Origin of the sequence: Lacisediminihabitans sp., from assembly GCF_043726815.1 — a bacterium.
Classification (GTDB): domain Bacteria; phylum Actinomycetota; class Actinomycetes; order Actinomycetales; family Microbacteriaceae; genus Lacisediminihabitans.
Genome location: NZ_JAYSJZ010000078.1, coordinates 55,828 through 112,576, shown reverse-complemented (window position 1 = coordinate 112,576; position 56,749 = coordinate 55,828). Strand labels below are relative to the sequence as shown.

At 69.5% G+C, this 56,749-nt stretch carries 49 protein-coding genes and 1 pseudogene (2 of these 50 running past the window's edge); 22 read left to right on the top strand and 28 right to left on the bottom strand.

The annotated features are described in order from the left end of the window. Positions 1-604, top strand: the 3' portion of a protein-coding gene (hemB, locus tag ACHZD8_RS12260; RefSeq protein WP_394770706.1) for a porphobilinogen synthase. The gene continues 380 nt to the left of window position 1, outside the view; the window shows 604 of its 984 coding nt (coding positions 381-984); its start codon lies beyond the left edge, outside the window; the stop codon is at positions 602-604. A gap of 31 nt (positions 605-635) precedes the next feature. After that, positions 636-1,973: a glutamate-1-semialdehyde 2,1-aminomutase gene (gene hemL, locus ACHZD8_RS12255; RefSeq protein WP_394770705.1), complete on the top strand. Its 1,338-nt coding sequence runs from the start codon at positions 636-638 to the stop codon at positions 1,971-1,973. A 273-nt stretch (positions 1,974-2,246) separates the two neighbouring features. Here hemL and ACHZD8_RS12250 read toward each other — a convergent pair. The 4 genes and pseudogenes from ACHZD8_RS12250 to ACHZD8_RS12235 form a co-directional block, all read right to left on the bottom strand. After that, positions 2,247-2,702, bottom strand: a pseudogene (locus ACHZD8_RS12250) (tyrosine-protein phosphatase); the annotation flags it as partial. Between the two features lie 126 nt (positions 2,703-2,828). After that, positions 2,829-3,221, bottom strand: a complete 393-nt coding sequence (locus ACHZD8_RS12245) for a DUF1304 domain-containing protein (protein ID WP_394770704.1) — start codon at positions 3,219-3,221, stop codon at positions 2,829-2,831. A gap of 44 nt (positions 3,222-3,265) precedes the next feature. Then, entirely contained in the window at positions 3,266-4,291 is a 1,026-nt protein-coding gene (locus ACHZD8_RS12240; protein ID WP_394770703.1) for a 6-phosphofructokinase, read from the bottom strand. Positions 4,292-4,360: 69 nt separating this feature from the next. Next, the gene (locus tag ACHZD8_RS12235) at positions 4,361-5,230 is read right to left on the bottom strand and encodes a rhodanese-related sulfurtransferase (protein WP_394770702.1); all 870 of its coding nucleotides are present in this window, start codon (positions 5,228-5,230) and stop codon (positions 4,361-4,363) included. A gap of 159 nt (positions 5,231-5,389) precedes the next feature. On the opposite strand from ACHZD8_RS12235, the gene ACHZD8_RS12230 reads away from it, so the two are divergent. Both ACHZD8_RS12230 and ACHZD8_RS12225 read left to right on the top strand, forming a co-directional pair. Continuing rightward, positions 5,390-6,352 carry a DNA-3-methyladenine glycosylase family protein gene (locus ACHZD8_RS12230; RefSeq protein ID WP_394770701.1) on the top strand — a complete coding sequence of 321 codons (963 nt, stop codon included), beginning with the start codon at positions 5,390-5,392 and terminating at the stop codon, positions 6,350-6,352. Positions 6,353-6,400: 48 nt separating this feature from the next. Then, positions 6,401-6,946, top strand: a complete 546-nt coding sequence (locus tag ACHZD8_RS12225) for an acyl-CoA thioesterase (RefSeq protein WP_394770700.1) — start codon at positions 6,401-6,403, stop codon at positions 6,944-6,946. Positions 6,947-6,952: 6 nt separating this feature from the next. On the opposite strand, the gene ACHZD8_RS12220 is transcribed toward ACHZD8_RS12225, so the two are convergent. The 3 genes from ACHZD8_RS12220 to ACHZD8_RS12210 form a co-directional block, all read right to left on the bottom strand. Continuing rightward, positions 6,953-7,144, bottom strand: coding sequence for a hypothetical protein (locus ACHZD8_RS12220; RefSeq protein ID WP_394770699.1), 192 nt, complete (start codon positions 7,142-7,144; stop codon positions 6,953-6,955). A 90-nt stretch (positions 7,145-7,234) separates the two neighbouring features. Then, positions 7,235-8,785, bottom strand: coding sequence for a phytoene desaturase family protein (locus ACHZD8_RS12215; RefSeq protein WP_394770698.1), 1,551 nt, complete (start codon positions 8,783-8,785; stop codon positions 7,235-7,237). Beyond that, positions 8,782-9,291, bottom strand: a complete 510-nt coding sequence (locus ACHZD8_RS12210; RefSeq protein ID WP_394770697.1) for a MarR family winged helix-turn-helix transcriptional regulator — start codon at positions 9,289-9,291, stop codon at positions 8,782-8,784. The genes ACHZD8_RS12215 and ACHZD8_RS12210 overlap by 4 nt, the downstream gene beginning before the upstream one ends. Before the next feature lie 83 nt (positions 9,292-9,374). Here ACHZD8_RS12210 and ACHZD8_RS12205 point away from each other — a divergent pair, with 83 nt between their 5' ends. After that, a complete protein-coding gene (locus ACHZD8_RS12205) occupies positions 9,375-9,959 on the top strand; it encodes an NADPH-dependent FMN reductase (RefSeq protein WP_394770696.1) in 585 nt (194 codons plus the stop codon). Positions 9,960-10,115: 156 nt separating this feature from the next. Beyond that, positions 10,116-13,610: a proline dehydrogenase family protein gene (locus tag ACHZD8_RS12200; RefSeq protein ID WP_394770695.1), complete on the top strand. Its 3,495-nt coding sequence runs from the start codon at positions 10,116-10,118 to the stop codon at positions 13,608-13,610. Positions 13,611-13,950: 340 nt separating this feature from the next. Here ACHZD8_RS12200 and ACHZD8_RS12195 read toward each other — a convergent pair whose 3' ends face one another. Next, a complete protein-coding gene (locus tag ACHZD8_RS12195; protein ID WP_394770694.1) occupies positions 13,951-14,307 on the bottom strand; it encodes a GntR family transcriptional regulator in 357 nt (118 codons plus the stop codon). Beyond that, entirely contained in the window at positions 14,304-15,779 is a 1,476-nt protein-coding gene (locus ACHZD8_RS12190; protein ID WP_394770693.1) for a helix-turn-helix domain-containing protein, read from the bottom strand. Before ACHZD8_RS12190 ends, ACHZD8_RS12195 begins: the two co-directional genes overlap by 4 nt. Positions 15,780-15,915: 136 nt before the next feature. Between ACHZD8_RS12190 and aceA the strand changes: the two genes are divergently transcribed. Both aceA and aceB read left to right on the top strand, forming a co-directional pair. Next, positions 15,916-17,232, top strand: coding sequence for an isocitrate lyase (gene aceA, locus ACHZD8_RS12185; protein WP_394770692.1), 1,317 nt, complete (start codon positions 15,916-15,918; stop codon positions 17,230-17,232). Positions 17,233-17,415: 183 nt separating this feature from the next. Continuing rightward, positions 17,416-19,044 carry a malate synthase A gene (gene aceB, locus ACHZD8_RS12180; RefSeq protein ID WP_394770691.1) on the top strand — a complete coding sequence of 543 codons (1,629 nt, stop codon included), beginning with the start codon at positions 17,416-17,418 and terminating at the stop codon, positions 19,042-19,044. 70 nt (positions 19,045-19,114) lie between these two features. Here the strand turns inward: aceB and ACHZD8_RS12175 are convergent, their stop codons facing one another. Further along, complete coding sequence (locus ACHZD8_RS12175; RefSeq protein ID WP_331899203.1) at positions 19,115-19,555, bottom strand: Lrp/AsnC family transcriptional regulator; 441 nt, start codon at positions 19,553-19,555, stop codon at positions 19,115-19,117. A 152-nt stretch (positions 19,556-19,707) separates the two neighbouring features. Here ACHZD8_RS12175 and ddaH point away from each other — a divergent pair, with 152 nt between their 5' ends. Genes ddaH through ACHZD8_RS12150 form a run of 5 tightly spaced genes read left to right on the top strand, consistent with a single transcriptional unit; the run spans position 19,708 to position 23,728 of the window. Continuing rightward, a complete protein-coding gene (ddaH, locus tag ACHZD8_RS12170) occupies positions 19,708-20,568 on the top strand; it encodes a dimethylargininase (protein WP_394770718.1) in 861 nt (286 codons plus the stop codon). Continuing rightward, the gene (gene rocD, locus ACHZD8_RS12165) at positions 20,565-21,806 is read left to right on the top strand and encodes an ornithine--oxo-acid transaminase (protein ID WP_394770690.1); all 1,242 of its coding nucleotides are present in this window, start codon (positions 20,565-20,567) and stop codon (positions 21,804-21,806) included. Before ddaH ends, rocD begins: the two co-directional genes overlap by 4 nt. 20 nt (positions 21,807-21,826) lie before the next feature. Continuing rightward, a complete protein-coding gene (locus tag ACHZD8_RS12160; protein WP_394770689.1) occupies positions 21,827-22,999 on the top strand; it encodes a low temperature requirement protein A in 1,173 nt (390 codons plus the stop codon). 41 nt (positions 23,000-23,040) lie between these two features. Continuing rightward, positions 23,041-23,322: a hypothetical protein gene (locus ACHZD8_RS12155; protein ID WP_394770688.1), complete on the top strand. Its 282-nt coding sequence runs from the start codon at positions 23,041-23,043 to the stop codon at positions 23,320-23,322. Beyond that, positions 23,315-23,728, top strand: coding sequence for a type II toxin-antitoxin system VapC family toxin (locus ACHZD8_RS12150; protein WP_394770687.1), 414 nt, complete (start codon positions 23,315-23,317; stop codon positions 23,726-23,728). Before ACHZD8_RS12155 ends, ACHZD8_RS12150 begins: the two co-directional genes overlap by 8 nt. Before the next feature lie 21 nt (positions 23,729-23,749). On the opposite strand, the gene ACHZD8_RS12145 is transcribed toward ACHZD8_RS12150, so the two are convergent. Further along, positions 23,750-24,304: a DJ-1/PfpI family protein gene (locus tag ACHZD8_RS12145; protein ID WP_147784434.1), complete on the bottom strand. Its 555-nt coding sequence runs from the start codon at positions 24,302-24,304 to the stop codon at positions 23,750-23,752. A gap of 157 nt (positions 24,305-24,461) precedes the next feature. On the opposite strand from ACHZD8_RS12145, the gene ACHZD8_RS12140 reads away from it, so the two are divergent. Both ACHZD8_RS12140 and ACHZD8_RS12135 read left to right on the top strand, forming a co-directional pair. Further along, complete coding sequence (locus ACHZD8_RS12140; RefSeq protein ID WP_394770686.1) at positions 24,462-25,238, top strand: IclR family transcriptional regulator; 777 nt, start codon at positions 24,462-24,464, stop codon at positions 25,236-25,238. A gap of 367 nt (positions 25,239-25,605) precedes the next feature. Further along, entirely contained in the window at positions 25,606-26,199 is a 594-nt protein-coding gene (locus ACHZD8_RS12135; protein WP_394770685.1) for a dihydrofolate reductase family protein, read from the top strand. Positions 26,200-26,263: 64 nt separating this feature from the next. On the opposite strand, the gene ACHZD8_RS12130 is transcribed toward ACHZD8_RS12135, so the two are convergent. After that, positions 26,264-27,226, bottom strand: coding sequence for a zinc-binding dehydrogenase (locus tag ACHZD8_RS12130; RefSeq protein WP_394770684.1), 963 nt, complete (start codon positions 27,224-27,226; stop codon positions 26,264-26,266). Between ACHZD8_RS12130 and ACHZD8_RS12125 the strand changes: the two genes are divergently transcribed. After that, positions 27,168-27,947: a TetR/AcrR family transcriptional regulator gene (locus ACHZD8_RS12125; protein WP_394770683.1), complete on the top strand. Its 780-nt coding sequence runs from the start codon at positions 27,168-27,170 to the stop codon at positions 27,945-27,947. The two genes, ACHZD8_RS12130 and ACHZD8_RS12125, sit on opposite strands and share 59 nt — an antisense overlap. A gap of 4 nt (positions 27,948-27,951) precedes the next feature. Here ACHZD8_RS12125 and ACHZD8_RS12120 read toward each other — a convergent pair whose 3' ends face one another. The 4 genes from ACHZD8_RS12120 to ACHZD8_RS12105 form a co-directional block, all read right to left on the bottom strand. Next, positions 27,952-29,193 (bottom strand): alpha-hydroxy-acid oxidizing protein, encoded by a 1,242-nt coding sequence (locus ACHZD8_RS12120; protein ID WP_394770682.1) that lies wholly within the window; start codon positions 29,191-29,193, stop codon positions 27,952-27,954. A 3-nt stretch (positions 29,194-29,196) separates the two neighbouring features. After that, entirely contained in the window at positions 29,197-29,862 is a 666-nt protein-coding gene (locus tag ACHZD8_RS12115; RefSeq protein WP_394770681.1) for a GntR family transcriptional regulator, read from the bottom strand. Between the two features lie 166 nt (positions 29,863-30,028). Beyond that, the gene (locus tag ACHZD8_RS12110; protein ID WP_394770680.1) at positions 30,029-32,509 is read right to left on the bottom strand and encodes a family 78 glycoside hydrolase catalytic domain; all 2,481 of its coding nucleotides are present in this window, start codon (positions 32,507-32,509) and stop codon (positions 30,029-30,031) included. Positions 32,510-32,621: 112 nt separating this feature from the next. Next, positions 32,622-33,230, bottom strand: coding sequence for a TetR/AcrR family transcriptional regulator (locus ACHZD8_RS12105; protein WP_394770679.1), 609 nt, complete (start codon positions 33,228-33,230; stop codon positions 32,622-32,624). A 167-nt stretch (positions 33,231-33,397) separates the two neighbouring features. Between ACHZD8_RS12105 and ACHZD8_RS12100 the strand changes: the two genes are divergently transcribed. From ACHZD8_RS12100 to ACHZD8_RS12085, 4 genes are all read left to right on the top strand, one after another. Beyond that, positions 33,398-34,033 carry a GNAT family N-acetyltransferase gene (locus tag ACHZD8_RS12100; protein ID WP_394770678.1) on the top strand — a complete coding sequence of 212 codons (636 nt, stop codon included), beginning with the start codon at positions 33,398-33,400 and terminating at the stop codon, positions 34,031-34,033. Positions 34,034-34,176: 143 nt separating this feature from the next. Continuing rightward, the gene (locus tag ACHZD8_RS12095) at positions 34,177-34,851 is read left to right on the top strand and encodes an SDR family NAD(P)-dependent oxidoreductase (protein WP_394770677.1); all 675 of its coding nucleotides are present in this window, start codon (positions 34,177-34,179) and stop codon (positions 34,849-34,851) included. Positions 34,852-34,882: 31 nt separating this feature from the next. After that, the gene (locus tag ACHZD8_RS12090; RefSeq protein WP_394770676.1) at positions 34,883-35,626 is read left to right on the top strand and encodes an SDR family NAD(P)-dependent oxidoreductase; all 744 of its coding nucleotides are present in this window, start codon (positions 34,883-34,885) and stop codon (positions 35,624-35,626) included. A gap of 28 nt (positions 35,627-35,654) precedes the next feature. Beyond that, positions 35,655-36,095: a Dabb family protein gene (locus ACHZD8_RS12085; RefSeq protein ID WP_394770675.1), complete on the top strand. Its 441-nt coding sequence runs from the start codon at positions 35,655-35,657 to the stop codon at positions 36,093-36,095. On the opposite strand, the gene ACHZD8_RS12080 is transcribed toward ACHZD8_RS12085, so the two are convergent. From ACHZD8_RS12080 to ACHZD8_RS12025, 12 genes are all read right to left on the bottom strand, one after another. Next, positions 36,073-36,915, bottom strand: a complete 843-nt coding sequence (locus ACHZD8_RS12080; protein WP_394770674.1) for an aldo/keto reductase — start codon at positions 36,913-36,915, stop codon at positions 36,073-36,075. The genes ACHZD8_RS12085 and ACHZD8_RS12080 overlap by 23 nt on opposite strands. Further along, positions 36,912-39,740 (bottom strand): family 78 glycoside hydrolase catalytic domain, encoded by a 2,829-nt coding sequence (locus ACHZD8_RS12075; protein ID WP_394770673.1) that lies wholly within the window; start codon positions 39,738-39,740, stop codon positions 36,912-36,914. Before ACHZD8_RS12075 ends, ACHZD8_RS12080 begins: the two co-directional genes overlap by 4 nt. 89 nt (positions 39,741-39,829) lie before the next feature. Then, entirely contained in the window at positions 39,830-42,274 is a 2,445-nt protein-coding gene (locus tag ACHZD8_RS12070) for a glycoside hydrolase family 3 protein (RefSeq protein ID WP_394770672.1), read from the bottom strand. Between the two features lie 30 nt (positions 42,275-42,304). Then, positions 42,305-43,090 carry a nucleotidyltransferase domain-containing protein gene (locus tag ACHZD8_RS12065; RefSeq protein WP_394770671.1) on the bottom strand — a complete coding sequence of 262 codons (786 nt, stop codon included), beginning with the start codon at positions 43,088-43,090 and terminating at the stop codon, positions 42,305-42,307. Continuing rightward, positions 43,087-44,496 carry a rhamnulokinase family protein gene (locus ACHZD8_RS12060; protein ID WP_394770670.1) on the bottom strand — a complete coding sequence of 470 codons (1,410 nt, stop codon included), beginning with the start codon at positions 44,494-44,496 and terminating at the stop codon, positions 43,087-43,089. Before ACHZD8_RS12060 ends, ACHZD8_RS12065 begins: the two co-directional genes overlap by 4 nt. Before the next feature lie 157 nt (positions 44,497-44,653). Then, entirely contained in the window at positions 44,654-46,744 is a 2,091-nt protein-coding gene (locus ACHZD8_RS12055) for a bifunctional aldolase/short-chain dehydrogenase (protein WP_394770669.1), read from the bottom strand. A 60-nt stretch (positions 46,745-46,804) separates the two neighbouring features. Continuing rightward, positions 46,805-47,146, bottom strand: a complete 342-nt coding sequence (locus ACHZD8_RS12050; RefSeq protein ID WP_394770668.1) for an L-rhamnose mutarotase — start codon at positions 47,144-47,146, stop codon at positions 46,805-46,807. Further along, positions 47,146-48,312, bottom strand: a complete 1,167-nt coding sequence (gene rhaI, locus ACHZD8_RS12045) for an L-rhamnose isomerase (protein WP_394770667.1) — start codon at positions 48,310-48,312, stop codon at positions 47,146-47,148. The genes ACHZD8_RS12050 and rhaI overlap by 1 nt, the downstream gene beginning before the upstream one ends. A 38-nt stretch (positions 48,313-48,350) precedes the next feature. Beyond that, positions 48,351-50,621, bottom strand: coding sequence for a family 78 glycoside hydrolase catalytic domain (locus tag ACHZD8_RS12040; protein ID WP_394770666.1), 2,271 nt, complete (start codon positions 50,619-50,621; stop codon positions 48,351-48,353). Positions 50,622-50,703: 82 nt separating this feature from the next. Then, the gene (locus tag ACHZD8_RS12035) at positions 50,704-51,537 is read right to left on the bottom strand and encodes a carbohydrate ABC transporter permease (protein ID WP_394770665.1); all 834 of its coding nucleotides are present in this window, start codon (positions 51,535-51,537) and stop codon (positions 50,704-50,706) included. Continuing rightward, complete coding sequence (locus ACHZD8_RS12030; protein ID WP_394770664.1) at positions 51,534-52,475, bottom strand: carbohydrate ABC transporter permease; 942 nt, start codon at positions 52,473-52,475, stop codon at positions 51,534-51,536. Before ACHZD8_RS12030 ends, ACHZD8_RS12035 begins: the two co-directional genes overlap by 4 nt. A gap of 114 nt (positions 52,476-52,589) precedes the next feature. Further along, positions 52,590-53,897: an ABC transporter substrate-binding protein gene (locus ACHZD8_RS12025; protein ID WP_394770663.1), complete on the bottom strand. Its 1,308-nt coding sequence runs from the start codon at positions 53,895-53,897 to the stop codon at positions 52,590-52,592. A gap of 333 nt (positions 53,898-54,230) precedes the next feature. Here ACHZD8_RS12025 and ACHZD8_RS12020 point away from each other — a divergent pair, with 333 nt between their 5' ends. Together ACHZD8_RS12020 and ACHZD8_RS12015 are read left to right on the top strand one after the other, a co-directional pair. Beyond that, the gene (locus ACHZD8_RS12020) at positions 54,231-55,268 is read left to right on the top strand and encodes a LacI family DNA-binding transcriptional regulator (RefSeq protein WP_394770662.1); all 1,038 of its coding nucleotides are present in this window, start codon (positions 54,231-54,233) and stop codon (positions 55,266-55,268) included. Between the two features lie 93 nt (positions 55,269-55,361). Further along, on the top strand, positions 55,362-56,749 hold the 5' portion of the coding sequence (locus ACHZD8_RS12015; protein WP_394770661.1) for a circularly permuted type 2 ATP-grasp protein. The gene runs 274 nt beyond the window's last position; the window shows 1,388 of its 1,662 coding nt (coding positions 1-1,388); it begins with the start codon at positions 55,362-55,364; its stop codon lies beyond the right edge, outside the window.

The window sequence follows — 56,749 nt, the reverse complement described above, 5'->3', positions numbered from 1 at the left end:
GGACCACGGGCACTGTGGCGTGCTGGATGCCCGGGGCCGCGTCGACAACGACGCGTCGCTCGAACGCTACCGCGACATGGCCATCGCGCAGGCCTCCGCTGGCTCCCACCTGCTCGGCCTGAGCGGAATGATGGACGGCCAGGTCGCCGCGGTGCGCGAGGCGCTCGACGGGAACGGCTTCACCGACACCGCGATCCTCGGCTACGCGGCCAAGTACGCCTCGGCCTTCTACGGCCCGTTCCGCGAGGCGGTGCAGTCCTCGCTCGAGGGCGACCGCCGCAGCTATCAGCTCGACCCGGGCAACCGGCGTGAGGGGTTGCGCGAGGTGCTGCTCGACGTCGAGGAGGGCGCGGACGTGGTGATGGTCAAGCCGGCCATGAGCTACCTCGACGTGCTCGCCGACGCGGCGGCCGTGAGCCCGGTTCCGGTCTGGGCCTACCAGGTGTCCGGCGAGTACTCGATGATCGAGGCCGCGGCGGCGAACGGCTGGATCGACCGCCGCCGGGCCATCGAGGAGTCCGTCGTCGGCATCAAGCGCGCGGGCGCCGACGCCGTGCTCACCTACTGGGCCACCGAGCTTGCCGACTGGCTGCGCCGACCCTGATTCTGCCGGCACCGAAGGAACGGAACACCTGATGGGCACGAACGAGCACTACTTCACGCGAGCCAAGCTCTCGATTCCCGGTGGCGTCAACTCGCCGGTGCGGGCGTACGGGTCGGTCGGCGGCACGCCGCGCTTCCTCGTCTCCGCGCGCGGGGCCTACGTCACGGATGCCGAGGGTCGCGAGTACGTGGACCTCGTGAGCTCGTGGGGTCCCGCGATTCTCGGGCACGCGCATCCGTCGGTCGTCAAGGCGGTGCAGGATGCCGCGGCGAAGGGCCTCTCGTTCGGGGCGTCCACTCCCGGCGAGACCGAGCTTGCGGAGCTCGTTCGGGAGCGGGTGCGGGTGGGTGACCAGTGCGCCGTCGAGAAGCTGCGGCTCGTCTCCACCGGCACCGAGGCCACGATGACCGCCATCCGGCTCGCCCGCGGCGCGACGGGTCGGGACCTCCTGGTGAAGTTCGCCGGCCACTACCACGGGCACTCCGATGCCCTGCTCGCCGAGGCGGGCTCCGGACTCGCGACCCTGGCCATGCCGGGCTCCGCTGGGGTCACGGCCGCCACCGCCGCGCAGACCCTGGTGATCCCGTACAACGACCTCGCCGCCGTGCGTGCGGTCTTCGCCGAGCACGGCCCGAACATCGCCGCCGTCATCGTGGAGGCGGCCGCCGCCAACATGGGCGTCGTGCCGCCGGAGCGCGGGTTCAACCGGGCGCTCGCGGCCATCGCCCGAGAGAACGGCGCGCTCACCATCTTCGACGAGGTGCTCACCGGATTCCGGGTCGGCCCCGCTGGCTGGTGGGGCCTCGAGGCCGCCCGAGTGGTGCCGGACGGCGCCGGCTGGCAGCCGGACCTGTTCACCTTCGGCAAGGTCATCGGCGGAGGCATGCCGCTCGCGGCGCTCGGCGGCCGCGCCGACATCATGGACCGGCTCGCCCCCCTCGGCCCGGTCTACCAGGCCGGAACGCTCAGCGGAAACCCGGTCGCGGTGGCCGCGGGAATCGCCACCCTCCGGGCCGCGGATGCCGAGGTCTACGCGAAGCTCGACGCGGTGGCCGACCGGCTCTCCGCCGCGGTCTCCGCCGCTCTCGCCGCGCAGGGGGTCGAGCACACCGTGCAGCGCGCGGGCAACCTGTTCTCGTTCGCCTTCGCCGCGACGGCCCCGCGCAACTACGCCGACGTGAAGGCCCAGCAGGCGTTCCGCTACGCGCCGTTCTTCCACTCCATGCTCGACGCGGGAGTCTCGCTGCCGCCGTCGGTGTTCGAGGCCTGGTTCGTCTCGGCCGCGCACGACGACGCGGCGGTCTCCCGCATCCTCGATGCCCTGCCCGCCGCTGCTCGCGCCGCCGCCGCCGCCGTGTCTCCCGCCTGACCCACCCGGCGCGTCCTCGCGCCTCGCGCCCGCGCGAGGCGGGGGCGCGGTCAGTGGGCGGTGAGCAGCCGCGAGAGTCGCGCGACCTCGGTCCGCGTGATGCCGATCGATTCGAGACGGCGGCCTGCATCGAGCGGTTCGAGCCACGCGGTGAGAGACTCCCGGCGGTCCCGGATGCGCAGCAGCAGATCTTCTTCGCTGTGGGCATCCTCCCGCCGCGGTTCCGGCGTCGTCCACAGGTGGGCGTTGACCCGCCGGACCCAACCGAAGGAGCAGGGCGGCGACAAGACCCGTGCGATCGCGTCCCGCCGAGCAGTGCACCAGCACCGCGCCATCCGCCCCCGCGATCGCGCGGAATACCGCCGCGAACTTCTCCGGATAGAGGGCCAGGTTGTCGGCATACGAGGCCGGACTGTCGAGCAGGGGGCCGCAGACGCGACGGAACTCCGGGTCATCCGGATCCTCGGTGGGCCGATTGAGCCGGAGGATTCCCGCCAGCATCGATGCGTCGACGACCGGATCGTGCGGCTCCCGACCTATCTCGCCCGGGTTGCGCAGGTCCACCACGAGCCGCACGCCGTCCGCAATGGCCTGGCGCCAGCCCTCATCCGTCAGCGACTCGGGCCGACCGGACCGAAAGAGCCGGCCGACCGCGGTCACGCCACCGGAGTCGAGCGGCAGCCCTCCGAGGTCGACGGCGTTGAACGCGCCATCCCAGGTCGTCGGCATCGCGAGGCTCGAGGTCATGGGCCAGGAGTGTAGCCTCCGCACTTCCCACTGAGGTGCCCGCTTTTGCCGCCTCATCGGCGGACAAACCGGCAGGATTGGGCACCTCGGCGAGGCGCGCGAGGCGAACTACAGCAGCGACAGGAGCAGGAAGACGATCCCCAGGAGCGGGAACACGCCTTGGATCGCCGCCGAGCGGGCGTTCGAACGCCCGGTCGAGATCAGGACGAGGGCGGCGAGCACCATGCTTCCCGTGCCCATGAAGATCAGCGCGAGACCGGCAGGGCCGCTGATGGCGAGCAGCACCATCCCGACGACGATGCCGATCGTGAGAAACAGATTGTAAAAGCCCTGGTTGTACGCCATCGGTCTGAGCGTGTCGGCGTCGGCCTGGTTCGCGATGCCGAAGATCTTCCAGGTGCGCGGCTTCGTCCAGCTGAGGCTCTCCAGCGTGAAGATGTAGACGTGGACGAGGGCGGCGAGCCCGGCGAAGACGAGGCCGATCACGAAGAGTGCAGCCATGTTCGCAAGTATGGCGGATGCCGTGGCCGAGCCCGCGGTAGTCGTCAGCCGAACAGGATGGCGGCCTCGTCATAGCGGGACTGGGGCACCGTGTTGAGCTTGCCGAGGGCATCCTCGAAGGCCACATGGGTGATCGTCGTGCCGCTGAGCGCGACCATCCGGCCCCAGCGGGAGTGCATGATCATGTCCACGGCGGCCATGCCGTAGCGGGTGGCGAGCACCCGGTCGTACGCCGTGGGGGTGCCGCCCCGCTGGATGTGGCCGAGCGTCGTCGCCCGGGTCTCCATGCCCGTGCGCTCCTCGATGATCGGGGCGATGAGCTCGCCGATGCCGCCGAGCCGGGGACGGCCGAACGCGTCGAGGCCACGCTCGGAGTGGGCGTCGTCCATGGAGTCGAGGTGGAATCCCTCGGCGACGACGACGAGCGGCGCGCGGCCGCGGTCCCGCACCGAGGTGACCCACGCCACGATCTGGTCGATGCTGGTCTTCTGCTCCGGGATGAGGATGGCGTGCGCACCGGCCGCCATGCCGGAGTGCAGGGCGATCCAGCCGACGTGGCGGCCCATCACCTCGGCCACCATGCAGCGGCCGTGGGAGTCCCCGGTGGTGCGCAGGCGGTCCATGGCGTCCGTCGCGATCTGCACCGCGGTGTCGAAGCCGAAGGTGTAGTCGGTGGCGGAGAGGTCGTTGTCCACCGTCTTCGGCACGCCCACGATCTTGATTCCGGCATCCGTGAGTCGCTTGGCCGCGGCGAGGGTTCCTTCGCCGCCGATCGCGATGAGCGAGTCGACGCCGAGGCGGTCCATGTTCTCTTTGATGCGCTCGGCGCCGCCCTCGCCCTCGAACGGGTTCGTGCGCGAGGTGCCGAGGATGGTGCCGCCCTGCTTGGCGATGCCCTGGATGTCCTTGCGTTCGAGGGTGACGATGTCGCCCTCGACCACGCCGCGCCAGCCGTCGCGGAAGCCGACGAACTCCTGCCCGTAGATCTGGGTGCCCTTCAAGACGGCGCCCCGAATCACCGCGTTGAGGCCCGGGCAGTCTCCGCCGCTGGTGAGAATTCCAATGCTCATGGCACCATCATTCCGCAAGTTCGGGGTCGCTCCGTTCACTAGCCTCGCCAGACCGCGCCCGGGTTCGTGTCAGGGCAGTGGATGCCGCGGGCAGGCGGTCGTCGCGGCGTGCTCCGCGCACACCACGAGCTGTTCGCGGCAGGACAGTTCGCCGCAGTTCTGCATGTGGCTGGTCGGTTCGCCGCAGCGGTAGCAGCGACCGATGGTGAGGGCGTCCTCGGAGAAGTCGATCGACATCCGATTGTCGAAGACATAGAGCGAGCCCTGCCAGAGTCCGGAGTCGCCGTAGGTCTCGCCGTAGCGGGCGATCCCCCCGTCGAGCTGGTAGACCTGCTCGAAGCCGCGGCTCACCATGAGGGAGGAGAGAACCTCGCAGCGGATGCCGCCCGTGCAGTATGTGACGACCGGCTTGTCCTTGAGGTGGTCGTACCTGCCGCTGTCGAGTTCGGCGACGAACTCCCGGGTGGTGGCGACGTCGGGCACGACGGCCCCGGCGAACCGGCCGATCTCGGCCTCGAAGCCGTTGCGGCCGTCGAAGAAGACCACCTCCTCGTGCTGCACGAGCTCGTGCGGTTGCTCGGGGCTCAGCCTCTCGCCGCCGCCGATCACGCCGTTCTCGTCGACGCGCAGCTCGTCGGGAGCGCCGAAGCTGACGATCTCGTCGCGCACCCGCACGCTCAGTCTCGGGAAGTCGTCCCCGCGGCCCTCGCTCCACTTGGCATCCAGCCCGGCGAACGGGCCGTACTCCCGCGTCTTGCGAAGGTAGCGCTTCACGTCCTTCAACTCGCCGCCGACGGTGCCGTTGATGCCGTCCTTCGAGACGAGGATGCGGCCGCGCAGGCCGAGCGACTCGCAGAGGTCGCGCTGCCAGAGGCGGATCGCGTCCGGGTCGGCGAGTGGCGTGAAGCGGTAGAACAGCAGGATCTTGGGGACGGCCACCGACCGATTCTACTTTTCTCCGCTGCGTGGTCTCCCCGCTGCGTGGTTACAGCGCCCGGGCACCCCTCCCCGGTTTCGCGATGTCAATTCGACATGACATCACGGTGAATTGATTGCCGGTTTTCGAAGGGGAGGGGTGGGGGACGTAGTCTGCTGTGCATGGAGACGCCGAGCGCGACGGGTGCCGTGACCGCCGGCTCGGCGGACGCCGCGCCGCTGCGCTCCACCTACCTGCCGCGCCATCCCGTCAGCCTGAGCCTCACCCTCCGGCCGCTGAGCCGCGGCAGCCAGGACCCGACCATGGTGTGGGACGGTTCGGGAGTCTGGCGCACCCAGCCGACCCCGGCCGGGCCGGCCACCCTGCACCTCAGCCAGCGAGGCCGCGAGATCCGGGCGACCGCGTGGGGGCACGGCGCGGAGTGGGCGATCGCCGGCGTGCCTGAGCTGCTCGGCGACGGCGACGAGCCGGGCGATTTCGACGTGTCGAAGAACCCGTTCCTGGCGGACTCCCTGCGACGCAACCCGGGACTGCGCCTGCTGCGCACCGGCCTCGTCTTCGAGATGCTTCTCGCCGCGGTCCTCGAGCAGAAGGTCACCGGCCTGGAGGCGCGTCGGGCCTGGAGCCAGCTCATCCGGGCGCACGGCGAGCCGGCGCCGGGTCCGGCCCCGGCCGGAATGAGGGTCTTCCCGTCGCCGCACGTCTGGCGGATGATCCCCTCCTGGGAGTGGCATCGCGCGGGCGTCGGGCCGCAGCGTTCCCGCACCGCGCTCGCCGCCGCCGCCGTCGCCGCGGGGCTCGAGCGCACACTCGCCCTCGGTCGGGGCGGGCCGGACGTCGTGTCGCGGCTGCGGTCGGTGCCCGGGGTCGGCGTGTGGACCGCGGCCGAAACGAGCCAGCGCTCGCACGGCGACCCGGACTCGGTGAGCGTCGGCGACTACCACCTGCCGGCGGTGGTGGGCTGGGCGCTCATTGGCAAGCCGGTGGACGACGACGGAATGCTCGAGCTCCTCGCGCCGTGGACGGGCCATCGGCAGCGAGTCATGCGGCTGATCGAGGCGAGCGGGTTCGCCAAGCCGCGTTTCGGACCGCGGATGACCATCCAGGACCACCGGTCGCACTGAGCGACGAGGAACACTGGGCTAAGAGAAGCAGTCGGCTAGCGTGAAGCGGTGCACCTTCTCTTCAGGACCGTCCTCGTCTGGCTTCGCCGCAACCGCCGGGGACTCGACGTGCACGACGTCGGCCGGATCAGCTTCCGGGTGCTGCCCACCGGCCTCGACGTTCTCGGCCACATGAACAACGGCGTCTACCTCTCGATCATGGATCTCGGGCGCATGGATCTCATGCAGCGCTCGGGGGTGCTGCCCAGGCTGATGAGGGCCGGCTTCTACCCGGTGATGGCGGACGAGACCATCAGTTTTCGGCGCTCCCTCCAGCCCTGGCAGCGGGTCACCATCGAAACCCGCATTGTCGGTTACGACGAGAAGGCCGTCTACATCGAGCAGCGCGCCGTGGTCGGAGGCGAGGTCTATGCGCGGGCGACGATGCGGTCGCGCTTCGTGCGGAAGACCGGGGGCACGGTGTCGACGGCGGAACTCGCCTCGGTGGCCGGAATCGACATCTCCGGCAGCACACTGCCGGAGTGGGTCACCCGCTGGGCGGCGGATGTCGCCCTTCCGCCCGCGCGCGGGTCGGCGCCGAGCGAGTGGGACTGACCGGCGCTAGTCGGCGGGCAGGTCGCTCGCCGACGGCTCGTCGAGCTCGCCGAGCGGACCTCCGCCGAAGTCGGCTGCGCCCGCCGCGTCCGCCGTCTGCTTGAGGAGTTCGTCTGCCGAGGCCTGGGCGGCCGCCGCTTCTGCCGCGTCCCCGGCCGCCGCACCGCCCTGGTTCGCAAACTGGTCGAATGTTGCCATCGCTTGCTCCCTGTTCGAGTACTGCTTCGAGAGAGCCTAGCCAGCGGCGGGCCCGTAGGTAAAGAGGCGGACCGCATCCCACGGCCCGGGTCAGCGGCTCTCGAGCACCGCCATCGCCGCGTTGTGGCCCCCGATGCCGCTCACGCCCCCGCCGCGCCGCGCGCCCGCCCCGCAGAGCAGGATGCGGTCGTGGGCCGTCGCGACGCCCCAGCGCTCGGCCGGGGTCGCCAGCGAATCCGCCTCGTCGGCGAAGGGCCAGGACAGGGGACCGTGGAAGATGTTGCCGCCCGGCAGTCGCAGCGCGGCGTCGAGGTCGAGGGTGGTCTTCGTCTCGATGCACGGCCGGCCGGCCGCGTCGGTCATCAGCAGCGGCTCCACCGGCTCGGCGAGCACCGAGTCCAGCGAGTCGAGCACCGCCCGGGTGAGCGAGTCGCGCATCGCGTCGTTGTTCTCCGGAGTGATCAGCCGATCGGGCGTGTGCAGCCCGAAGACGGTGAGCGTGTGGGCGCCGGATGCCGAAAGCTCCGGAGAAAGGATGCTCGGGTCGGTGAGCGAGTGGCAGTAGATCTCGGCGGGCAGCGGGCTAGGCAGCTCGCCGGCGGTCGCCGATCGGTATGCCCCCTCCAGTTGCGAGTAGCTCTCGTTGATGTGGAAGGTGCCACCGAACGCGGCGGCGGGACCGAGGCCCGAGTCGCGCAGGCGGGGAAGCCGTTCGAGCAGCAGGTTGACCTTCACCTGCGCGCCCTCCGGGCGCTCGGGTGCCGGCTCGCTGAGCAGCCGCGCGAGCACGTGCGGCGCGACGTTCGCCAGGATGGTGGAGGCCGCGATCGTGCGCTCGGCGCCCAGGTGGCGGTAGCTCACCTCGCCGTCGGGGGTGAGAGCGGTCACCTCCGCGCCGGAGACGAGCGTGGCGCCGGCGTCGCGGGCGGCGCCCTCGAGCGCGCCGGTGACGGCGCCCATGCCGCCGGCCGGCACGTCCCAGTCCCCGGTCTCGCCGCCGATCACGTGATAGAGGAAGCAGCGGTTGGCCGCGAGGGTCGCGTCGTGGGCCGGCGCGAACGTGCCGATGAGCGCGTCGGTGAGCACGACCCCGCGCACGAGGTCGTTCGCGAAGGTGCGTTCGATCACCTCGCCGATGGGCCGCTCGATGAAGTCGTGCCAGGCGCGGTCGTCGTCGACCGCCCTCCGCGCCTCTGCCCGGGTCATCAGGGGCTCGCACACGCTCGGGAAGAGCGTGCGGGCAAGGTGCGCCGTGCGTCCGTAGAAGTCGTGCCAGGCGGCCGCGTCGCCCGCGGCCCCGACGGCCGCGAAGGATTGTGCGGTGGCCTGGGCGTCGCCGTTGTCCACGAGCAGGCCGCGGCTCGTGCCCGGCTCCGGCGTGTACGAGGAGTACCGCCGGCGCAGCAGGCGGATGTCGAGGCCGAGTTCCCGGATGATTCGAGCCGGAAGAAGGCTCACCAGGTAGGAGTAGCGGGAGAGCCGCGCGTCGACTCCCTCGAACGCCTGGGTGGAGACCGCGGCCCCGCCGAAGTCGTCGAGCCGCTCGAGCAGGGTCACGGACTTGCCGGCCTGCGCCAGGTAGGTCGCGGCGACGAGGCCGTTGTGCCCGCCGCCGACGATCACGACGTCCCGGCCGCTCACGCGGCGTCGCCGTGCAGCGTGGCGTCGCCCGATGGCGAGTCCTCGTCGGCGGCACAGCCGATGGCGTCGACCACCCGGCCGGAGAGTCTGAGCAGGCGCTCGGCATCCCCGGGTTCGAGCGCGTCGAAGAAATAGCGCCGCACCGCGGCGAGGTGGCCGCGAATCGCTCGCAGCACCGCACGCCGCCCGTCGGGGGTGAGGCCGATCCAGGACCCGCGCAAATCCATCTCGCACTCGGCCCTGGCCACCAGGCCGCGCTTCTCCATGCGGGAGACGAGGTGCGACACCCGACTCTTCTCCCAGCCGATGCCGGCGGCGATGTCCCGGCTCCTCAGTTGGCGATTCGGCGCGTCGTTGAGGGTGAAGAGCACCTCGTACTCTGAGGCCGAGATGCCGGAGTCCCGCTGAAACTGCAGGTCGAGGGCGCGGTCGAGCCGCCGGCGCATCACGTAGAAGGCGCGCCAGACCTCCAGCTCGCTGTCGCTCAGGGCGTCGGATTCGCTCATTAAGCCATTCTACTCGTTTGTTGATACATCAACCATTGTGTGATTATGTTGACGCATCACCAAACTCTCAGGAGAGGCTCACTGTGTCTGTAAAGATCGGCATCATCATCGGAAGCACCCGTCCGGGACGCAATGGCGGCACGATCGCCCGCTGGGTGGACACCGTCGCGGCCAAGCGCACCGACGCCGAATTCGAGCTGGTCGACCTGCTCGACTACGACCTGCCGCACCTCGATGAGGCCGTTCCGGCGATGCGCGGCCAGTATGCGAACGCCCACACGAAGGCCTGGGCGGAGAAGATCGCCGAGTTCGACGGCTACATCTTCGTCACCCCCGAGTACAACCACAGCACCTCCGGGGTGCTTAAGAACGCGATCGACTACCTCTACGCCGAGTGGAACAACAAGTCGGCCGGGTTCGTGAGCTACGGGGCAGGCGGCGGCTCCCGGGCGGTCGAGCACCTTCGGCTCGTGGTCGCCGAGCTGCAGATCGCCGACGTGCGCGCCCAGCTCGGCCTCTCGGTGCTGTCGGACTTCGAGAACTACACGACCTTCATTCCTACCGCGCGACACGAGGCCCAGCTCGACGCGGTGCTCGACCAGACGGTGGCCTGGGCGGGTGCGCTCAAGCCGCTCCGCGAGAGTGCGGGAGAGCTCGCCGCGGCCTGATCCAGACTGCGGAGTGCGCCGGGGCGGGCGGAATCGGCCCAACCGGAGCGCCGCGGGCGGTCGAAATGGCGAACTCTTGCTTGCGGGGCCGCTGCACGCACGTGCCGTGCGCCCCGCGGCGGAACGCGCCGCTCGTCGCGCAAGTAGTCTCGTAGCATGTCGACGTACGCGCCCGATTCGCCTGTGAACCTCGACCCCCTGGCGGTGGAGGCCATCGAAACCGTCCGCCGCTGGCTCGCCGAAAGCACGGATGTCGCCCCGGACAAGTCCGCGGAGCGCCTCGCCGGCGTGCTCAAGGATCCCCGGGGGCTCGACTTCACCATCGGTTTCGTCGACCGGGTGGTGCGCCCGGAGGACCTGCGGGTCGCCGGCCGCAACCTCGAGCGGCTCTCCCGCGCCGTGCCGGCCTTCCTGCCCTGGTACATGCGCTTCGCGATCCAGCTCGGCGGCGGCTTCGCCCCGCTCATCCCGTGGCCGATAGTGCCGATCGCCGGCGCCGTGCTGCGCCGGATGGTGGGCCACCTCATCGTGGACGCGACGCCCAAGCGCCTCGACAAGAGCATGTCCGCGCTGCGCGGATCCGGCATCCGGCTCAACCTCAACCTGCTCGGCGAGGCGGTGCTCGGGGACGAGGAGTCCGACCGCCGGCTGCACGGCACGCGCGAACTGCTCGAGCGGGACGACGTCGACTACGTCTCGATCAAGGTGTCTTCGGTGTCCGCCCAGCTCTCGATGTGGTCGTTCGACGAGACCGTCGAACGGGTGGTGGCGCGGCTCACCCCGCTCTACGAACTCGCTGCGGTGTCTGCCACGCGCAAGTTCATCAACCTCGACATGGAGGAGTTCCGCGACCTCGACCTCACGATCGCGGTGTTCAAGCGCATCCTGCAGCAGGGGCGACTGAAGAACCTCGAGGCCGGAATCGTGCTGCAGGCCTACCTGCCCGACGCCCTTGCCGCGATGCAGGACCTCACCGCCTGGGCTACTGCCCGCCGGGCCGCCGGGGGCGCCGGCATCAAGGTGCGTCTGGTCAAGGGCGCGAACCTCGCCATGGAGCACGTGGACTCGGTGATCCACGGCTGGCCCCTCGCCACCTACTCGACCAAGCAGGACACCGACACGAACTACAAGCGAGTGCTCGACTGGTCGCTGACCCCGGAGCGCACGGACGCGGTTCGGCTCGGCATCGCTGGACACAACCTGTTCGACGTCGCGCACGCGTGGCTCCTCGCCAAGGAGCGCCAGGTGGACAGCCGGATCGAGTTCGAGATGCTGCTCGGCATGGCCACGGGCCAGGCGGATGCCGTGAAGCGCGACGTGGGCGGCCTGCTGCTCTACACGCCGGTCGTGCACCCGGGCGAGTTCGACTCGGCGATCTCGTACCTCATCCGCCGCCTGGAGGAGAACGCGTCGAGCGAGAACTTCATGTCCGGCGTCTTCGAGCTCGCCCAGGACGAGACGGTGTTCGCCAGGGAGGCCGAGCGGTTCCTCGCGTCGGTGCGCGCGCTGGATCGTGCCGTTCCCCGCTCCAACCGGCGACAGGACCGCACCCAGCCGGTGCCGCCGCTGCCGATCGACGGTGCGCCGCGCGAGTTCTCGAACGAACCGGACACCGATCCGGCTGTCGCCGCGAATCGCGAGTGGGGGCGCGGCATCCTCTCCCGGGTCGCCGAGTCGCGTCTCGGCATCGACGGGATCGCCGCGGCCCGGATCACCGACCCCGCAGCGCTCCAACGACTGATCGCCGAGGCCGTGGCGGCCGGCACCGAGTGGGGCCAGCGCCGGGCGGACACCCGGGCCACCGTGCTGCACAGCGCGGGGGAGGCACTCGCCGCGGCACGGGCCGACCTCATCGAGGTCATGGCGAGCGAGACGGGCAAGACCATCGCCGAGGGCGACGTCGAGGTCAGCGAGGCGGTGGACTTCGCGCACTACTACGCCGAGCGGGCCCGCGAGCTCGACCGGGTGGAGCACGCACAGTTCGTGCCGTCAAGACTCGTCGTGGTGACGCCGCCGTGGAACTTTCCCGTGGCGATACCGGCCGGCTCCGTGCTCTCGGCCCTGGCCTCCGGGGCCGCGGTCATCATCAAGCCCGCCCCCCAGGCGCGCCGCAGCGCCGCCGTCCTGGTCGAGGCACTCTGGGCGGGCGGGGTGCCGCGCGACGTGCTCCGTCTCGTCGACATCGAGGAGGGCGAGCTCGGAAGGCAGCTCGTGTCCGACCCCGCCGTCGACCGGGTGATCCTCACCGGGGCCTGGGAGACCGCACAGCTGTTCCGCTCCTGGCGGCCCGACCTGCCGCTCCTCGCGGAGACGAGCGGCAAGAACGCCATCATCGTCACGCCGAGCGCCGATCTCGATCTCGCGGTGGCGGATGTCGTGAAGAGCGCCTTCGGCCACGCCGGCCAGAAGTGCTCGGCGGCGAGCCTCGTGATCCTCGTGGGATCCGTGGCCAGGTCGGAGCGCTTCCGGCGCCAGCTCGTGGATTCGGTCACGACCCTCCGGGTGGGCTATCCGCAGGATCCGACCACGATCATGGGCCCCATCGTCGAGCCGGCGCACGGCAAGCTCCAAAAGGCGCTCACGACCCTCGACGAGGGCGAATCCTGGCTCGTGAAGCCGCGCGCGCTCGACGAGTCGAACCGGCTCTGGTCCCCCGGTGTGCGCGACGGCGTCGCCCCCGGCAGCGAGTTCCACCTCACCGAGTACTTCGGGCCGGTGCTCGGAATCATGCACGCCGATTCGCTCGCGGAGGCGATCGAGCTGCAGAACGCGCCGGCCTACGGGCTCACGGCGGGCATCCATTCGCTCGACTCCGACGAGATCGCCACCTGGCTCGACTCGGTGCAGGCGGGCAACCTCTACGTGAACCGCGGAATCACCGGGGCGATCGTTCGCCGGCAGCCGTTCGGCGGCTGGAAGAGGTCCACGGTCGGCGCGAGCGCGAAGGCGGGCGGCCCCAACTACCTGCTCACCCTCGGCGACTGGCAGCCGGTGTTCCCCGAGCCGGGCACGAGCGTCGTGCTCGAGGGCCTGAGCGACCGCGTGGCGGCCGTGATCGAAGCCGCCCAGCCGGGCATGGAGTTTCTCGAGTTCGACCTCGTACGGGCCGGCGCGGTCAGCGACCAGCGGGCCTGGGCCGCGGAGTACGGTGGCTCCCGAGACGTCTCGGGGCTCGTCGTCGAGCGGAACGTCTTCCGCTACCGGCCGGTGCCGGTCACCGTTCGCCTGGCGGAGGGTGCCTCTCCCGCCCAGCTTGTGCGCGTGATCGCGGCGGCCAGCCTCGCGGGCGCCCCGCTGACGATCAGCTCATCGGTGCCGCTCGCGGCCGGGCTCGTGCGTCTCTTCGGCGGGCCGGCATCGCCGGTGGAGGTCGGCGAGGTCGTCGTGGAGTCCGACGCGCGCTGGCACGCGCGACTGCAGTCCGGCGAGGCGCCCGTCGGCAACGGCACGCCCGGCCGCATCCGGCTCATCGGCGGGGACAGGCTTGCCCTCGCTCTCGCGCTCGGCGGGGATCCGGATGTGGCGATCTTCGCCGGACCGGTCACCGTCTCCGGCCGGCTCGAGCTGCTGCCGTTCCTGCACGAGCAGGCGGTGAGCATCACCGCGCACCGCTTCGGCAACCCGGACCCGTCCACCATCGTCGTGATCTGAGCACGCTCGCGGCGGGAGATGTCGCCTCGCGGCGGGGGAAAGAGCGTGCCGGCGGGGGACGTGACTCCCTCCGCGAGCACATTTCCCCGCCGCAGCGCGGGATAACTCCCTCCGCGAGGGGCTGGCCTCGCGCGACCCGGCAAGGGCAGCCCGCTGGCGCAGCCCGTCCAGTGGGGCTCGCGTCGCGGCGGGAGAGACTGCCTCGCGGCGGGAGACGTGACTCCCTCCGCGAGCACATTTCCCCGCCGCAGCGCGGCTTCTCTCCCTCCGCGACCGTGGCCGCGACCGTGGCCGCGACCGTGGGCCGCGACCGTGGGCACCGCCGAGGTAGAGCCGACCGCTACCCGCGAAGGGCCGCCGCGACGATGGCCAGCGCCTCCGCCTCGTCCACGCCGAGCTTGTGGATGCGGGTGGCGTACTCGCGGGCGGCGACCTGCGCCTCCCGGTGGGCGGCATCCCCGTGGGCGCTCACGAACGTGCCATTGCGGCCGCGGGTCTCGATGATCTGGTCCCGCTCGAGCTCGCGGTAACACCGCGCGACGGTGTTCGGGGCGAGCCCCAGATCGTCGGCCAGGCGCCGCACGGTCGGTAGCTTGGCGCCGGGCGCGAGCTCGCCGGTGCCCACCTGCTCGAGCAGCTGCACGCGCAACTGCTCGAACGGGGGAACGCTCGACTTCGGGTTGATGGCCAGAGTCATGAGTCAGCCGCCGGCGCGTGGGTCTCGAGAAACTGGAACACCTCCGTGCTGTCCACTCCGGGGAAGGTACCGGAGGGCATCGCGGCGAGCAGGCTCGAGTTGAGCCGCGCGCTCGGCCAGGAGAACTGCTCCCACTTGGCGGAGAGGTCGGCGGGGGCGCGACGGCAGCAGGCCTCGTCCGGGCAGGTCGAGACGCGCCGGTTGACGGTGTCCCGGCCGCGGAACCACTTCGCGGTGGCGAACGGGGTGCCCACGCTCACCGAGAAGTCGCCCTGCGGCGTCGACTGGATGGCCGAGGTGCACCAGTATGTGCCGGCCGGCTTGTCGGTGTACTGGTGGTACGGGCTGAACCGGTCCTCCACGTCGAACACCTGCCGCGCACTCCACTGGCGGCAGACCAGCTGGCCCTCCACGGCGCCGAGCGCGTCCGTGGGGAAGGCGGCGCTGTCGTTCTCGTAGGCCTTGAGAATCGTGCCGCTCTCGTGAACCTTGAGAAAGTGCACCGGGATGCCCAGGTGCTCGGTGGCGAGGTTGGTGAACCGGTGCGCGGCGGTCTCGTAGCTCACCGCGAAGGCGTCGCGCAGATCTTCCACCGACAGCTGTTTGAGCTCCTTCGCCTCGCGCAGGAAGTTCACGGCGCCCGCCTCGGGGATGAGCAGCGCTGCGGCGAGGTAGTTGGTCTCCACGCGCTGGGCGAGAAACTCGCCGTAGTCCTTCGGCTCCGGGTTGCCGAGCACGAAGCTCGCGAGGGCCTGGAGCAGCGCGGACCGGGGGTCGCGCGCGACCGAGGCGCCGAGCGGGAGGTAGATGCGGCCGTTCTTGAGGTCGGTGACGGATCGGGTGGTCTGCGGCAGGTTCTTCACGTAGTGCAGGGAGAAGCCGAGGTGGGCGGCGAGGTCGGAGGCCACCCGCTGGGAGAGCGGGCCGCCCGCGTGCCCGACCGCGGCGAGCAGCGTCTTCGCGTGCGCCTCGAGCTCCGGAAAGTAGTTGTTCTTCGAGCGCATCACCGTGCGCAGCCGGGTGTTCGCCCGGCGGGCCTCCTCGGGCGTCGCCGCCCGCTCGCGGTGCAGGCGCTCGAGCTCCCGCTGCAGGCCGAGGATGGTCTCGAGGGCCTCGTCGCTGATCGACTTGCCGACCCGGAAGGCTGGGAGGCCGAGCGAACGGAACAGCGGACCGCGCTGCGCCAGCTCGAGGGCGATCTCCTGCGCGGCACGGCCGGTGGGCGCCTCGGTGGAGAGCAGCTCGTCCAGCGGCACCTCCAGGGCCCGGGCCACCGACTGCAGCACGCCGAGCTTCGCCTCGCGCTTGCCGTTCTCCAGCATCGAGACCTGCGACGGGGCGCGGCCGACGGCCGAGGCGAGGTCGTCGAGGGTCATCCCCCGCTCGGTGCGGAGGTGGCGGATACGGCGGCCGAGGGTGAGGGTGTCGAGCATCTCTTCATCGTCCGCTCCGCGGAGCTCGGTCGTCGTCATCCCTCCATGGTGGCATGCGGGCTTCTTCCGCGAAACAGAAGAATCGAGAATCTTCTGCGAGTTTTCTCGGTGAAGACCCCTCCCGCAGGCCCAATAGTCGAAGAGAAGCAATCATTTCCACGACCGGGAGCACGCAATGACCTACTCAGCCCGTCGCCCAGGCGACCAGATCCAGACCGCGACCGAACTCGAGACCGAGTGGCAGCTCGACCCTCGCTGGGACGGCGTCCGCCGCGACTACACCGCCCAGGACGTGATCGACCTGCGCGGTCCGGTGCGCGAGGAGCAGACCATCGCCCGGCGCGGGGCGGAGAAGCTGTGGGAGCTCATCCGGTCCAACGGCTCCGAGGACAGCCCCGAGTGGGTTGCGGCGCTCGGCGCCCTCACCGGCAACCAGGCCGTGCAGCAGGTGCGGGCCGGCCTCAAGGCCATCTACCTCTCCGGCTGGCAGGTGGCCGCCGACGCCAACCTCTCCGGCCAGACCTACCCCGACCAGAGCCTCTACCCGGCCAACTCGGTTCCGGCCGTGGTGCGCCGCATCAACAACGCGCTGCTGCGGGCCGGCCAGATCGAGTTCAGCGAGCGCGGCGAGGCCGCCGACTGGATGGCGCCGATCGTCGCGGATGCCGAGGCCGGCTTCGGCGGACCGCTCAACGCCTACGAGCTCATGCACTCGATGATCGAGGCCGGCGCGGCGGGCGTGCACTGGGAGGACCAGCTCGCGTCGGAGAAGAAGTGCGGGCACATGGGAGGCAAGGTGCTCGTGCCGACCAGCCAGCACATCCGCACCCTCAGCGCCGCCCGCCTCGCCGCCGACGTCGCCGGCGTGCCGAGCATCATCATCGGCCGCACGGACTCGCTCGCCGCGAACCTCATCACGAGCGACGTGGACGAACGCGACCGGCCGTTCCTCGACGGAACGCGCACCCCGGAGGGGTTCTACGGAACGAAGCCCGGCATCGAGACGGTTCTCGCCCGGGGGATGGCCTACGCGCCGTACGCCGACCTGCTCTGGGTGGAGAGCTCGGAGCCCGACCTCGAGCTGGCCAGGACCTTCGCGGAGCACATCCACTCCGTGTACCCCGACAAGAAGCTGGCCTACAACTGTTCGCCGTCGTTCAACTGGAAGTCGCACCTCGACGACGAGACGATCGCGCGGTTCCAGCGCGAGCTCGCCTCGATGGGATACACGTTTCAGTTCATCACCCTCGCGGGCTTCCACGCCCTCAACCACTCCATGTTCACGCTCGCGAAGGACTACGCCGAGCGGCACATGAGCGCCTACGTCGAACTGCAGGAGGCCGAATTCGCCTCCGAGGCAGACGGCTACACGGCAACGCGCCACCAGCGCGAGGTCGGCACCGGGTACTTCGACCGCGTGGCCACCGCCCTCAACCCCACGAGCGCCACCCTCGCGCTCGCCGGCTCCACCGAGACGGCCCAGTTTCACTGATCCCGCTCGCCTCCACCCCTCCCTTCCCACCCCTCCCTTCCCCTTCCGAAATCCATGCGTTCTTCGCCGACCGTCGCGTGTCGTGGTGCGACACGCCGGGTGGCATCCAGAAATGCATGGATTTCGGAAGTGAGGGCCGGGCGACCAAGGGGCAACCACATCTTCAGGAAAGAGAGAACGACCATGACTTCACGAATCGAGATCGCCGGCCCGCTGCGCGATCGTTACGACGAGATCCTCACGCCGGGGGCGCTGCGCTTCCTGGCCGACCTGCACGACCGCTTCGCCGGCCGCCGGCACGACCGGCTCGCCGCCCGCATGCAGGTGCGCTACGACCTGGGCAACGGCCGCAACCTGCGATTCCTGCCCGAGACCGCGGCCATCCGGGCGGATGACTCCTGGCGCGTCGCCGGCGCCGGGCCCGGTCTCGAAGACCGCCGGGCGGAGATCACCGGCCCGACGGACCGCAAGATGGCCATCAACGCGCTCAACTCCGGAGCGAACGTCTGGCTGGCCGACCAGGAGGATGCCACGAGCCCCACCTGGGGCAACGTGATCGAGGGCCAGCTCTCGCTCTTCGACGCCTTCCGCGGGCGGCTCGAGTACACGAACGACGACGGCAGGCAGTACCGGGTCACCGGCGCGCAGCCGACCGTGGTCATGCGTCCGCGCGGCTGGCACCTCGTGGAGAAGCACCTCACCTACGTCGACCGCACCGGCCGCCGCACCGCGGCATCCGGATCGCTCGTGGACTTCGGCCTCTACTTCTTCCACAACGCGAAGCGACTGATCGAGCTCGGCCGGGGCCCGTACTTCTACCTGGCCAAGCTGGAGTCGCACCTCGAGGCGCGGCTCTGGGACGACGTGTTCAGCTTCTCGGAGGAGGCCATCGGCATCGACCACGGCACCATCCGGGCCACGGTGCTGATCGAGACGATCCCCGCCGCGTTCGAGATGGACGAGATCCTCTGGGAGCTGCGCGACCACTGCGCCGGCCTCAACGCCGGCCGCTGGGACTACATCTTCAGCATCATCAAGAACTACCGCGGCCGCGGCCAGTGGTTCGTGCTGCCTGACCGCACCCAGATCACCATGACGGTGCCCTTCATGCGGGCCTACACCGAGCTTCTCGTGCAGACCGCCCACAAGCGCGGTGCTCACGCGATCGGCGGCATGTCGGCATTCATCCCCAACCGGCGCGATCCGCTGGTCACGGAGCAGGCGCTCGAGAAGGTGGCGGCGGACAAGAAGCGCGAGGCCGGCGACGGGTTCGACGGCACCTGGGTCGCGCATCCCGACCTCATCCCCACCGCGCGCGCCGAGTTCGATGCCGTGCTCGGCTCCCGGCCGAACCAGCTCGACCGGCAGCGCCCGGAGGTGTCGGTGACCGCCGAGCAGCTGCTCGACATTCGTTCGGCCGGGGGCACGGTGACGGATGCCGGCGTGCGCGGCAACGTGGCGATCGCCATCCGCTACATCGAGTCCTGGCTGCGCGGCGTGGGCGCGGCGGCCATCGACAACCTCATGGAGGATGCCGCCACGGCCGAGATCAGCCGCTCGCAGATCTGGCAGTGGATCCACCAGGACACGGTCACCGAGGAGGAGACTGCCATCACCCGGCCGCTGATCGAGGGCTACATCGCGGAGCTGGGGCTCACCGGCGGCCGGTTCGCCGACGCCATCGAGGTGTTCCGCGAGGTGGCGCTGCAGGAGGAGTTCCCCACCTTCCTCACGGTGGCCGCCTACCCGCGGTACCTGGTGGAGGCGGAGCGCGCCCCGCGCGAGAGCGAGAGGGTGGGCGTCGCGGCCTGACCCGGCCGGATCATCGGCACCCGTGCCCGTTCGTCACCCCGGTGCCGGACGGGCACGATCGCGTGTGGCGCTAGGACTCGCGCGAGCGGTGGATGAGCTTCGAAAGAACGATCGCGCTGCGGGTGTGGTCAACGTTGGGGGCGACGCGCACGCGTTCGAGGGCGAGCTCGAGCGACGGGATGTCGCGCGAGCGCATGTGCACGATCGCGTCGGCACTGCCGGTGACGGTGCCGGCATCCACCACCTCGGGCACGCCGGAGAGGATGCGCCGCAGTTCCTCCGGCGCCACGGTGCCGCGGCAGAACAGCTCGACGTATGCCTCGGTGCCGAGCCCGTCGACGGCAGGGTCGACCTGAATGGTGAAGCCGCGGATCACCTTGTCGGCGACGAGCCGGTCCACGCGCCGTTTCACTGCGGACGCCGAAAGCCCGATCACCTCGCCGATATCGCCGTATCCGGCACGCGCATTTTGGCGAAGAAGGTCGATAATGCCGTAGTCCAGGCTGTCCATGGCCCTACCTTACGGTTTATATTTGTGCTGCAGGGTGCAATTTCAGCGATTTTGTGCGCCTTAAGCGCTGAATGTTCTGATGTGTGCGTGTGACACTGGAACGACCCCACACCCCGATCTCCAAAGGAGCCCTCGTGTCGGCCACCACTCCCATTACGGATGCTGCACCCAGCATCGAAAAGACCCCTCAGCGCGTCGCCACCAAGCGCACCGTGCTGATGTGTCGCCCCGACTTCTTCACCGTCGTGTACCGCATCAACCCGTGGATGGATCCGCGGCTCCCCACCGACACGGCGCTCGCCGTTCGCCAGTGGGAGGTGCTGTACAACACGTACCTCGAACTCGGATTCGACGTGGAGCTCATCGACCCGATCGACGGCCTGCCCGACATGGTCTACGCGGCCAATGGCGGTTTCGTGCTCGACAACATCGCCTACGGCGCGAGCTTCACGTACAAGGAGCGCCAGCCGGAGGGCCCGGCGTACATGGACTGGTTCCGCGCCAACGGCTTCGACGTGCGCGAGCCGCAGAACGTGAACGAGGGCGAGGGCGACTTCCTGCTCGTGGGCGACGCCATCCTGGCCGGCACCGGCTTCCGCAGTGCATCCAACAGCCACCAGGAGATCGGCGAGATCTACGGCCGCGAGGTCGTGACGCTCGAGCTCGTCAACCCGAGCTTCTACCACCTGGACACCGCGATCGCCGTGCTCGACCCCGCGCCGGCCCCCGGCGAGTCGCCGAACATCGCCTACCTGCCGTCCGCCTTCAACGAGGCCGGGCTTGCCGTGCTCCGCGAGCGCTACCCGGACGCCATCCTCGTGAACGAGGAGGACGCGGCGGTTCTCGGCCTCAACTCCTTCAGCGACGGCCACAACGTCGTGATCGCCGCCCGCGCGAAGGACTTCGAGCGCCAGCTGCTCGAGCGCGGCTACAACCCCATCGGCGTCGACCTCTCCGAACTGCTGCTCGGCGGCGGCGGCGTCAAGTGCTGCACCCTCGAGCTGCGACGATGAGCGTGATCTCCGGCCTGTCGACCTCGGCCTCCGCGCAGCTCATCGAGCTCGAGGACGCCCACATCGCCCACACGTACCACCCGCTTCCCGTGGTGGTGGCGACGGCGCAGGGCGCGTGGGTCACGGATGTCGAGGGTCGCAAGTACCTCGACTGCCTCGCGGCGTACTCCGCCGTGAACTTCGGGCACGGGCATCCGGCGCTCATCGCCGCGGCGAAGGCGCAGCTCGACCGCGTCACGCTCACGAGCCGGGCGTTTCACAACGACCAGCTCGGCCCGTTCGTCGCCGCGCTTGCCAAGCTCGCCGGCAAGGACATGGTCATCCCGATGAACACGGGAACCGAGGCGGTGGAGTCCGGCATCAAGGTCGCCCGCGCCTGGGGCTACCGCGTGAAGGGCGTCGAGCCGGAGAACGCCAACATCATCGTGGCCGAGGGCAACTTCCACGGCCGCACGATCACGGTCGTGGGCTTCTCGAGCGATCCGGTGGCCCGTCACGGCTTCGGGCCGTTCACGCCGGGCTTCCGCTCGGTGCCCTACGGGGATGCCGCGGCCCTCGAGGCGGCCATCGACGACAACACGGTGGCCGTGCTCATCGAGCCCATCCAGGGCGAGGCGGGCATCCTGGTTCCGCCGGCCGACTACCTCCCGGCGGTGCGTGAGATCACCGCGCGGCGCAACGTGCTCTTCATCGCGGACGAGATCCAGTCCGGCCTCGGTCGCACCGGGGCCACGTTCCAGTGCGACAACGTCGGGGTCGTGCCCGACCTCTACCTTCTGGGCAAGGCGCTCGGCGGCGGGATCGTGCCGGTCTCGGCCGTGGTCGGAAACGCCGACATCATCGGCGTTCTCGGCTCGGGCGAGCACGGCTCCACCTTCGGCGGCAACCCGCTCGCGGCGGCCGTCGGCCGCGCGGTGATCGGCCTGCTCGAGACCGGGGAGTTCCAGGAGCGCTCGCGCACCCTGGGGCTGCGCCTGCACGCGTCTCTCGATCGCCTGGTCGGCAAGGGAGTGCTCGCCGTGCGCGGCGTCGGCCTCTGGGCGGGAATCGACATCGATCCAGAGCTCGCCACCGGCCGCGAGGTCTGCGAGCTTCTCGTGACGCGCGGCGTGCTCGCCAAGGACACCCACGGGTCCACCATCCGTCTCGCGCCGCCCATCGTTGTCGAGGCGGCCGACCTGGACTGGGCAGTCGAACAGCTCGAGGCAGTGCTGCAGGAGCTCGCCGCCGCGAGGTAGTCGTTGCCTATGCTGGGCGGATGACGTCGCCCAGCATCCGCGGCCGCATGGTGGCGCGCAACCCCAGCGAGCCGCACCGCGCCTCCAGCCCGCTCGAACTGCTCTTCGACCTCACCTTCGTGGTGGCGATCTCCCAGGTCGCCGCCCCGCTCGCCGAGGGGCACGGCCTGGATGGGATCGTGCCGTACCTCATGGTGTTCTTCGCCATCTGGTGGGCGTGGATGAACTTCACCTGGTTCGCCTCCGCCTACGACATCGACGACGTGCCGTACCGTCTGCTCACGATGCTGCAGATGGCGGGGGTTCTCGTGCTCGCGGCGGGCGTGCCGGCGGCGTTCGAGGGTCAGGACTACGTCTTCGTGACCGTCGGCTACCTCATCATGCGGGTGGGCCTGGTGAGCCAGTGGATTCGCGCCGGAGTCGAGCATCCGCAGGGCAGGGTCACGGCGTTCCGCTACGCGGGCGGCGTCACGCTGGTGCAGCTCGGCTGGGTGGCGAGGCTGGCGCTTCCGCCCGAGTTCGGCGTCGCCTCGTTCGTCGTGCTGGCGGTCCTCGACCTGTCGGTGCCGCTGTGGGCCGAACGCACGGGGAGCACCTCGTGGCATCCGCATCACATCGCGGAGCGCTACGGGTTGTTCACGATCATCCTGCTCGGCGAGTCGGTGTCCGCCGCGACGATCGCGGTGAAGGGGAGCCTCTCGGCGACCGGGGTGAGCGCCGGTCTCGTGGAGGTGGCCGTGGGCGGCCTCGTGTTGCTCTTCGCCCTCTGGTGGCTGTACTACCTCGAGCCGGCGGGGGCCGGCCTGGCCGCCCGCCGCAACCGTTCCTTCCTCTGGGGCTACGGCCACTACGTCATCTTCGCCTCGCTCGCGGCGGTCGGGGCGGCGCTCGAGGTGGCGGTGGAGCACGGGGCCGGCGAGGCGCACCTGTCGGATGCCGGGGCGGCGCTGGCTCTGGCCGTGCCGGTCGCGCTCTTCCTGGCTTCGCTCTCCGCCCTGCACGCGCCCCTCGCGAGCCGGCTCGCGATCCGGCCGGCGGCCGTCGCGATCGCCGTCGCCCTGATTCTGGCCGTGCCGCTCGCGGCCCCGGCGAACGGACTCCCGTCGTCGGTGCTCGCGATCGCCCTGGTCGCCGCGGCACTCGCGGCGGTCACCATTGCGGACCCTCGACGTCGCGGGGAAACGGTCGCCTGAACGCTGGTACCGATTCGGTACCAGTCCGGTACCATGGCCGAATGGCAACGAATCTGAGGCTGAGGGCCGAGGCCGAAGCGGCGGTGAGGGCCGAGGCCGAGCGGTCCAACCGGTCGCAGCAAGACGTGATCCGGGCGGCGATCGCCAGCTACCTGAGCCTCGACGGGGCCGAGCCGCCCTCGCCCGCCGCGCCGACCGAGGGGCCGGCGGCGCCCGACCGCCTGCTTCCGCCGCGCTCGCGCTTCGCGCGCGCCGGCCAGCGACTGCTGCTGCCCACGTCGATGCGGTCGAGCGACCTGTTGGGTCGCTCCGATCGTGGCTAGGTTCTACGTCGACAGCAGCGCCCTGATCAAGCGGGCCGTCGCGGAGGTCGAGTCGGATGCCCTCGAGGAGGAGTTGTCCTTCGGGGTGGAGCGCGGCCACGTGCTCATCGCCTCATCCCTCGCCTGGGTGGAGGTGACGCGGGCGCTGAGGTCGCGGCTCGGCTTCGAGAACCCGGACGACATCCGCCTGCTCGCCGACATCGCCCTCTCCGGGATCTCCGAGGGGGTGATGGATGGCGCGGTCGTCGCCCTCGCCCGCCGGCTCTCGCCCGTCACGCTGAGGAGTGCCGACGCCATCCACCTCGCCACGGCGGTGTTGCTCGACGCGGATGTCGTGATTGCGTACGACCAGCGGCTCATCGAGGGCGCGCGCGAGCTCGGTCTTCGCACGCGCAGCCCCCGCTGAGGCCGCTGGCTACTCGCGCGCCTACTCGATCGTCGCGAGCAGCTTCATGAACTCCCGCATCCACTCCGGGTGGTCCGGCCAGGCCCGTCCGGAGACGAGGTTGCCGTCGACGACGCCGGCGCCGCCCTCGAAGATGCCGCCGCCGAGCTCCACGTCCGGCTGGAGCGCCGGGTAGGCCGAGGTCGTGCGGCCGTGGAGAACGCCGGCCGCAGCGAGCAGGAGAGGCCCGTGGCAGAGGGCGGCGACCGGCGCGTTCTTCTCGAAGAAGTAGCGCACGATCCGCTTCGCGTCCTCGTCGTTGCGGATGTATTCCGGCGCCCGGCCGCCGGGCACCACCACGGCCACGTAGTCGGACGGGTCCACGTCCTTGAAGGCGATGTCGGCATCCCACATGTGGCCGAGCTTCTCGGTGTAGGTGTCGAAGCCGTCGACGAAGTCGTGCACCACGAACTGCAGCTTCTTCTTGGTCGGGGCCGCGATGTGCACCTCGTAGCCGGCCTCGCGCAGGCGCTGGTATGGATAGAAGACCTCGAGGGTCTCGGCGGCGTCCCCGGTCAGGATGATGATCTTGGCCATGTCATACCTCTCTGTATGCGAAATCGGGCTCGTCACACGGGCCGATGAACCAAGCGTCTGCCCCGGGGCGCGCGGAGGCAACGCGGTTTCGCAGCATCTGCGAAACGGGGGCCGATGAGCCTCGAACACGGGGCGGCGCACGGCCTAGACTCGCCCTATGTCTGCACCGACGCAGTTCTCCGACCGGTCCGGCATCCAGTCCGCCGAGCGCGTGCTCGCCCTCCTCGGCGAGATCGGCGCCGCGCCGTCGGGCGCCACCGCCCAGGAGCTGGCCGGCCGACTCGACCTCACCCTCTCGACCACCTACCGCCTGCTCAAGACCCTCGAGCGGCAGGACTTCGTGAGCCGGCAGGCGGCGAACCACCGCTACATCCTCGGCCGCACCGTCGACACGCTCGGCCGCGCGCTGCGCTACCAGCTTGTGGCCACCGACCAGGTTCGGGCCACCCTCCGCTCGGTGCACGACGCGGTGCACGCCCCGGCCTATCTCACCGTGTTCCGTGGCGAGGACATCGCGGTGGCGCACATCGAGGACTCGCCGGAACATCCCCGCATCGGGCAGCTGCACGTGGGGTTCGCCGAGGCGTCGCACGCGACCGCGTTCGGCAAGCTCATGCTCGCGGCGATGGATGACGCGTCGCTCTCGCGCTTTCTCGAGCGCCACAACCCCCGGGCCCTGACGACCCACAGCGTGACCGACGCGGCCAAGCTGCGCGAGCAGCTCGACGAGGTGCGCGCCCAGCAGATCGCCGTGGAGGTGGAGGAGTACACGCCGCTGCTCGCCTGCATCGCGGCCCCTGTGCGGGCCCGCAGCGGCAAGGTCATCGGGGCGGTGTCGGTCTCCGTCTCGGCGGCCGACTTCTCCCGCCGGTCCGGAGAGCTCGAGAAGGCGGTGCGGCGCGGGGCCTGGCACGTCTCGGCCCAGGTCGAGTGACCGCAGCCCCTTAGGGGGTTCAGTGTCTTCCGAATCCAGGCCGGGGACTGTGTGCACCCGTAGCGGGTCGAGCACCTACGCGCATCCGGCGTTGGTCGGGCACCCACGCGCATCCCGCCAGCACTCGAGTGGGCAAAAGTGGCGGCAAGACTCGGGGTTTGGGTGCAGTTTTGCCCACTCACCCGAGGAGGGGGTCGATCACGAGAAGGACCGCGGCGTTAGGGGAAGCGACCGCGGGTGAGCACCGAGTGGGGCCGATCAGGCGCGCGAACGGGAAAGTGCCCGGAGTGGACAGCCCCCGGCGAGTGCCAGAGGATGGAGGCAGTGCGCCGCCGCACCGGGCGTCGGCTGACGGAAGGACGCCTCCGTGGGCAGCATCGTCGCGAACATGTTCCTCACGCTCGACGGGGTCTACCAGGCGCCCGGTGGTCGGGAGGAGGACCCCTCGGACGGCTTCGCGTTCGGTGGGTGGCAGGCGCCGGTCTCCGACGATGAGGCCGGCGAGACCATCGGCGCCGAGATCGAGCGCATCGACGCCCTGCTCCTCGGCCGCAAGACCTACGACATCTTCGCGGCCTATTGGCCGCACCAGTCGGGCCAGATCGGCGACATTCTCAACCGGGTGCCCAAGTTCGTCGTCTCCAGTACGCTGACCGATCCGAGCTGGGAGGGCACGACAGTGCTGCCGGATGCCGCTGCCGCCGGCCGGCTTCGGGAGGAGTACGACGAGGTGCACACGTTCGGCAGCGGTGTGCTCATCCGTTCGCTGATCGCGGCGGACGTGCTCGACCGTCTGCACCTCTACCTTTACCCGGTCACCCTCGGGCAGGGCAAACGCCTCTTCGCCGCAGGCACCATCCCCGCCACGTTCCGGCTGGCGCAGCCGGCGCGCACCTTCCCGAAGGGCGCCGTGTCACTGGTGTACGAGCGCGCGGGCGAGGTCGAACTGCGGGACATGTAGGGCAGTCCGCGCTCGATCTCGGTGCGGTCGTCGACCCGGATCGAGACGGGCGCGCGCATCTCCGTCATGGCGTCAGCACGATCCGGCCGAAGACCTCGCCCGCGTCCATGCGCCGGTGCGCCTCCTCGGCCTTCGCGAGAGGGAGCACATCGTGGACCACGGCTCGCAGTACGCCTCGGGCAGCCGCCTCAAACTGGTCAGCGCGCACGAGGTTGCGCTCGAGAACGGGCACCGTGTCCAGGCTGAACGTGCCAAATGACAGCGACTTCTGAAAGGCGCGCATCAGCGGCATGCCGAAGTCAGCGGGGGGATAGCCCGCGACGACGCCTACCGAGACCATGCGACCGTTCGGCGCGAGATGCTCGAAGAAGGTCGGCATGGCCTCCCCGCCCACGAGGTCGAAGACGAGGTCGGACGGAGCCGACTCCCCACCCTCGTGCCTCTTCCCGGAACGGTCGAGCAGGCTTGTTGCGCCGAACGCCCGAAGTCGATGGCCGCGCTCGGGAGACGAGGTTGTCACGCCGATCTCCTTCGCGCCACCCGCTGCCGCCAATTGCACGGCCATGATGCCGATGCTCCCAGCAGCGCCGCGCACCAGCACCGATTGACCGGTGGTGAAGCGCGCATGCGCAAGCGCGAAGTGGGCCACCGGGCCGGCAGTTCCGAGGGTCACGGCATCGATCATCGAGAGATCCGCCGGAAGAGAGGTCACATCATCGACGGCGGCGATCGCGCGTTCGGCGTACCCGCCACTGAGGCCGGTGAACGCCCAGACGCGTTGCCCGATCCACGTCGGATCGACCCCGTCGCCGACTTCGATCACGCGCCCCGCTACCTCGCTGCCGGGGATGAGTCCCACGGCAAAGCCGGTGCCGAGTGTTCCGCGTCGGATGACCGCGTCGACGCCGCCGACTCCGATCGCCTCGGTCTCAATCAGCACGTGGCCCGGCCCGACGACCGGTTCGGGCATGTCGACCACCGCCAATCCGTGCGCATCACCAAAGCTTCGGATCTTCACTGCCTGCATTTCGCTGCCCCTTGTCCTTGCGCTTCGGCGAGGATTCCCGCTCATCAGGACAGTAACGGACGCCCCCGTCCACTTTGCTAAAGTGAGAACCATGCCAGACGGATTGCCTCACATGCTCAGGGCCGATGCCGAAGACAACAGGCAACGAGTGCTCGACGCAGCGCGAACCCTGTTCTCCGAGCGAGGCCTCGACGTACGGATGCGTGCGATCGCCCGGCAGGCCGGCGTCGGCCCCGCGACGCTCTACCGACGGTTCCCGACCAAGCAGCACCTCATCGATGCCGCGTTCGCTGATGAGCTTCACGCCTGCCGAACGATCGTCGCCGAGGCGTGCGCCGACCCTGACCCGTGGCGCGGATTCTGTTCCTACCTTGTGCGTATCGGCGAACTGAACGCGCAGAATCAGGGCTTTACCGATGCATTCCTCTCGACATTCCCGAACACTGTCGACTTCACGGCCCACCGAGCGGCGATGCTGAACTCCCTCGCCGACCTCTGCCGACGCGCGCAGAGGGCTGGAGCGCTCCGACCCGATGTCGTACTCGACGACCTGGTGCTCATGCTCATGGCCGGTCGCGGAATCTCGGCGGCGACCACCGACCAGCGGCTCGCCGCAGCGCGCAGATTCTCGGCCCTCGCGATCGAGGCTTTCCGGGACTCGGGACCGGGCATGCGTCTCCCGCCGCCGGCCCGGGTCGCCGCCGCCATGCTCGCGGTCTGACTCGCTACCGCGCGCGGGGAGCGAGCCTCTCCAGCTGGGTGACGTGCGCCGGGGTGAGTTCCTCGAGCGAGTTCACTCCGAGCAGGCGCATGGTGCGCACGATCTGCTCGCCGAGGATCTCGATGGCCCGGTCCACTCCCTCGCGGCCGCCGGCCATCAGCCCGTAGAGGTAGGCGCGGCCGACCATGGTGAACTTGGCGCCGAGAGCCACGGCGGCCACGATGTCCGCGCCGCTCATGATGCCGGTGTCGAGATGGATCTCGGTGTCCATCCCCACCTCGCGAGCGACCTCCGGCAGCAGGTGGAACGGGATCGGCGCCCGGTCGAGCTGGCGGCCGCCGTGGTTGGAGAGCGTGATGCCGTCCACTCCCATGCTGGCGAGACGCTTGGCGTCGTCGAGATTCTGCACGCCCTTGACCACGAGCTTGCCCGGCCACTGGTCCTTGATCCAGGCGAGGTCCTCGAAGGTGACCGTGGGGTCGAACATGGTGTCGAGCAACTCGCCGACGGTTCCGCTCCAGCGGTCGAGGGAGGCGAAGGCGAGTGGCTCGGTGGTGAGGAAGTTGATCCACCACTCGGGGCGCGGCAGGGCGTTGATCACGGTTCCCAGGGTGAGCTGGGGCGGGATGGAGAAGCCATTGCGCTTGTCGCGCAGGCGCGCCCCGGCGACCGGAACATCCACCGTCACCAGCAGGGTGTCGAAGCCGGAGGCGGCGGCGCGGTCCACGAGGGCCATCGACCGCTCGCGGTCCTTCCACATGTAGAGCTGGAACCAGTTGCGGCCGTTCGGGTTCGTCGCCTTCACGTCCTCGATCGCGGTCGTGCCCATCGTGGAGAGCGCGAACGGGATGCCGGCCGCGGCGGCGGCGCCGGCCCCGGCGATCTCGCCCTCGCTCTGCATCATGCGGGTGAAGCCGGTGGGGGCGATGCCGAACGGGAAGGCCGTCGGGCCGCCGAGCACCGTGGACGAGGTGTCGACCACCGACACGTTTCGCAGGATTCCGGGGTTGAACTGGATGTCCTCGAACGCCTGGCGGGCGCGGGCGAGCGAGATCTCCGCCTCTGCCGCGCCCTCGGTGTAGTCGAACGCGGCCTTCGGAGTGCGGCGCTTGGCGATCGTGCGCAGGTCGTGGATGGTGAGGGCGTTCCTCAGGCGGCGCTTCTTCGCGTTGAGCTCCGGCGTCTTGAAGTGCATGAGCGGCGCGAGATCGCGCGGGCGGGGGAATCGTCGTTGCAGGGAGGACATGGCTCAGCTTTCGTTGTGGTCGTCGTCGAACTTGCGCAGCAGGCGGTCGCGCGCGTTGAAGATGTGCTCCCGGGTGAGCCGGCCGGCGAGGGCGATGTCGCCTACCGCGACGGCGTCGAGGATGCCCTGGTGCTGCTGGGCGACATCCGACGGCCTGATCAGCTGGTGGGCCTGCACCTGACCGATGCACAGCTCGATCTCGCCCATGATGAGCGAGTGCAGCCGACCGAGCCGGGGGCTCTGCTGGGCGAGCACGAGGGCGCGGTGGAAGTCGATGTCGGTTCGGGCCAGGGCCGCGCGGTCGTCGTTGGCCACGTGCTCCTCGAGTTGCCGCTGCAGGGCGAGGGCCGTGGGAGGCACCGCGCCGGCCATCGCGAGATTGTGCAGGGCGGCCTCCTCGATGAGGGCGCGGTTCGCGTAGAGGTCGACGATGTCGTCCCGGTCGAGTTGCGGCACGCGCGCGGCGTGGTGGGCCTGCCGGGTGAGCAGGCCCTCGCTCACGAGCCGCTCGAGCGCCGCCTTCGCCGTGGGCCTGGCGACCCCGTACTGCAGGGCGATGGCGGTCTCGGTCAAGAGGGACCCCGGCGCTGCCGAGCCCGTGACGATGCTCTCCCGGAGCGCCTCGTAGACGGCCTCGGGGAGGGACGTGGTCTTCAGTGACACGGACATTGTTATACAAGTATACGAGCCGCGCGGTCTGGCGCAAGTGGCGGGGGTGCCGCCTGCCGCACCCGACTTTCCCACTCAGCCGTCACCAACTGCTGGCTGGGGTCGCCGGGCGAGCAGTTAGTGACGGTTGAGTGGGGATGTGGGGGGGGGGGGCGTGGTGGGGGACCTACCCGAGCGACACCAGGTGGCGCCCGGTGGCGAGTTCCGTCTCGGCGCCGTCCGTCGCCACGAAGGTGACCGGCACCGGGCTCTCGATCGACACCGCCGAGCCGTCGATGCTCACGGCGATCGGGCCGAATGGCGTCGGCAACGAGCCCTCGGCGCGAGTGAGGGAGCCGAGCGCCGGTGCGATGCGTGCCCGAGTGAACCCGGGGGCGCCCGGAGTCACCCCGAGCACGTAGCTCACCAGGTCCCGCGTGGGGGTGCTGCTCCAGCCGTGCACCGGCGTGCCCCATCCCCAGCACTCGCCGAACGTGTCGTAGCCGTTCACGAGAAACTGCGACCAGCGACGGATGAGCCGCTCGATGCGATCCGCCCGGCCCGCGGCCGCGATGGCATCGTGCACGACGTAGCTGAAGAACGGTTCGGCGAGCACGATCTCGGTGTCGACGTCCCAGTCGATCCGCTGCACGCCATTCGACTGGTCGAGCAACTTCTGCAGATCGTAGCCGCCGTCGTTGCCCCCGATCCAGGACCGCACGACCAGCGATGCCTCGTCCGTGATCGCGTCGGCGATGCGCGACCAGCGTTCGCGCGGAGCGAGGCCGGAGACGATCGCGGTGGCGCCGGCGGCCTGGGACGCCGCGGGCATCCGCTGGGATCCCACGAAATGGTCGACGTAGGTGCCGCGCTCTTCGTCCCAGAAGTCCTCGAATCCGGCCCGGGCGGCCTCCCAGCGTGCCCGCGCCCAGCGCGAGTTTCCCGCGTTCTCCACGAAGTCGCTCATCTCGGCGAACTCGGCGAGGGCGCGCGCCCAGAGCGCGGTCACGATGGAGCTGCGGCCGGTGGTGAACACGCTCGCCCAGTCGACGAGGTTCCACTCCGGCACGTCGCTGATGGTGCCGAATCGGTCGATGTACGGCTCGTACCAGCGCAACACCCGTTCGACCGTCGGCAGCGTGGCGAGCAACTCGTCCACGTCGCCGACGTGCCGGAACAGGTTGTAGACCCCGTGCACCCAGTGCAGGGCCCAGTCCGGAATCGTCACGCTGCCACCGGCCTCGATTTCGCCCACCACGCTCATCGGGAGCATGCCGTCGGGGCGCGGCGAGTCGCCGAGGGTGATGTAGTTGCGGGCGAGCCGCCAGTCGTCGTTCGTGGCCAGGTGCACCATCTGGTGCACCACGCCGTCGCCGACCCAGGCGCGCTGTTCGCGGGTGGGGCAGTCGGTGAAGGCGTCGAAGGAGTTGAGGTCGACGGTGCGGATGCCGGCCGCATAGAGCGCGTCGATCTGCGGGTCGTCTGAGCGAAAGAACGAGTCGCCGGTGCGCGGATAGAGGTACTCGCGTACCGCGACATCGCCGATCGTGATGGGGCCGGGCTCGGCCGCGTGGATCACGAGGTGCAGGTAGCGCAGGCCGTTGAGCTCGACCGCGGTGAACCGGTCGTCGCTCCCCCGGGCGATGTAGCGTGCTCCGGTGCGCGGGGTCGACATGACGAGACCGGCGGTCGGGTCGAAGGGAAGCTCCCCGTAGTGCAGGTCGATCACCGTGCCGGCCGGCGCGTCGACAGCGAACTCGACGAAGCCGGCCACTACCCGTCCGAAGTCGCAGCGGACGTAGTGGCTCGCCGCGGCCGCGAGGTCGAACGTGACGGGGAGCTCCGTGGCCTCGGCGGTGTCGACGAGGGCGAGCACCTGGAGTACCCGTTCGGCCGGGTTGTCGTTGGTCCACGGCGGCAGGGCGCCGACGGACGAGTGGGCGACGACCTGGGGCGGCACGGTGTCGCCCCCGAGCGCGCCGATGGTTCGGGGGAGCAGCGCACCGAACGGATCGGTGGGCGGCTGCGAGCGGGCGAGACCGCCGATGTGGGTGGTCGACACGATCGCCGACGGCGCCCAGCCCGAGTCGTCGAAGCCGGACTGCGCCCAGTCCGACGGCAGCAGTCGGGCGTCGAGACTCTCGACGGGGACGCCGTCGAGTGGACCGTGGGCGAAGGTCGACCAGGCGTCCGATCGCGACACCCGCCAGGAGTCGTCGGAGACGAGCAGGCGCTCACCGAGACGGGCCTCGAAGACCAGCAGGGCATCCGTGCCGAGGCCGCCGTTGGCGATGGCCGGCTGCCAGAACGCGGTGGCATGGCCGTAGTAGGTGACGAGGATGGCGATGGTGTTCTCGCCGGTGACGAGGAAGGGAGCGAGGTCGTGCTCGTCGTAGCGCATCCGTCGCGGCTGGGAGCGGATGGGGCCTCGCCCGACCTCGGTACCGTTGACGAACAGCACGTAACGCGAGTCGGCGGTGAGGCGGCTCGGCGCGGTCGCCGGTACCTCGTCGAGAGCAAAGGTGCGCCGGTAGAGCACGCGGCCGAACTCGTGCGGCGGGATCTCTCCGCCGAAGCCGATCTGGTTCTGCGGCGTGGGCGGCTGCTCCGGGGCGATCCAGTGTCCGCTCCAGGAAATCGCGGTGAAGGGGGAAGGGGAGGTGGTCATGGGCGTCCAGCTTCGTCGGTGGAGGGGGCATCACGAGTGTAACGCACCGACCGACATGTTGGTAGGTCGGTTCGTCACACGGACCGACGACGCCCCGACCCGGGCACGCAGTCTAGGTGGCGAGCGCCCGCCGGATCAGCAGGTCGAAGAGGGCGATGCCCTCCGCGACATCCACCTCGTCCGGATCGGCGAGCCACTGGGCCTCGAGCCCCTCCACCGCGCCGAGCATGAGTGCCGCGAGGGTGCGGCTGTCGGCGTCGGGGGCCAGCTCTCCACGCTCGAACGACGAGTCGAATGCGGCCCGCATCGAGGCTCGAAGGCGGCGCGATCGCTGCACGAGCCAGTCGTGCGCCGGATGATCGGCATCCGCCGCCTCCGCGGTGAGCATGTGGGCGAGTTTGATGAGTTCTCGACCATCGAGGATGCGGCGGATCGAGACCTGCATCGACGCGAGCAGCTCCGTGGCCGACTCCGCCCCCTGCTCGATCGCCGGGCCGCGAAGCCGCAGCTCGTCGTCCCGGGCGTCGAGCAGGGCGAGAAGCAGCGCCTGCTTGTTCTCGAAGTGGTGCAGGATGCCAGCACGCGACATCCCGGCGCCGGTCGCGATCCGCCCGATGGTGGCCGCACGATAGCCGCGGGCCGAGAACTCGTCGAGGGCGGCCGCCAGGATGCGTTCGCGGGCATCCGCCCCCTCGCGGGCCGAGGTGTTTGTTCGCGCCATGGGGCAACTCTAGGGTCAGGCGTGGCCCCCATCCCCCACTCGGCCGTCACTAACTGCTGGCTGAGCGGCCCCAGCCAGCAGTTAGTGACGGCTGAGTGGGGATGTGGGACGGGGAACCCGCCGCCGGTCATCGCCCTGATAGAGCCGCCGAGCAGGGGATTCGCGTCGTGATCGATCCTGCGCTCGCCGAGAATCGTTCGGTGTCGCTGCTGAAGCTCGATGGCGGTGCGGACATCCTCGCCCTGACGCCGGAGCGAGCGGTCGGCCTCTCCCTGGCCGCCGCCGATCGGGTGGATGCGGCAACCCTCGCCACGAGGATCGCGCACGCCGGCATCACCCTCAACGACCCCGACTACCTCTTCTACCTCCCCCTCGCCGAACAGGATGCCGTTCGTCACGAGCCCGCCTTCGCCGGAACACGACGGCTGACGTCCGACGACGAGAAGGCCTTTGCGCGATTCGCCGACGAGGCGCCCGAGGACGACAGGGACGAGGCGTTTGTCGAGCTCGACCATTGGCTCGTCGTCGGTACCTTCGTCGACGGTCGGCTCGTCGCCGCGGCGAGCATGTATCCGTGGGACGGAACCCGGCTTGCCGACCTCGGCACGATCACCCTGCCGGAGTATCGGGGCCGCGGATTGGCTCGAGCGACGGTGCGGGCGATAAGCGCTCAGGCCATCGCGATGGGCTACGAACCGCAGTACCGCCGCCAGCTCGACAACGCACCATCGGTGGCGTTGGCCCGGTCGGCCGGGTTCGTGCGTTTCGGCGAGTGGCAAGTCATCGTCTCCGACGCTCCTTAGGGATCGGGATGGCGCCCCCACGACGCCGACAGCAAGGCCACTATTCAGAATAGCAATACACTATTCGAATAGCTGGAATGTGAAGCCTGACCGGACCGGAGCTCCCGGGTGGCCCGGCCACCCCCGCGACGAGAGGACCAGGCATGAGACGCGCGATAGTCAGCGGCGGCCAGAGCGGACTCGGGGAGGCGTGCGTGGCACGACTTCGTCGGGAGGGAGTCGAGACCTTCTCGCTCGACCTGTCGCCCGACGCCGACTTCTCCCTCGATGTGAGCGACTCCGCCGCGGTCAACCGGGCGGTGGCGGAGATCGGGCGGGTGGACATCCTCGTCAACAGCGCCGGCATCGTCGGCCCGAACCTGCCGCTCTGGGAGATCGACGACCGCTCCTGGCAAAAGACCCTCGACGTGAACATCAACGGGGTCTTCAACCTCTGCCGGGCCGTCGTGCCGGGCATGCGCGAGAGGGGCTGGGGCCGTATCGTCAGCATGGCGAGCATCGCCGGCAAGGAGGGCAACCCCAACCTCAGCGCGTACTCCACGTCGAAGGCCGCGGTCATCGGGCTCACCAAGTCCCTGGGCAAGGAGCTGGCCACGAGCGGCGTGCTCGTGAACGCGATCGCGCCGGCGGTGATCGAGACGCCGATGAACGCGGCGAACACGCCGGAGGTTCTCGACTACATGATCGCGAAGATCCCGATGGGCAGGCTCGGCAGGGCGGAGGAGGTGGCGAATCTGGTCTACTGGCTCGCGTCCGACGAGTGCAGCTTCTCCACCGGCAGCGTGTACGACATCAGCGGCGGCCGCGCCACCTACTAGGCCCGGCCACTCGACCAAGGAGAAGACCCTGATGACCCAGGAATTCGACGCACTCGTCGCGATCGTCACGGGGGGAGCCAGCGGCATCGGCGCGGCCACCGCCGACTACCTGAGCGCGCGCGGCGCGAGTGTGGCCGTGCTCGACCGATCCGTTCCAGAAGACGGCCAGCACTTCTCGGTCGCGTGCGACGTGACGGACGGCAGCCAGGTGGCGTCCGCGGTCGACCGGGTGGTCGAGAGGTTCGGCGGCATCGACATCCTCATCAACAACGCGGGGATCGGCGCGGTCGGGCCGGTCTCCGAGAACGACGACGACGAATGGCGGCGCGTGCTCGATGTCAACGTGCTCGGCATCGTGCGCCTGAGCCGGGCCGCCCTCCCGCATCTGCAGCGCTCGGCCGCCGGGGCGATCGTCAACACCTGTTCCGTCGTCGCGAGCGTCGGGGTGCCGAACCGGGCGCTCTACTCCGCGAGCAAGGGGGCAGTCGAGTCGCTCACTCGGGCAATGGCGGCGGACTTTCTTCAGCACGGCATCCGCGTGAACGCGGTCTCCCCCGGCACGGCAGACACGCCGTGGGTGGCGCGGCTGCTCGCCGCGGCCGACGACCCGAAGGCCACCGAGGCCGCCCTCGTCGCTCGCCAGCCGATGGGGCGACTCATCACCGCGGCGGAGGTCGCGCACGCCATCGCCTATCTCGCGAGCCCGCTCAGCGCGTCCACCACCGGAACCGTGCTGGCGGTCGACGGCGGCATGCACAGCCTCCGGCTCAATTGAGCCGGCGGACGACAGCGGGGAGTGACGGATGACCGACACGGCGGCAGACCTTCGAGCCGAACTCGAGGCGGTGGGAGTCGACAGATTCACCGCGCGCGACTACCGGCCGGGCACGGTCGTCCACATCGTGCTCTTCAGGTACACCGCGGCGGCGACCGAGGCGCACCGCGCCGAGGTCGCGCGCCGGTTCCACGCACTGGCCGCCACCGAGCGGCGCGGCGCGCCATACATCTCGTCGATCACGAGTGGAACGCAGCAGAGCGGCGAGGTGGCCCCGGGCGGATTCGAGCACGGCTTCGTCGTCACCTTCTCCTCCCTGGGCGACCGCAACTTCTACGTCGGTGAGCCGATCGTGACCGATCCGGAGTTCTACGACCGGGTGCACGCCGAGTTCAAGCAGTTCGTTGGTCCGCTGCTGGCCCCGGGAGGCGTCCTGGTCTTCGACTTCAGCCCGCAGCCCGAGGGCTGAGCCCCAGCAGCTCGCGGTCGTCGGCATCCAGCTCGAGGCGTGCGGATGCCGCGGAGTCCACGATCGTCCGCGGCCGGCTCGACCCGACGAGGGGCACGATTCCGGTGTCGAGGCCGAGCAGCCAGGCGAGCGAGACCTGTTGCACCGAGACCCCGTGCCGAGCGGCGACCGCGGCTCGCGCATCGGCCACCGTCGACCGGGCGAGGTCCGGACCGCCGAGCGGCATGTAGGCGAGGTAGGCGATCCCCGCGCCCGCGCAGTGCCGCGCGGTGGGCAGGTCGCCCGCAGAATCGAACGAGAGCCGGTTCTGCACCGATTCGATCGAGGTGACGGACCGAGCGATTTCGATCTGGTCGATGCTGACGTTGGAGAGGCCGATCGCGTCGATCTTGCCCTCCGTGCGCAGCTCGTCGAGGGCCGCGACGCTCTCGTCGAGCGGAACGAGCGGGTCGACGTGGTGCAGATGGTAGAGCCCGATCCTCTCCACACCGAGAGTCCGCAGGCTGATCTCGCAGTGCGACCGGAGTGTCGCCCGGCTCGCGTCCACGGGGAAGCCGTCACCGGAGCGCCAGTGGCCGCCCTTGGTGGCCACGAGCACGTCCTCGTGCCGGCCAGACAGCGCGAGGCGCACAATGGACTCCGCGTACGACTCGACGCCGGCCCGGGTGTAGGCCAGCGCGGTATCGATCAGGGTCACCCCCGCCTCGATCGCGGCGTGCACGGTCGCGACGGCGGTGGCCTCGTCGACCGCCCCGAACGCGAACGGCGCCGTTCCCAGGCCGATCTTGCCGACGGCGGCGTCGCCGACGCGGGTGCTCACGAGGCGCTTCGGCGCGAGTCGCTCAGCTCCTTCAGCCTGGCCCGCACGTTCTGGCGCACGAACGGCGGCAGCTGGAACAGGCTCTCGCCCACCGCGCGCCGGGGCGTCCACTGGGTGTGGTGCCGGAACACGCGAGCGGCATCGTCGTCATGAGCGGCGATCGTGGTCCAGACCGCGGCGTACGCCTCCGGGTCGTCGATGATGTCGGACAGGGGGGTCTCGAGCGAGACCTCGCCTCGGGCCGGAGCCTCGGCATCCGCCTGCACCGACCAGTGGTGGCTGCCCGATCCCACCCGCACGAACTCGCGCGCGCCCGGCAGCCAGACCTCGGCCGTCGTGTTGGGCGGGATCACCGCGTCGATCTCGATCGTGCCGTGGTCGGAGCGCGCCCAGCCCGTGCTCGCCAGACCGTACGGCGTCTCGTGCGAGGTGCGGGCGAAATCGAACTCGGGCAGCGGCCGGGGGGCGACGAGGATGCTGCGGTAGCCGGGGCTGGCCGGGGCGAGACCTGCGAGCGAGCGGTGCATCCAGTCGGCGATGGCGCCGAGGGCGTAGTGGTTGAAGCTCGTCATCTCGCCCGGGTTGATCGAGCCGTCCTCGAGCATGCTGTCCCAGCGCTCCCAGACGGTGGTCGCACCCATGGTCACCGGGTACAGCCAGGACGGGTTCTCGGTCTGGGTGAGCAGGCGGCCCGCCACGTCCAGGTGCCCGGTCACGGCCAGGGCCTCGGCGACGAGGGGCGTGCCCACGAAGCCGGTGCCGATGCGGTAGCCGGCCGAGCGTACGAGGAAGGCGAGCCGGTCGCCCATCCGCTGGCGCTCGTCCCCGTCTCGGGTGAGGCCGAACATGATCGCGAGCCCGTAGCCGGTCTGGGCGTCCGACATCATGCGACCGGACTCGCTCACGTACTCGCGCAGGAAGGCGCGGCGAACCGTGGCGGCGATCGCGGCATAGGTCTCGGCGTCCCGCTCGTTGCCGAGCACCGTCGCGGCGCGCGACACGATCTCCACGGAACGGAAGAGGTAGGCGCTCGCCACGATGTCCGGATCGGTCTTGGCGTCGGCGGGGAAGTCGGCCGGGGCATCCGGGTCGAGCCAGTCGCCGAACTGGAACTTGCCCTCCCAGAGGTAGCGCTCGCCGGCGATGCCGATGAGGGTGTCCGCCCACGACTTCATGCTCCCGTACTGGTCGCCGAGCACGCCGACATCGCCGAACCGCTCGTAGAGCACCCACGGCACGACGGTCGCCGCGTCACCCCACGCCGCTGCTGCCGCCGTGGCGGACTCGTCGCCGAGCACGTCCGGCACGATGAACGGCACGACCCCGCCCTTCGCCTTCTGCTCGAGCGCGAGGTCTTCGAGCCAGCCGGCAAGGAATCCGTCCGCCTCGTAGAGGTAGCTGGCGGTGGGAGCGAAGACCTGGATGTCGCCGGTCCAGCCCAGCCGCTCGTCCCGCTGGGGGCAGTCGGTGGGCAGGTAGAGGAAGTTGCCGCGCATTCCCCACACGACGTTCTCGTGGAGTCGGTTGACGAGTTCGTGGGAGCTCTCGAACCATCCGGTGCGCTCCATGTCGCTGTGGATGACCACCGCCGTGACATCGGCCGGGTCGAGTTCGCCGGGCAGGTTGTCGATCTCGGCGTAGCGGAAACCGTGGAAGGTGAATCGCGGCTGCCAGGTCTCGGCGCCGCCCCCGGCCAGCGTGTAATGGTCGGTCGCCTTCGCCCGGCGCAGGGGACGGATGCCCAGCTCGCCGTTCTCCAGCACCTCCGCGTGCCGCAGCGTGATGGTGTGGCCGCGGTCTCCGCGCACGGTGATTCGGAGCGTGCCGACGAGATTCTGGCCGAAGTCGAGGATTGTGCGGCCGCTCGGTGAGGTGATGACCTCCTGCACGCCGATCTCCTCGATGGCCCGCACGGCGGGAGCGGAGCGCGGGCTGGGGGTGGGGAACTTGCCGTCGACGCGCACGGCGGTCCACGCCGAGGCGTCGAAGCCGGCGGTCGACCAGCCGTCGATGGCGAGGGTCGCATCGAAGGTCTCGCCGTCATAGATGCTGCTCGCGGTGAGGGGGCCGTCCCCGGTGCCCAGCCAGCCCTCGTCGCTCAGCACGGTCTGGGTGCTGCCGTCGACGTAGACGATCTCGAGCTGGAGGGCGACGGCCGGGTCGCTTCCGTAGAACGGGGCGGCAGAGTCCCTGAATCCGAAGCTCTCGGTGAACCAGCCTCCCGCCAGGGTGACTGCGATCGCGTTCGTGCCCTCGGTGACGAGGGAGGTGACATCCGTCGTCTCGTGGGTGAGGCGGAACTGGTAGGCGGTCCAGCCGGGCTTGAGGATCTCGTCGTCCACCTCGGTGCCGTTGACCTCGACCTGGTAGACGCCGTGCGCCGTCGCGTAGAGGGTGGCGCGGGCGACGGGTCCGGATGCCGTGAACTCGGTGCGCAGGAGTGCCGGCTGCGCCGTGGTCGCCGGGTTGTCGAGCCCGATCATCCTGCCTGCCCAGGCGCCGGGGGCGAGGAATCCACCGGTCAGCTCGAGCGGCTCACTCCAGTCGGAGGCCGACCCGTCGACTCCGGTCACCCGCACGCGCACCGCGCGCACCTCGCCGGGGGCGAGGGGAGCGAACGGCCATTCGACCAACGCGGAGTCCCGCGACTCCAGGCTCGTGGTCCTGTCGCCATCGGTGAGCTCGGCCACGGCCTGCAGCCACCCGTCGATCGGCGTCTCGGACTTCCAGCTCAGCCGGGGCGTCGGCGTCGGGACGAACCCGGTGTCGCTGCGGTACTCCGCGCGGAGGCTGGACACTCGAACGGTCGAGGAGGTGGAAGCCACTGGCTCTCCTTTGAGTCGGTACGGGATCTTCAATGAAACGATTCAAGCTTAGCGGGCATCCGGGGCAGGCGGCAAACGCCGACCGCGGATCAGGAGGCGACGAGCACCTGGCGGGAGAGGGGGAGCGAGTCGACCGACGTGCCGACTCGGAGTTCGAACAGCCCGGGCTCCCACGCCCAGCCGTCGCTCCAGTGGGCGAAGGCCCGGCCGGGCACGGCGACCTCGACCGTCGCGGATGCCCCGGCATCAAGGGTCACCGAGGCGAACCCGACGAGCCAGCGCACCGGGCGGTCGATCGCGGTCTCGGCGCGCTCCGCGAAGACCTGCATGACCTGCTTGCCCGCCCGGTTGCCGGTGTTCGTGACGGTGACCGAGGCGACGAGGCCGTCGCCGGCGGCGACGGCGGCGGGCGCCTCGAGATCGGCCAACGCCCAGGTGGTGTAGCCGAGACCGTGGCCGAACGGATAGGCGGGGGCCGTGCCCGACCTGAGCCAGGCCCGGTAGCCGATGTGGATTCCCTCGTCGTAGCGCAGCACGCCGTCGACCGGGGTGACGTTCAGCACCGGGACGTCCGCCTCCGCCGCCGGCCAGGTCGTGGGGAGCCGGCCGCCCGGTTCGACGTCGCCGAAGATCATGTCGGCGATCGCGTGCCCGAATTCCTGGCCGCCGAAGTAGCCGACGAGCACCGCGGGAACCTCGTTGCGCCAGGGAAGCAGCACCGGAGACCCGGCGTTGACCACCACGATCGTGCGCGGGTTGACCGCCGCCACCGCGCGAACGAGCTCGTCCTGTCGGCCGGGCAGTGACAGCGAGCCGCGATCGAAGCCCTCCGACTCGACCCGCGAATTCGTGCCGACCACCACGACGGCGACATCCGCCGCTCGAGCGGCCTCGACCGCCTCGGCGATGAGCTCGGCCGGGCGGGAGTTGTCCGGTTCCAGGCCGAAACTCAGGCCGAGTGCCGGGATGGCATTCTGGCCGGTGGGGAGGTCGAACTCCAGTCGTAGCGACACGGGCGTGCCGGCGACGACGGAGACGGGCGCGGAGGTCGACGGCGGCGCGAGAAGCGCGGCCCCGAGGTCCGTTCCCACGGCCTCGACGGTCTCGTCAAGCACGAGCACGTCATCCGCGTAGATCCGACCGCGACCCACCGACGCGAATCCCACGAGCAGCTGGCCGGTCTCGTGCGGCAGGTAGGTGGTCGACAACTCGACCATGCTGGATTCCGTGATCGGCGCCGCTCCGCCGAACCAGACGAGAGCACTGGATCGGCGGTGCTCGCGGAACAGCTCGTGGTCGTCCGCGTCGAGGAATCTCGCGATAAGGCCCGGCTCGCCCGTCGCCGGGTTCGTCATGGAGGCGAGGGGAAACTCCGCGACACCCTCCTGCACGACCGCGCCGATCGTCCAGCTGACCTCGGCTCCCGGCACTGCCTCCCTGACGCCATCGAGGGGGGACACGACCTTCTCCGGGAGCACCGTGGCGCTGCCACCCCCCTGCGTGCGCGCGAACCGGGCGTTGTGACCGATGACGGCGATGCTGCCGATGGCCGATGCCGACCAGGGCAGCTCGCCCTCGTTGCGCAGCAGCACGGAGCCGGCGGAGGCCGCGGCACGAGCGAAGGCGACGCCGTCGACTTGCTCGGCGGTGATCGGTGCCCCATCGAAACCGTGCAGTGCCCCCACCCGTTGGGCGAGAGTGAGGAGTCGCAGCACCTTGCGGTCGATTGCGGCCTCCGGGATGTCGCCCGACTCCACGGCGGCGATGAGCGCCGCGCCCCACGGGCCGAACGGACCCGGCATCGCCAGGTCCTGCGAATGCCTGGCGCTCTCGATGCTGCGCACGGCCGTCCAGTCGCTGATGACGACCCCGTCGAACCCCCACTCGCTGTTGAGCGGCGTCTCGAGCAGGTCGTTCTCGCTGGCGGTGGCTCCGTTGATCGAGTTGTAGGCGCTCATCACGGCCCATGCTCCGGCCTCGGTCACCGGCTTCTCGAACGCGAGCAGGTAGACCTCGCGCAGCGTCCGGTCGTCGACGGCGACGTTTACGGTGAAGCGATCAGTCTCGGAGTCGTTGGCCACGTAATGCTTCGGTGTGGCGCCGACACCGTTGCTCTGCACCCCCTCGACGTAGGCCGCGGCGAGTTCGCCGGTGAGCGTCGGGTCTTCGCTGAACGCCTCGAAGTGGCGGCCGCCCAGAGGCGAGCGGTGCAGGTTGATGGTGGGCCCGAGCACGACGTCGACGCCCTTGCGCCTCGCCTCCTGGCCCGAGACCACGCCGTACAGCCGCGCGATCTCCCGGTCCCACGCCGAGGACAGGGCCGTCGCCGACGGCAGATTGAGCGAGGGGCTGCGCTCGTCCCAGACCTCGCCACGCACTCCGGAGGGACCGTCGGAGAGCACCATCCGGCGCAGGCCGATCCGCTCGACCGGGGTCGTTGTCCAAAAGTCCGCGCCGGTGAGGAGCGTGACCTTCTCCTCGAGGGTCATCGAGCTCACGAGCGTTGCGATTCGCTCGAGGGTGGATTCGGTCATGGCGTGTCCTTGGGGAGGGGGATGCGGCGGTCAGCTGTATTCGGGCGGCACGGTGCGAAAGAACCAGGCGAGTTCGTTGTCGCGCACGAACCGCGACAGGGTCTGCTCGCGGGAGATCGGCCAGTCGCGGAACGCCTCGAGGGCGGTCAGCACGGCATCCGCGGTCCCGGGAGTGGGGTCGGCCAGCACTGCGGCGATCGCCGACTCGAATCCGACCGGCTTGTGCGGGAGGCTCGCCACGGTCTTCTCGAGGTACTTCGGGCCGGGGAAGAGCACACGGTTGGCCGCGAGGAGCGCCCGGCAGGCCGCCGAGGCGAGGTGCACCGACGCGTGCTGGAGCAGGAACGGGTTGTGCAGCTCGTGCCCCTGGCGCAGGAAGTACTCGCCGTGGAGCCTCGCCTGGGAAACGAACGAGGCCATGTGCTCGATCCAGACAGACTCGGGAACGTCGAGGATTCGCGCGAGGCGGTCCTGAAGCCCGTCGACGCGCGACCACACGATTCTGGCGCCGTCGAGCGATGCCCGCATCGGATCGTCCCCGTGCTCGGCCGCCTCATCCAGATACCGCTCGCTGGCGACCTTGATGTCGAGGTAGCCGCCCTCGTAGTCGACGAACTCGGTGTCCGTGTACATGAGCCGCTCGCACCGGCGTGCGTCTTCCAGGGCCTCGTCGGTCACGACCAGGTAGAGGTCGACATCCGAGTCCGCCCGCTCGGTGCCGCGCGCGACCGACCCCGTGATGATCACCGCGAGGTTCTGGGGCACGGTTGCCGTGTGGGCGAGGTAGGCCTCGATCGCGGCCTCGTGGTGCCTCACGGTGCAGCCCCCGGCAGGTAGCGCCGCACCGCGGTGCTTGAGGCGACGAGCGCCCGCAGCGACTCGATGCTCCCCGTGACGAGGCCGAGCGCGCGCGCCTGCACGAGCACGTTGCCGATGGCCGTGGCCTCGGTCGGCCCGGCGAGCACCGGCAGGGAACAGCGGTCGGCGGTGAGCTGGCAGAGCAGCTCATTCTGGGATCCGCCCCCCACCAGGTGCACCACCGACACCGTCGTGCCCGAGAGCTCGCTCGCGAGCCGCACCGTGCGCGCGAAGGTCGCGGCGAGGCTCTCGACGATGCTCCGCACGTATTCGGCCCGGCCCTGCGGAACGGGAAGGCCATTCTCCCGGCAGTAGTCGGCGATCCTCGCGGGGATGTCGCCCGGCGCGAGGAACCGGGGGTCGTCGGCGTCGAAGATCGAGACCTGCGCCGTGACCGCGGTGGCCGCCGCCAGGAGGCCGGCGAGGTCATCCGTCTGCCAGCTTCGCAGCGACTCGCTCAGCAGCCAGGTGCCCATGACGTTGTGCAGGAAGCGCACCCGGCCATCCACTCCACCCTCGTTGGTGAAGTTGGCGAGGCGGGCGGCCTCGGTGACGATCGGCGCGTCGAGCTCGACCCCGACCAGGCCCCAGGTGCCGCAGCTGATGTAGGCGAAGTCGCCGTCGACGGCCGGCACGGCGAGCACGGCGGAGGCCGTGTCGTGCGAGCCGACGGCGGTCACGACCGTCGACTCGGGCAGGCCGAGCTCCGCGGCCATCGCCGTCGTGAGGGTGCCGAGGGTCGTTCCGGCGTCGATGAGCTCGGGGAAGATGCCGCGCGGCAGGCCGAGCCTCGCGATGAGGGCGTCGTTCCAGCCGCCGCGGAGGTCGAGCAGGCCCGTCGTGGAGGCGTTGGTGCGCTCGGCCGCCGACCGCCCGGTGAGCCAGAAGGCGAGCAGGTCGGGGATGAGCAGCATCGAATCGGCCCCGGCGAGGGTGCCGTCGGCGAGATCGGTGGCGAGCTGGAAGAGCGTGTTGAACGGCAGGTGCTGCAGGCCGTTCGCCGCGTACAGCTCGGCCGGGGTCAGCTCCGTGAGCACGGCATCGACGCCGCGGAAGTTGCGCTCGTCGCGGTAGTGGTGCGGGGCGCCGAGCATCCGTCCCTCGCGCAGCAGGGCATAGTCCACGGCCCAGGCGTCGACTCCGATGCTGCGAAGCCCCGGCTCCTGGCGCCCGGCGCTCGCGAGCCCGGCACGAACGTCGGAGAAGAGCCGATCGATCGGCCAGTGGATGCCGTCCGCGCCGGTCACCGGTCCGTTGGGAAACCGCGCCACCGGCTCCAGGCGCAACTCGTTCGGCCCGACGTAGCCGAGCATCACCCGCCCGCTCGTCGCGCCGAGGTCGACCGCGGCGACCGCGTCCGTCATCGCGGGCCCCCGCATCCTCTTCCTCTTCCGCTTCCTCTTCCGCTTCCTCTTCTTCCGAAATCCATGCATTCCTCGGCCAGTGTCGGCGTGTCTGTGTCAACACGCCGCCGGTGCATCACGATTGCATGGATTTCGGAAGGGCGGAGAGTCGTGCCGGTCATCGGAGGAAGGCCGCGGCGACGCCGGCGTCGACCGGGATGTGCAGGCCGGTGGTGTGGCTGAGGTCGGCCGAGCAGAGCACGAAGACCGCGTTGGCCACGTTCTCGGGCAGCACCTCGCGCTTGAGCAGGGTGCGCTGGGCGTAGTACTTGCCGAGTTCCTCTTCCGGAACGCCGTAGACGGCGGCGCGTTTGGCGCCCCAGCCGCCGGCGAAGATTCCGGAGCCGCGCACGACTCCGTCGGGGTTGATGCCGTTGACCTTCACGCCGTGTTCGCCGAGTTCGGCGGCGAGCAGTCGCACCTGGTGGGCCTGGTCGGCCTTGGTGGCGGAGTACGCGATGTTATTGGGGCCGGCGAAGATCGAGTTCTTGCTCGAGATGTAGACGATGTCGCCGCCGAGCTTCTGGTCGATGAGCACCCGGGCTGCGGCACGGGAGACCAGGAACGATCCCTTCGCCATCACGTTGTGCTGCAGGTCCCAGTCCGCCACGGTGGTCTCGAGCAGCGACTTCGACAGCGACAGGCCGGCGTTGTTGACCACGAGGTCGAGGCCGCCGAACGCGAGCACGGTGGCGTCGACGGCGGCCTGCACCTGGTCCTCGTCGGTGACGTTGGCCTGCACGCCGATCGCGACATCCGTGTTTCCGAGTTCCGCGGCGGCGGCCTGCGCCTTCTCCAGGTCGAGGTCGGCGATCACGACGCAGGCCCCCTCGGCGGCGAGACGGGTGGCGATGGCCTTGCCGATGCCGGATGCGGCGCCGGTGACGAGCGCGACGCGCGTCGCGAGCGGCTTCGGCTTCGGCATCCGCTGCAGCTTGGCTTCCTCCAGCGCCCAGTACTCGATGCGGAACTTCTCCGCCTCGTCGATGGGCGTGTAGCGGGAGATCGCCTCTGCGCCGCGCATCACGTTGATGGCGTTGATGTAGAACTCGCTCGCCACCCGGGCGGTCTGCTTGTTCGCGCCGTAGCTGAACATGCCGATGCCGGGCACGAGGATGATGAGCGGGTCGGCGCCCCTCATTTTCGGGACCCCGGCTACCCCCTCGCTCGCAGGCTCGCTCGGCGCTGGCGTCGCGGAATCGCTGGCGCGATTCTCTGAGCTCCAGCGCGCGAAATAGGCCTGGTAGTCGGCCCGGTACTCCGCGTGGAGTTCGTGCAAGCGCGCGAGCTGCTCCTCGAGGGTGGCTGTCGGCGGCAGGTCGAGCAGCATCGGCTTGACCTTGGTGCGCAGGAAGTGGTCGGGGCAGCTGGTGCCGAGGGCGGCGAGGCGGGGGTGCTCCGAGCGCTCCAGGAAGTCGAGAACCACCGCGGCATCGGTGAAGTGGCCGACCTGGGCGCGGTCGGTGGAGGCCAGGCCACGCAGGGTCGGCGCGAGGGCGGCGGCCCGCGAGGCCCGGGACTCCGGGCTCAACGGCGCGTAACCGGCCAAGACGGTTCCGAACGGTTCGGCCCGCCCGTTGTCGGCGATGAACTTCTCGGCGGTCTCGATGATCCATAAGCTGTTGGCCTCGGCCTCATCCGAAGTGTCGCCCCAGGCGGTGATGCCGTGGCCGCCGAGGATGCAGCCGATCGCGTTCGGGTTCGCGGTCTTGATCGCCGCGATGTCGAGCCCGAGCTGCCAGCCCGGTCGACGCCAGGGAACCCAGACCACCCTCTCGCCGAACGCCTTCGCGGTGAGCTCCTCGCCGTCGGCGGAGGTGGCGAAGGCGATGCCGGAGTCGGGATGCAGGTGGTCGACGTGCGCGGCGTCGACGAGCCCGTGCATGGCCGTGTCGATCGAGGGTGCAGCACCCCCCTTGCCGTGCAGGGTGTAGTCGAACGCCGCGACCATCTCATCCTCCCGGTCCACGCCGGGGTAGACCGCGGACAGGGCGCGCAGCCGGTCCAGGCGCAGCACAGCCAGGCCGGCCTCGGTGAGGGTTCCCAGGTCGCCGCCCGAGCCCTTCACCCAGAGCAGCTCCACGGGCTCGCCCGTCACCGGGTCGGTCTCGAAGCCCTTCGCGGAGGTGTTACCCCCCGCGTAGTTCGTGACCCTCGGGTCGGAACCCAGGCGATTGCTGCGGTTGACGAGATCCTGCTTGGCGGTCATTGCTCTTCCTTGATGGTGACGCCCCTCAGGGAGCGGTTGTGCGGATGATGGGCGTGTCGGTCAGGTGACCGCTGCGGGGGCTCCGGCCTCCAGGTGAAAGACCTCGTCGAGCCGTGGGGCGTCCTGGTCGGCGCGCTCGGCGACCGAGACGAAGAACGGCTTCATCTCCGCCTCCCAGCGCGCCGCGACCGCCGAACTCGCGAGGTGGTCGGCGGACGCCGTGTCCGAGTCGGCCTCGTAGTAGCCCACGAGGAGGCCGTCCTGCCGGAGAAAGAGGCTGTAGTTGCGACGCCCGGAGAGCCGGATCTCCTCCAGCATCTCCGGCCAGACCTCGGCGTGACGCCGCCGGTACTCGTCCAGGAGGTCCTGTCGAACCTGGAGGGTGAAGCACACGCGCTCCATCAGGCTCCCCAGCCGGCCTGCACACCGCCGACCCGGTCGGCGGCGATGGTGGCCTGGTAACCGGATGCCGCGTAGGCGGCCATCGGGTCGCCGGCGAGGCCGCGGGACTCGCGCCAGGCGGCGAGGTCGCCGCGCACGTCGGTGTAGAAGGCGTCCATGAGGATGCCGTTGGCGCCGAGCACGTCCCCGGCATCCTGCGCCGCCTTCAGCGCGGCGCCGTCGACGAGGAGTGCGCGGGCCGTCATCTCCTGCACGTTGAGCACGGAGCGGATCTGGCCGGGGATCTTGTCTTCGACGTTGTGGCACTGGTCGAGCATGAACGCGACGCCGGAGTCAGGCCCGAAACCGCCGCCGCGGATCACCTCGTAGAGGATGCGGAACAGTTGGAACGGGTCGGCGGCGCCGACGATGAGGTCGTCGTCGGCATAGAAGCGGGAGTTGAAGTCGAACGAGCCGAGCTTGCCGAGACGCAGCAGCTGGGCCACGATGAACTCGATGTTGGTGCCCGGCGCATGGTGGCCGGTGTCGAGGCAGACGAGGGCGCGCTCGCCGAGGGCCGAGACCTGGGCGTAGGAGGTTCCCCAGTCCGGAACGTCGGTGTGGTAGAACGCCGGCTCGAAGAACTTGTACTCGAGCACGAGCCGCTGGCTCTCGCCGATGCGCGCATAGATCGTCGCGAGCGACTCCGCGAGGCGGTCCTGGCGCCCGCGGATGTCGCCCTGCCCCGGGTAGTTCGTGCCGTCCGCGAGCCAGATCTTCAGGTCCCGCGAGCCGGTCGCGTGCATGATGTCGATGCACTCGAAGTGGTGGTCGATGGCCTTCTGGCGCACGGCCGGGTCGACGTGGGTGAGGCTGCCGAACTTGTAGTCGTCGTCCTGGAACGTGTTGCTGTTGATCGTGCCGAGCGCCACGCCGTGGTCGGCCGCGAACGCGCCGAGGGCCGCGTAGTCGTCGACCTTGTCCCACGGGATGTGCAGGGCCACCGTCGGAGACAGGGCCGTGTACTTGTTCACCTGCGCGGCATCCGCGATCTTCTCCTGCGGGGTGCGCGGGGTGCCCGGCGTGCCGAACACCTTGAAGCGGGTGCCCGAGTTGCCGAACGCCCACGAGGGAAGCTCGATGGCCTGCTGGGCGAGAGCGGAGGTGATTCCAGAGAAGTCGGTCATGTCAGTACTCATTCGTTTCTGTGTTGCGTTTCCGATACCTAGCGGCTCACGCCGACAAGGGGGTGGATGGGCACCGTGATAGACACGTGGCCGGGGGTGAGGGCGCGGTCGTCCTGGCCGGGAAGGCGCAGCACGCCCTCCACGCCGGCTGGCACGTCGGCGTCCACGGTGAGTTCGTCGCCCGCCACGATCCAGCGCACGGCAACGCGGCCGTGAGGCGTCTCGAGCGCCGTCTCGGCCTCCGTCAGGCCGCCTCCCGGCTGGGGAGCGATGAGCACCCTCGCATAGCCGGGGGCGAGCGGGGAGATGCCGCCGACGACCCGGTGCATCCAGTCCGCCACGGCGCCGAGGGCGTAGTGATTGAACGACGTCATCTCCCCCGGGTTGATGCTGCCGTCCGGCAGCATGGAGTCCCAGCGCTCCCAGACGGTGGTCGCGCCCATGGTCACCGGGTAGAGCCACGACGGACACTCACGCTGAAGCAGGAGCTTGTACGCGTCGTCGAGGTGGCCGGTCTGGGTGAGGGCGTCGGTGATGAACGGCGTGCCGGCGAATCCGCTCGAGATGCGGTGGCCGCTCTCCGCCACGAGTTCGGCCAGCCGAGTGCCGGCTGCTTCCTCATCCGCGGCGTCGAGCAGGCCGAAGACGATCGCCAACGCATAGACGGTGGTGCAGTCGCTGAACACGCGACCGCCGTCGACGTAGTGCTTGTTGAACGCGGAACGCAGGTCGGCGGCCAGCTCGGCGAACTCGGCGTGCTCCGCCTCGTGCCCGAGCAGCTGGGCCGTCTCGGCGAGGATCGCCGCCGACCGGTACGCACAGGCCGTGGCCACGACGCCGAAGTCGGCCTTGGCCTTGATCGGGTCCTCCGGAGGTGCGTCAGGGTCGAGCCAGTCGCCGAACTGGAATCCCGTGTCCCACAAGCCGTTCGGCGACAACAGCGAGCGCACGCGACGCACGTGGGAGACCATGGACTCGAACTGGTTCTCCAGGATCTTCTCGTCACCGTAGGCCTGGTAGAGGGCCCAGGGCACCCAGACGCCCGCATCGCTCCAGATCGCCGTCGACTCCGTCTCCGGGAAGCTGCCCGGGCGGTCGAGGTACTTCAGCACGTCCGGCACGACGTAGGCGATGATCCCGTCGTTGTGGGCCTGTTCGAGCGCGACGTTGCGGAGCCAGTCGCTGAGGAAGGAGTCGACATTGAAGAGGAACGCGGCGGTCGGCGCGAAGGCCGCGATGTCGCCCGTCCAGCCCAGTCGCTCGTCCCGCTGCGGGCAGTCGGTCGGCACGTCGACGAAGTTGCCACGCATGCCCCAGACCACGTTCTCGTGAAACTGGTTCAGCATCGGGTCCGACGTGCGGAAGGTGCCGGTGCGTTCGAGCTCGGATCCGATGGCGACGGCCGTGAGGTGCTCCGGCCGCAGTTCACCGGGCCAGCCGGACACTTCGGCGTAGCGAAAGCCGTGGAAGGTGAAGGTGGGCTCGAAGGTGTCCTCGTCACCGCTCAGGATGAAGCGGTCGGTCGCGAGCGCCGACCGCAGCGGCCGGGTGCCTAGCTCGCCGTCCTCGAGCACCTCAGCGTGCCTCAGGGTGACCTCGCTGCCGGCCGGGCCCTGCACACGCACGCGCACCCAGCCCACCAGGTTCTGGCCGAAGTCGACGAGGGTCTTGCCGGACTCCGAAGTCCAGATCTTCTGGACGGGCAGCTCGTTCCAGGCGGAGACCCGCGGACCGATGTATGGCTCGAGGGCGGCCGTGTCGAGGTCGAGCGCGTGCACGCCCACCCAGCCGTCCGCACCGAACCCCGGCTTCAGCCACGCGTCGTCGCGCAGGCGGGCGTCGATGGTCTCGCCGTCGTACAGGTCGTTCGCGAGCACCTCGCTCGGGCCGGCCGTCCAGCCCTCGTCGGTCGCCACTGTCTGCGTGCTGCCGTCTTCGAAGGTGATATCGAGCTGCGCGAAGGCTCCGAGTTCGTCGCCGTAGAACGCGCCACGGCCGCTCCAGCCGAGGCGTCCGCGGAACCAGCCGTTGCCGAGCGCGAGACCGAGGACGCTCGTGGTGGCGAGCTGCTCGGTGACATCGTAGGTGGCGTAGCGGAGCCGCCACTCGTAGCTGCTCCAGCCAGGGGTGAGCAGGTCATCCGAGACGAGCCGTCCGTTCAGCCAGGCCTCGACGATGCCGTGGGCAGTGAGGCTCAGGGTCGCGCTGGTCACCGCGCCGTGGCCCTCCTCGAGCCGGAATTGCTGCCGCAGCAGCGGCGCTCCGGCGAAGTCCTCGTCGGCGGCGATCAGTTGTGCTTGCCAGTTCACGTGGTGTCTCCAGTGTGTGTCGGTAGTTCCGGGGTCGGCAGGGGCATTCGCGCCCCGGCCTGAAGAGAGATAGTGCTGCCGCTCAGCCCTTGACGGCGCCGCTCGTGATGCCGCTCACGATCTGCCGGTTGAAGAAGATGTAGGCGATCAGCGGCGGGATGGTGATGAGCAGGATGGCCATGAAGAGCAGGTTGTAGAAGCTCAGGTTCTGGCCCGAGAAGGTGAAGAGCGCGAGTTGCACCGTCACGTTTTCATCGCCCGGCAGGAAGTAGAGCGGACCGGCGAAGTCGTTGAAGACGAAGACGGACTGCACGACGATCACGGTCACGATCACGGGACGCAGCAGGGGGAGCACGACTCGGAAGAAGAGCCTGATCGGGCCCGCGCCGTCGAGAACCGCCGCCTCGTCGAGTTCGCGCGGGATGTTTCCCACGAACGCGCGGAACAGCAGGATGCAGAACGACAATCCGAAGGTGGCCTCGATGAGGATCATCCCGGGAATCGTCCCGAACAGCTTGAGGCCCTGGAGCACCCAGATGGTCGGCACGACCGCCGGCGGCACGATCAGGCCGGCGAGCACGAAGAAGTTGACGACCGGCCCCCACTTGCTCTTCTTGCGGGCGAGCACATAGCCGGACATCGCGCCGATGACCACCATGAGGGTGACCGAGCCGATCGTCAGGCCAGCGCTGTTGAGGATCGCGCGACCGATCACGCCGTCGTTGGAGGCGAGGGTGTCGAAGAAGTTCTGGAAGAACTGCCACTGCGTCGGCCAGGAGAACGCGAAGGTCGACGCCTCGGCCGGCGACTTCGACGCCTGCAGCAGCACGAAGGCGAAGGGGACCAGGAAGACCACCGCGGAGACGATGATCGCGATTGTGCCGACGATCCAGGCACGGCGGCGTTCGCGGATCACAGTTCCACCTGCTTTCTGTTGAGGAAGTAGGAGAGCGGCACCATGATCACCGCGACCAGAAGGAAGAGCACGACGTTGCCCGCCGTGGAGAGGCCGAAGAAACCGGCCTGGTACTGCTTGTAGATCACCGAGGCGAGAACGTCGCTGGTGAATCCGGGACCGCCCCCGGTCGTCACCCAGATGATGTCGAACGATCGCAGACCGCCGATGAGGGAGAGGATGATGACCGTCGCCGTCGCGCCGCGGGTGAGCGGGATGGTGATCTCGCGCAGCATCTTGAGGGAGCCGGCGCCGTCGATCTTGGCGGCCTCGAAGTATTCGGTCGGAATGGCCACGATGCCGGCCATGAAGATCAGGGTGGCGATGCCGACGCCCTTCCAGACGTCGATGGCGGCGATGCTGTAGAGCGCCAGGTTCGGATCCGTCAGCCAGCCGGGCTGCGGCAATCCGAAGAAGCCGAGCACCGCGTTCACCATTCCGTGGAACGGGTCGAGGAGCGACTTGAACATGATCCCGACGCCGATCGTCGAGATCAGCACGGGGAAGAAGACGACGGCCCGGAGGTAGCCGCGGCCGATGATCGGCGAGGTGAGAAGCAGCGCCAGCAGGAACCCGAGGAGAACCTTTGATCCCGACGTGATGACGGCGTATATGAGGGTGTGGAAGAAGCTCGTGTAGAGCTGCGGATCCTCGAAGAACCGCACGAAGTTGTCGAATCCGATGAACGTCGAATCGAACAGGGACCAGCGGGTGAGCGAGAAGTAGAACGACGAGAACGTCGGAAGGGCGAAGAAGATCACGTAGAGCGCGAGCGCCGGGATGAAGAACCAGGTGGGGTAGAACGACTTGATCGTGCGGCGCAGGCTCTTCTTGGGCACACGGGCGCTGGCACTGATGTCGCCCGTGTGGATCGCTGTCGCGGGGGTGGCAGTCGACATTGGTTTACTCCTCGTCGAGTTCGATGCTGGGTGAAGAAATGCGGGGCCGGCGACCCGTGGCCGTCGGCCCCGCAGTGAGACGCTACGCCCGAGGGCGGCTCGTCTGGATGTGAGCTACCAGCCCTTGAGCCCGAGCTGCTGCGCCTGCGCCTTCACGTCGTTGTCGTAGAGGGCGGCGCCCACCTTGTCACTCGAGATGCCGGAGCCGACCTGAACGAGGATCTTCTCGAGGTTCGGTCCCTTGATGGGGGACAGGAACTCCAGAGCCAGTCCGGTCTTCTTGTCGTTCTGGTACTTCAGCTCGTCGGCGACGAGGGCGGGTGCGTCACTCGGAACCTTGCAGGTGCTGATCGCGAACGGGCCGGCGGGTACGCCTGTCGCGTTCTGCGCGTCGCACCCGGCGGGAGAGTTCAAGAAGGCGATGAGCTTCTTGGCCGCGACGAGCTTGTCGCCGGTGGTCGACTTGGGGATGTAGGCCCCGTTTGCCTCCCAGACGGTCGCGTGCGGTTCGCCGCTGTCGGTCGGCATCGCGAAGTAGCCGATGTCGTTGACCTGGTCGGGGTTGGACTGCACGACGTTGCCGATCACGGCCGTGATCATCGGGTACTGGGCGGCGGTGCCGGTGGCAAGCTCCTTCAGGGCGGCGACGTTGGTCATCGACGCGAAGTCCTTGTTCATCAGGCCCTTGTCGAACACCTCCTGGGTGTGCGTGAAGCCGGCGAGCGCCGGCGGGTTCACGTACTTCGCCTTGTTGTTCGTGTAGTTGGTTGCCCACTTCGCATCCTTCGCCGACACGTTGGCGAAGTCGGCGAGCACGAACAGCTGGCTGGTCCAGGTGTCACCGTAGGAGACGAGAACCGGGGTGATGCCCGCGGCCTTGATCTTCTCGCTGTTGCTGATGAAGTCGGCCCAGGTCTTGGGGATGGTCAGCCCGAGCTTCTCGTAGACCTTCTTGTTGTACATGATGCCGCCGTCGAAGGTCGTGCCGTTCGGAGCGCCGTAGGTGCCCTTGTCCGTGCTGGCCGACGCCTTGAAGTCGGGGGTGATGTCCTTGACCCACGCCTCGTCGGTGAGGGGCTGGAGCTGGCTGTCCGGGTGAAGCGCCTGGAGGAGCGACCCCGAGTTGTAGAGGAAGACGTTGTCCATGGTTCCAGTCGACAGCTTGGTCTTGATCAGGTTGTCGCCGTCGGTGCCGCCCGGCCGGGTGTTGACCTTGACCGTGATGGTCGGGTTCGCCTTGTGGAACGCCGTGGCCAGGGTGTTCGCGAACTTCGTGGCGACCGGGTCGTTGCCGCCGGCCATGAGAGTGATGCTGGTCTTGCCCGTGCTGCCACCGGTGCTGCAGCCGACGAGCGCGAGGCTCAAAAGGGCCAGGCCGCTGAGGGCGGCCGTGACGCGAGTTGCCGTCGTTCTAGTGAACATAAATACCTCCTTGTATTTGCTGTGGCGCTCCGCAGAAAAGGGTGCCTTGAAGCGTTTCATCTGAAGATAGGGCGAATCTGGACCGTCGTCAAGAGATTTCTTGAAACGATTCATAATCGTGTTCTTGTCGCGCTGGGCCGACCGCCGCCGCGGCCCGGAATCCCCGGGTCCGGCTGTCGAACGGAGATCCCATGAGGGGCGCGCAGCATCCGCTAGTCCGAGTCGGTGGAGACCCGCACCGGTCGGTTCCGCGTTCGACGGGGTGACGTGCCATGATTGAACGATTCAATAGCGGCAGATGCCGCACCGAGTGTCGGAAGAGGGGGAATCCCGATGGTGGCAGCGAGTGTGCGTGACGTCGCGGCGCATGCCGGGGTGTCGGTCGGCACCGTTTCGAACGTTCTCAATCACCCCGAGAAGGTGCTTCCGGAGACCGTCACCAAGGTGCGCGGCTCGATCCGCGCCCTGGGATTCATCCGAAACGATGCTGCACGCCAGCTGCGGGCCGGGCGAAGCAAGACCATCGGCCTGGTGGTGATGGACGTTCGCAACCCGTTCTTCACCGACGTCGCGCGCGGTGCGGAGAATCGGGCCGCAGATGCCGGACTGTCCATCCTCCTCGGCGACAGCGACCAGAGTTCCACCCGCGAGGGCGCCTACCTCGACCTGTTCGAGGAGCAGCGGGTGCATGGTGTGCTGGTCAGCCCGGTTGGCGACATCACCCCGCGCCTGGAGAGACTCCGTGACCGGGGCATCCCCGCCGTGCTCGTCGACCGAAGTTCCGCCGAGGGAACCTTCAGCTCGGTGTCCGTGGACGACTTCGCCGGCGGTCAGATGGCGGTCGAGCACCTGATCTCGGCCGGCCGGAAGCGAATCGCCTTTCTCGCCTGCCGGTTCGACATGCGCCAGGTCGCCGATCGCTTCGCCGGCGCGCGTGCCGCCGTTGCCGCTCACCCCGGAGTCACGCTCGAGGTTATCGAGGTCGAGAGCCTCACCGTGATCGCGGGTCGGGTCGCCGGCCAGCAGTTGGTGGAGAGGGCAGTGGACGACCGGCCGGACGGCATCTTCGCGGTCAACGACCTGATCGCGATGGGCGTGCTGCAGGCGCTGGTGATGCGCGGAGAGGTGCGTGTGCCGGAGGACATCGCGCTTGTCGGCTACGACGACATCGACTTCGCGTCCGCCGCCGTCGTGCCGCTCACCTCGATCAAGCGTCCCAGCGGGTTGATCGGAAGCACGGCGATGGAGATCCTGCTCGAGGAGGCGCAGCACGCGAAGCTGGAGAAACGGCAGATCGTGTTTCAGCCCGAGCTCGTGGTGCGCGAGAGCACCGGGGCCCGGGCGACGGTGCCGGCGGCGTCAACGAACTGACAGTCGCGAGTCGGGTCGTGCCGCCTCGGCTGCGAAACACCGGGTACGCCGCGGCGAAACAACGCCGCAACATCTTCCGTCTAGGCTCACACCATGGATGGCCTGTTCGACGGATACGGCACCCAGGCCACCAAGGGTCGAAAGACCGGTGCGAAGCCTTGGGATGAGATGTTTGCCGCGCCGGCTTCGGTGCGCACGGCGTACCGGGAGATCCATTCCGCGCTCGCCCAGATGACCCAGGAGGAGCTGCGCGGGCGCACAGACGCCCTCGCCAGCTCGTATCTCGCTCAGGGCGTCACATTCGACTTCGCCGGCGAGGAACGACCGTTCCCGCTCGACGCGGTGCCCCGGGTTATCGAGCTCGCCGAGTGGGTGAACGTCGAGGCCGGAATCAAGCAGCGCGTTCTCGCCCTCGAGGCCTTTCTCGCCGACATCTACGGCAAGCAGAACGCGGTCAGGGATGGCGTGATCCCGGCGGCCCTGATCAGCTCGTCGAGTCACTTCCATCGCGAGGCCGCCGGCATCATTCCGGCGAACGGCGTGCGCATCCAGGTCTCCGGCATCGACCTCATCCGCGACGAGAACGGTGCGTGGCGGGTGCTCGAGGACAACGTCCGCGTGCCCAGCGGCGTGAGCTACGTCATCTCCAACCGGCGGGTCATGGCCCAGACGCTGCCCGAACTGTTCGTGAGCATGCGGGTGCGGCCGGTCGGCGACTACCCGCACAAGCTCCTGCAGGCGTTGCGGGCGAGCGCGCCGGAGGGGGTGGATGACCCGACGATCGTCGTGCTCACCCCCGGCGTGTACAACTCCGCCTACTTCGAGCACACCCTGCTCGCGCGGCTGATGGGAGTGGAACTCGTCGAGGGCCGCGACCTCTTCTGCTCCGGCGGACGCGTGTGGATGCGCACCACGGCAGGCCCCACCCGGGTGGACGTGATCTACCGCCGGGTCGATGACGAGTTCCTCGACCCGCTGCAGTTCCGCGCGGACTCGATGCTCGGCTCTCCCGGCCTCCTGCTCGCCGCCCGGCTCGGCAACGTCACGATCGCCAACGCGATCGGAAACGGGGTGGCGGACGACAAGCTCGTCTACACCTACCTGCCCGACCTCATCCGCTACTACCTGGGCGAGGAGGCGATCATCCCCAACGTCGACACGTGGCGGCTGGAAGACCCCGAATCGCTCGAGGAGGTGCTCGACCGGCTGGACGAACTGGTCGTGAAGCCCGTCGACGGCTCGGGGGGCAAGGGCCTCGTCGTGGGCCCGGCGGCGAGCCGTGAGGAGCTCGACCAATTGCGCACGCGGCTGCTGGCCGACCCGCGCGGCTGGATCGCGCAGCCGGTGGTGCAGCTGTCGACGATCCCCACCCTCGTCGAGGACGGCATGCGGCCGAGGCACGCCGACCTTCGCCCGTTCGCCGTCAACGACGGCAAGGACGTCTGGGTACTGCCGGGCGGTCTCACCCGCGTGGCGCTGCC

Bases quoted from the DNA above. Each gene is read 5' to 3' on its own strand.
- hemL (WP_394770705.1), top strand. From the start codon at position 636: ATGGGCACGAACGAGCACTACTTCACGCGAGCCAAGCTCTCGATTCCC.
- ACHZD8_RS12245 (WP_394770704.1), bottom strand. From the start codon at position 3,221: ATGGCTGCACTCTTCGTGATCGGCCTCGTCTTCGCCGGGCTCGCCGCC.
- ACHZD8_RS12240 (WP_394770703.1), bottom strand. From the start codon at position 4,291: ATGAGCATTGGAATTCTCACCAGCGGCGGAGACTGCCCGGGCCTCAAC.
- ACHZD8_RS12230 (WP_394770701.1), top strand. From the start codon at position 5,390: ATGGAGACGCCGAGCGCGACGGGTGCCGTGACCGCCGGCTCGGCGGAC.
- ACHZD8_RS12220 (WP_394770699.1), bottom strand. From the start codon at position 7,144: ATGGCAACATTCGACCAGTTTGCGAACCAGGGCGGTGCGGCGGCCGGG.
- ACHZD8_RS12210 (WP_394770697.1), bottom strand. From the start codon at position 9,291: ATGAGCGAATCCGACGCCCTGAGCGACAGCGAGCTGGAGGTCTGGCGC.
- ACHZD8_RS12200 (WP_394770695.1), top strand. From the start codon at position 10,116: ATGTCGACGTACGCGCCCGATTCGCCTGTGAACCTCGACCCCCTGGCG.
- ACHZD8_RS12195 (WP_394770694.1), bottom strand. From the start codon at position 14,307: ATGACTCTGGCCATCAACCCGAAGTCGAGCGTTCCCCCGTTCGAGCAG.
- ACHZD8_RS12190 (WP_394770693.1), bottom strand. From the start codon at position 15,779: ATGACGACGACCGAGCTCCGCGGAGCGGACGATGAAGAGATGCTCGAC.
- aceA (WP_394770692.1), top strand. From the start codon at position 15,916: ATGACCTACTCAGCCCGTCGCCCAGGCGACCAGATCCAGACCGCGACC.
- aceB (WP_394770691.1), top strand. From the start codon at position 17,416: ATGACTTCACGAATCGAGATCGCCGGCCCGCTGCGCGATCGTTACGAC.
- ACHZD8_RS12175 (WP_331899203.1), bottom strand. From the start codon at position 19,555: ATGGACAGCCTGGACTACGGCATTATCGACCTTCTTCGCCAAAATGCG.
- rocD (WP_394770690.1), top strand. From the start codon at position 20,565: ATGAGCGTGATCTCCGGCCTGTCGACCTCGGCCTCCGCGCAGCTCATC.
- ACHZD8_RS12160 (WP_394770689.1), top strand. From the start codon at position 21,827: ATGACGTCGCCCAGCATCCGCGGCCGCATGGTGGCGCGCAACCCCAGC.
- ACHZD8_RS12155 (WP_394770688.1), top strand. From the start codon at position 23,041: ATGGCAACGAATCTGAGGCTGAGGGCCGAGGCCGAAGCGGCGGTGAGG.
- ACHZD8_RS12145 (WP_147784434.1), bottom strand. From the start codon at position 24,304: ATGGCCAAGATCATCATCCTGACCGGGGACGCCGCCGAGACCCTCGAG.
- ACHZD8_RS12140 (WP_394770686.1), top strand. From the start codon at position 24,462: ATGTCTGCACCGACGCAGTTCTCCGACCGGTCCGGCATCCAGTCCGCC.
- ACHZD8_RS12125 (WP_394770683.1), top strand. From the start codon at position 27,168: ATGTCGACCACCGCCAATCCGTGCGCATCACCAAAGCTTCGGATCTTC.
- ACHZD8_RS12130 (WP_394770684.1), bottom strand. From the start codon at position 27,226: ATGCAGGCAGTGAAGATCCGAAGCTTTGGTGATGCGCACGGATTGGCG.
- ACHZD8_RS12120 (WP_394770682.1), bottom strand. From the start codon at position 29,193: ATGTCCTCCCTGCAACGACGATTCCCCCGCCCGCGCGATCTCGCGCCG.
- ACHZD8_RS12115 (WP_394770681.1), bottom strand. From the start codon at position 29,862: ATGTCCGTGTCACTGAAGACCACGTCCCTCCCCGAGGCCGTCTACGAG.
- ACHZD8_RS12110 (WP_394770680.1), bottom strand. From the start codon at position 32,509: ATGACCACCTCCCCTTCCCCCTTCACCGCGATTTCCTGGAGCGGACAC.
- ACHZD8_RS12105 (WP_394770679.1), bottom strand. From the start codon at position 33,230: ATGGCGCGAACAAACACCTCGGCCCGCGAGGGGGCGGATGCCCGCGAA.
- ACHZD8_RS12095 (WP_394770677.1), top strand. From the start codon at position 34,177: ATGAGACGCGCGATAGTCAGCGGCGGCCAGAGCGGACTCGGGGAGGCG.
- ACHZD8_RS12090 (WP_394770676.1), top strand. From the start codon at position 34,883: ATGACCCAGGAATTCGACGCACTCGTCGCGATCGTCACGGGGGGAGCC.
- ACHZD8_RS12085 (WP_394770675.1), top strand. From the start codon at position 35,655: ATGACCGACACGGCGGCAGACCTTCGAGCCGAACTCGAGGCGGTGGGA.
- ACHZD8_RS12070 (WP_394770672.1), bottom strand. From the start codon at position 42,274: ATGACCGAATCCACCCTCGAGCGAATCGCAACGCTCGTGAGCTCGATG.
- ACHZD8_RS12060 (WP_394770670.1), bottom strand. From the start codon at position 44,496: ATGACGGACGCGGTCGCCGCGGTCGACCTCGGCGCGACGAGCGGGCGG.
- ACHZD8_RS12055 (WP_394770669.1), bottom strand. From the start codon at position 46,744: ATGACCGCCAAGCAGGATCTCGTCAACCGCAGCAATCGCCTGGGTTCC.
- ACHZD8_RS12050 (WP_394770668.1), bottom strand. From the start codon at position 47,146: ATGGAGCGCGTGTGCTTCACCCTCCAGGTTCGACAGGACCTCCTGGAC.
- rhaI (WP_394770667.1), bottom strand. From the start codon at position 48,312: ATGACCGACTTCTCTGGAATCACCTCCGCTCTCGCCCAGCAGGCCATC.
- ACHZD8_RS12030 (WP_394770664.1), bottom strand. From the start codon at position 52,475: ATGTCGACTGCCACCCCCGCGACAGCGATCCACACGGGCGACATCAGT.
- ACHZD8_RS12025 (WP_394770663.1), bottom strand. From the start codon at position 53,897: ATGTTCACTAGAACGACGGCAACTCGCGTCACGGCCGCCCTCAGCGGC.
- ACHZD8_RS12020 (WP_394770662.1), top strand. From the start codon at position 54,231: ATGGTGGCAGCGAGTGTGCGTGACGTCGCGGCGCATGCCGGGGTGTCG.